General features: G+C 68.0%; 45 protein-coding genes and 1 pseudogene (1 of these 46 running past the window's edge). 27 read left to right on the forward strand and 19 right to left on the reverse strand.

Annotation, left to right across the window (positions count from 1 at the left end):
- The 6 genes from NQV17_RS31525 to NQV17_RS31550 form a co-directional block, all read left to right on the forward strand.
- Positions 1–778: YadA family autotransporter adhesin (locus NQV17_RS31525; protein WP_257775256.1), on the forward strand; the 778-nt coding region annotated here is incomplete at its 5' end.
- A gap of 123 nt (positions 779–901) precedes the next feature.
- Positions 902–1,570 carry an OmpA family protein gene (locus NQV17_RS31530; RefSeq protein ID WP_257775257.1) on the forward strand — a complete coding sequence of 223 codons (669 nt, stop codon included), beginning with the start codon at positions 902–904 and terminating at the stop codon, positions 1,568–1,570.
- Positions 1,571–1,969: 399 nt separating this feature from the next.
- Positions 1,970–3,115, forward strand: coding sequence for a DUF2827 domain-containing protein (locus tag NQV17_RS31535; protein WP_257775258.1), 1,146 nt, complete (start codon positions 1,970–1,972; stop codon positions 3,113–3,115).
- A gap of 14 nt (positions 3,116–3,129) precedes the next feature.
- On the forward strand, positions 3,130–4,284 hold the full coding sequence (locus tag NQV17_RS31540) for a DUF2827 domain-containing protein (protein ID WP_257775259.1): 1,155 nt from the start codon (positions 3,130–3,132) through the stop codon (positions 4,282–4,284).
- Between the two features lie 26 nt (positions 4,285–4,310).
- Positions 4,311–5,447, forward strand: coding sequence for a DUF2827 domain-containing protein (locus NQV17_RS31545; protein ID WP_257775260.1), 1,137 nt, complete (start codon positions 4,311–4,313; stop codon positions 5,445–5,447).
- Positions 5,448–5,471: 24 nt separating this feature from the next.
- Entirely contained in the window at positions 5,472–7,445 is a 1,974-nt protein-coding gene (locus NQV17_RS31550) for an FkbM family methyltransferase (RefSeq protein WP_257775261.1), read from the forward strand.
- 87 nt (positions 7,446–7,532) lie between these two features.
- On the opposite strand, the gene NQV17_RS31555 is transcribed toward NQV17_RS31550, so the two are convergent.
- The 7 genes from NQV17_RS31555 to NQV17_RS31585 form a co-directional block, all read right to left on the reverse strand.
- Positions 7,533–7,961 carry a hypothetical protein gene (locus NQV17_RS31555; protein ID WP_257775262.1) on the reverse strand — a complete coding sequence of 143 codons (429 nt, stop codon included), beginning with the start codon at positions 7,959–7,961 and terminating at the stop codon, positions 7,533–7,535.
- 61 nt (positions 7,962–8,022) lie between these two features.
- Complete coding sequence (locus NQV17_RS31560) at positions 8,023–8,826, reverse strand: EAL domain-containing protein (RefSeq protein ID WP_124488641.1); 804 nt, start codon at positions 8,824–8,826, stop codon at positions 8,023–8,025.
- 809 nt (positions 8,827–9,635) lie between these two features.
- Complete coding sequence (locus tag NQV17_RS31565; RefSeq protein WP_257775263.1) at positions 9,636–10,778, reverse strand: DUF2827 domain-containing protein; 1,143 nt, start codon at positions 10,776–10,778, stop codon at positions 9,636–9,638.
- Positions 10,779–11,032: 254 nt separating this feature from the next.
- Complete coding sequence (locus NQV17_RS31570) at positions 11,033–13,033, reverse strand: acetyl/propionyl/methylcrotonyl-CoA carboxylase subunit alpha (RefSeq protein ID WP_257775264.1); 2,001 nt, start codon at positions 13,031–13,033, stop codon at positions 11,033–11,035.
- 36 nt (positions 13,034–13,069) lie between these two features.
- Positions 13,070–13,855 (reverse strand): enoyl-CoA hydratase/isomerase family protein, encoded by a 786-nt coding sequence (locus NQV17_RS31575; protein ID WP_257775266.1) that lies wholly within the window; start codon positions 13,853–13,855, stop codon positions 13,070–13,072.
- A gap of 19 nt (positions 13,856–13,874) precedes the next feature.
- Positions 13,875–15,482 (reverse strand): carboxyl transferase domain-containing protein, encoded by a 1,608-nt coding sequence (locus NQV17_RS31580; RefSeq protein WP_044847408.1) that lies wholly within the window; start codon positions 15,480–15,482, stop codon positions 13,875–13,877.
- Between the two features lie 31 nt (positions 15,483–15,513).
- On the reverse strand, positions 15,514–16,695 hold the full coding sequence (locus tag NQV17_RS31585) for an isovaleryl-CoA dehydrogenase (RefSeq protein ID WP_059532493.1): 1,182 nt from the start codon (positions 16,693–16,695) through the stop codon (positions 15,514–15,516).
- 171 nt (positions 16,696–16,866) lie between these two features.
- Between NQV17_RS31585 and NQV17_RS31590 the strand changes: the two genes are divergently transcribed.
- Positions 16,867–17,613, forward strand: coding sequence for a TetR/AcrR family transcriptional regulator (locus tag NQV17_RS31590; RefSeq protein WP_257775267.1), 747 nt, complete (start codon positions 16,867–16,869; stop codon positions 17,611–17,613).
- Between the two features lie 69 nt (positions 17,614–17,682).
- On the opposite strand, the gene NQV17_RS31595 is transcribed toward NQV17_RS31590, so the two are convergent.
- Positions 17,683–18,171, reverse strand: coding sequence for a MarR family winged helix-turn-helix transcriptional regulator (locus NQV17_RS31595; RefSeq protein WP_257775268.1), 489 nt, complete (start codon positions 18,169–18,171; stop codon positions 17,683–17,685).
- A 198-nt stretch (positions 18,172–18,369) separates the two neighbouring features.
- Between NQV17_RS31595 and NQV17_RS31600 the strand changes: the two genes are divergently transcribed.
- The 5 genes from NQV17_RS31600 (at position 18,370) to NQV17_RS31620 (ending at position 24,215) form a co-directional block, all read left to right on the forward strand.
- Positions 18,370–19,449 carry an aromatic ring-hydroxylating dioxygenase subunit alpha gene (locus NQV17_RS31600; RefSeq protein WP_257775269.1) on the forward strand — a complete coding sequence of 360 codons (1,080 nt, stop codon included), beginning with the start codon at positions 18,370–18,372 and terminating at the stop codon, positions 19,447–19,449.
- Entirely contained in the window at positions 19,446–20,411 is a 966-nt protein-coding gene (locus tag NQV17_RS31605) for a PDR/VanB family oxidoreductase (RefSeq protein WP_257775270.1), read from the forward strand. Before NQV17_RS31600 ends, NQV17_RS31605 begins: the two co-directional genes overlap by 4 nt.
- A 48-nt stretch (positions 20,412–20,459) precedes the next feature.
- Positions 20,460–21,521, forward strand: a complete 1,062-nt coding sequence (locus tag NQV17_RS31610; protein ID WP_257775271.1) for an aromatic ring-hydroxylating dioxygenase subunit alpha — start codon at positions 20,460–20,462, stop codon at positions 21,519–21,521.
- Positions 21,522–21,677: 156 nt separating this feature from the next.
- On the forward strand, positions 21,678–23,021 hold the full coding sequence (locus NQV17_RS31615; RefSeq protein WP_257775272.1) for an MFS transporter: 1,344 nt from the start codon (positions 21,678–21,680) through the stop codon (positions 23,019–23,021).
- A 102-nt stretch (positions 23,022–23,123) separates the two neighbouring features.
- Positions 23,124–24,215, forward strand: coding sequence for a porin (locus NQV17_RS31620; RefSeq protein ID WP_059834828.1), 1,092 nt, complete (start codon positions 23,124–23,126; stop codon positions 24,213–24,215).
- A 21-nt stretch (positions 24,216–24,236) separates the two neighbouring features.
- Here the strand turns inward: NQV17_RS31620 and NQV17_RS31625 are convergent, their stop codons facing one another.
- Positions 24,237–24,683: a hypothetical protein gene (locus NQV17_RS31625; protein ID WP_257775273.1), complete on the reverse strand. Its 447-nt coding sequence runs from the start codon at positions 24,681–24,683 to the stop codon at positions 24,237–24,239.
- 424 nt (positions 24,684–25,107) lie between these two features.
- Between NQV17_RS31625 and NQV17_RS31630 the strand changes: the two genes are divergently transcribed.
- Complete coding sequence (locus tag NQV17_RS31630; RefSeq protein ID WP_257775274.1) at positions 25,108–27,294, forward strand: TonB-dependent siderophore receptor; 2,187 nt, start codon at positions 25,108–25,110, stop codon at positions 27,292–27,294.
- Between the two features lie 69 nt (positions 27,295–27,363).
- On the opposite strand, the gene NQV17_RS31635 is transcribed toward NQV17_RS31630, so the two are convergent.
- The 3 genes from NQV17_RS31635 to NQV17_RS31645 are packed head-to-tail and all read right to left on the reverse strand — an operon-like array spanning position 27,364 to position 30,386.
- Positions 27,364–28,395 carry a Zn-dependent oxidoreductase gene (locus NQV17_RS31635; protein WP_257775275.1) on the reverse strand — a complete coding sequence of 344 codons (1,032 nt, stop codon included), beginning with the start codon at positions 28,393–28,395 and terminating at the stop codon, positions 27,364–27,366.
- A gap of 29 nt (positions 28,396–28,424) precedes the next feature.
- Complete coding sequence (gene manD, locus NQV17_RS31640) at positions 28,425–29,633, reverse strand: D-mannonate dehydratase ManD (RefSeq protein WP_257775277.1); 1,209 nt, start codon at positions 29,631–29,633, stop codon at positions 28,425–28,427.
- A gap of 21 nt (positions 29,634–29,654) precedes the next feature.
- Complete coding sequence (locus tag NQV17_RS31645; protein ID WP_257775278.1) at positions 29,655–30,386, reverse strand: GntR family transcriptional regulator; 732 nt, start codon at positions 30,384–30,386, stop codon at positions 29,655–29,657.
- Positions 30,387–30,543: 157 nt separating this feature from the next.
- Here NQV17_RS31645 and NQV17_RS31650 point away from each other — a divergent pair, with 157 nt between their 5' ends.
- The 6 genes and pseudogenes from NQV17_RS31650 (at position 30,544) to NQV17_RS31675 (ending at position 37,161) form a co-directional block, all read left to right on the forward strand.
- Positions 30,544–32,007 (forward strand): mannitol dehydrogenase family protein, encoded by a 1,464-nt coding sequence (locus NQV17_RS31650; RefSeq protein WP_257775279.1) that lies wholly within the window; start codon positions 30,544–30,546, stop codon positions 32,005–32,007.
- Between the two features lie 134 nt (positions 32,008–32,141).
- On the forward strand, positions 32,142–33,437 hold the full coding sequence (locus NQV17_RS31655) for an MFS transporter (RefSeq protein ID WP_257775280.1): 1,296 nt from the start codon (positions 32,142–32,144) through the stop codon (positions 33,435–33,437).
- Between the two features lie 201 nt (positions 33,438–33,638).
- Positions 33,639–34,429 (forward strand): annotated as a pseudogene (locus NQV17_RS31660) (transcriptional initiation protein Tat).
- An 8-nt stretch (positions 34,430–34,437) separates the two neighbouring features.
- Positions 34,438–35,490, forward strand: coding sequence for a substrate-binding domain-containing protein (locus NQV17_RS31665; protein WP_257775282.1), 1,053 nt, complete (start codon positions 34,438–34,440; stop codon positions 35,488–35,490).
- Positions 35,491–35,536: 46 nt separating this feature from the next.
- Entirely contained in the window at positions 35,537–36,223 is a 687-nt protein-coding gene (locus NQV17_RS31670) for a c-type cytochrome (RefSeq protein WP_257775283.1), read from the forward strand.
- Positions 36,220–37,161, forward strand: a complete 942-nt coding sequence (locus NQV17_RS31675) for a c-type cytochrome (RefSeq protein WP_257775284.1) — start codon at positions 36,220–36,222, stop codon at positions 37,159–37,161. Before NQV17_RS31670 ends, NQV17_RS31675 begins: the two co-directional genes overlap by 4 nt.
- Positions 37,162–37,195: 34 nt before the next feature.
- On the opposite strand, the gene NQV17_RS31680 is transcribed toward NQV17_RS31675, so the two are convergent.
- Entirely contained in the window at positions 37,196–39,118 is a 1,923-nt protein-coding gene (locus tag NQV17_RS31680; RefSeq protein WP_257775285.1) for an SMP-30/gluconolactonase/LRE family protein, read from the reverse strand.
- 659 nt (positions 39,119–39,777) lie between these two features.
- The gene (locus tag NQV17_RS31685) at positions 39,778–40,971 is read right to left on the reverse strand and encodes a porin (protein ID WP_257775286.1); all 1,194 of its coding nucleotides are present in this window, start codon (positions 40,969–40,971) and stop codon (positions 39,778–39,780) included.
- A 317-nt stretch (positions 40,972–41,288) separates the two neighbouring features.
- Between NQV17_RS31685 and NQV17_RS31690 the strand changes: the two genes are divergently transcribed.
- From NQV17_RS31690 to NQV17_RS31705, 4 genes are all read left to right on the forward strand, one after another.
- Positions 41,289–41,921, forward strand: coding sequence for a LysE family translocator (locus tag NQV17_RS31690; RefSeq protein WP_257775287.1), 633 nt, complete (start codon positions 41,289–41,291; stop codon positions 41,919–41,921).
- 114 nt (positions 41,922–42,035) lie between these two features.
- Positions 42,036–42,572: a GNAT family N-acetyltransferase gene (locus NQV17_RS31695; protein WP_257775288.1), complete on the forward strand. Its 537-nt coding sequence runs from the start codon at positions 42,036–42,038 to the stop codon at positions 42,570–42,572.
- Between the two features lie 106 nt (positions 42,573–42,678).
- A complete protein-coding gene (locus NQV17_RS31700; protein WP_257775289.1) occupies positions 42,679–43,413 on the forward strand; it encodes a metallophosphoesterase in 735 nt (244 codons plus the stop codon).
- Positions 43,414–43,465: 52 nt separating this feature from the next.
- A complete protein-coding gene (locus NQV17_RS31705) occupies positions 43,466–44,077 on the forward strand; it encodes an alpha/beta fold hydrolase (RefSeq protein WP_257775290.1) in 612 nt (203 codons plus the stop codon).
- A 61-nt stretch (positions 44,078–44,138) separates the two neighbouring features.
- Here NQV17_RS31705 and NQV17_RS31710 read toward each other — a convergent pair whose 3' ends face one another.
- Both NQV17_RS31710 and NQV17_RS31715 read right to left on the reverse strand, forming a co-directional pair.
- The gene (locus tag NQV17_RS31710) at positions 44,139–45,461 is read right to left on the reverse strand and encodes an ATP-binding protein (RefSeq protein WP_044847428.1); all 1,323 of its coding nucleotides are present in this window, start codon (positions 45,459–45,461) and stop codon (positions 44,139–44,141) included.
- Positions 45,458–46,198 carry a response regulator gene (locus NQV17_RS31715; protein WP_044847429.1) on the reverse strand — a complete coding sequence of 247 codons (741 nt, stop codon included), beginning with the start codon at positions 46,196–46,198 and terminating at the stop codon, positions 45,458–45,460. The genes NQV17_RS31710 and NQV17_RS31715 overlap by 4 nt, the downstream gene beginning before the upstream one ends.
- A gap of 228 nt (positions 46,199–46,426) precedes the next feature.
- Here NQV17_RS31715 and NQV17_RS31720 point away from each other — a divergent pair, with 228 nt between their 5' ends.
- Positions 46,427–47,008 carry a thioredoxin family protein gene (locus tag NQV17_RS31720; RefSeq protein ID WP_257775291.1) on the forward strand — a complete coding sequence of 194 codons (582 nt, stop codon included), beginning with the start codon at positions 46,427–46,429 and terminating at the stop codon, positions 47,006–47,008.
- 49 nt (positions 47,009–47,057) lie between these two features.
- Here NQV17_RS31720 and NQV17_RS31725 read toward each other — a convergent pair whose 3' ends face one another.
- On the reverse strand, positions 47,058–47,696 hold the full coding sequence (locus NQV17_RS31725; RefSeq protein ID WP_257775292.1) for an FMN-binding negative transcriptional regulator: 639 nt from the start codon (positions 47,694–47,696) through the stop codon (positions 47,058–47,060).
- 126 nt (positions 47,697–47,822) lie between these two features.
- Between NQV17_RS31725 and NQV17_RS31730 the strand changes: the two genes are divergently transcribed.
- Complete coding sequence (locus NQV17_RS31730) at positions 47,823–49,376, forward strand: PLP-dependent aminotransferase family protein (RefSeq protein ID WP_257775293.1); 1,554 nt, start codon at positions 47,823–47,825, stop codon at positions 49,374–49,376.
- A gap of 97 nt (positions 49,377–49,473) precedes the next feature.
- Positions 49,474–51,672 (forward strand): penicillin-binding protein 1A, encoded by a 2,199-nt coding sequence (locus NQV17_RS31735; RefSeq protein ID WP_257775294.1) that lies wholly within the window; start codon positions 49,474–49,476, stop codon positions 51,670–51,672.
- Between the two features lie 170 nt (positions 51,673–51,842).
- Here NQV17_RS31735 and NQV17_RS31740 read toward each other — a convergent pair whose 3' ends face one another.
- On the reverse strand, positions 51,843–53,141 hold the full coding sequence (locus tag NQV17_RS31740; RefSeq protein WP_257775295.1) for a hypothetical protein: 1,299 nt from the start codon (positions 53,139–53,141) through the stop codon (positions 51,843–51,845).
- Positions 53,142–53,475: 334 nt separating this feature from the next.
- Positions 53,476–54,894 carry an MFS transporter gene (locus NQV17_RS31745; protein ID WP_257775297.1) on the reverse strand — a complete coding sequence of 473 codons (1,419 nt, stop codon included), beginning with the start codon at positions 54,892–54,894 and terminating at the stop codon, positions 53,476–53,478.
- A 422-nt stretch (positions 54,895–55,316) separates the two neighbouring features.
- Between NQV17_RS31745 and NQV17_RS31750 the strand changes: the two genes are divergently transcribed.
- Positions 55,317–57,671, forward strand: the 5' portion of a protein-coding gene (locus tag NQV17_RS31750) for a DUF3772 domain-containing protein (protein WP_257775298.1). Its footprint extends 105 nt past the window's final position; the window shows 2,355 of its 2,460 coding nt (coding positions 1–2,355); its start codon is at positions 55,317–55,319; its stop codon lies off the right edge, out of view.

Consider the following 57,671-nt stretch of genomic DNA (forward strand, 5'->3'; position numbering starts at 1 on the left):
CAACAGCAACCTCACGTCGCTGTCCACGTCGACCTCGACGGCGATCAACTCGCTGTCGACGGGCCTCAGCTCGACGAACAGCAACCTGACGTCGCTGTCGACGTCGACTTCGACCGGCATCGGCTCGCTGTCGACCGGTTTGAGCACGACGAACAGCACGGTGGCTTCGCTGTCGACCGGCGTGACGAACCTCGGCGATCAGGTGAACCAACTGTCGACCACGATCAACAACAACACGACGCGTGCGACGAACAACACCGCCATCGCGGCCGACATGAACGGCACCGGCACCGACCGGCCGACCGTCACCGCCGGCTCGAACTCGGTGGCGATCGGCGCGAATTCGAACGACGGCGGTCGCTCGAACGTGGTGTCGGTCGGCAGCGACACGCAGCAGCGCCAGATCACGAACGTCGCGCCGGGTACGCAAGGCACCGACGCGGTGAACGTGAACCAGCTGACGCAGGTGCAGACGACGCTGTCGACCGCGCTGTCGGGCCAGCAAGGGCAGATCAACGCGCTGGGTTCGCAACTGCAGCAGACCGACCAGATGGCGAAGCAGGGTATCGCGGCCGTCGGCGCGATGGCGTCGATCCCGCAGCTCGATCGCGACGCCAACTTCGGGATGGGTATCGGCACGTCGACCTTCCTCGGCCAGAAGGCGATGGCGGTCAACATGCAGGCGCGCATCACGGAGAACCTGAAGGCGTCGATCAACGGCGGCTTCAGCGGCGGTCAGAAGGTGATCGGCGCCGGCATGCTGTACCAGTGGAAGTAACCCCGTCGCGCCGCCACGCCGCCGGCTCGCGAGCCGGCGGCGCCGGGCGGCCCCGACGGCAGGACGAGCCCGCCACGCAATGCGCGGCGGGCTTCAGTCAACCCAAGTATTGAGGACGTAACCGTGAACAAACTCGCTCTTGCGCTCGCGCTTTCCGCGCTGGCCCTCGCCGCGTGCTCGACCGCATCCGGCCCGACCTTCAGCGCCTCCGAACTGCAGCCGCGCGACGGCGTGCGCACCTTCCAGGTGGACTGCCACGGCCTGCTGTCGGGCCCGCAGACCTGCATGAAGGCCGCCCGCAAGATCTGCGGTGACCAGCCGGTGCGCACCGTCGACTCGGCCCGCGCGCTGCGCGACAATTCCGATCCCGCGACGCTGGTGTTCCAGTGCGGCGCCGCGCCGGCCCAAGCTGCGTCGGCGGCCGAGCCGGCCCCCGCGCCGGCCGCGGTCGAACACGTCAACCTCGGGGGCGACGCGCTGTTCGCGACGGGCCTGGCCACGCTCACGCCGGCCGCGCGCGCGTCGCTCGACAAGTTGCTGAACGAACGCGAAGACCGCACGTACACGCAGGTGACGGTCACCGGCCATACGGATTCGGTCGGCAACGACGCCGCCAATCTCGCGCTGTCGAAGCGCCGCGCGGAAACCGTCGCAAGCTACCTGAAGGCACACGGACTGAAAGCGCAGGCCGTGTCGGTCACGGGCCGCGGCAGTGCCGATCCGGTCGCGTCCAACGCGACGGCCGAAGGCCGCGCGAGCAACCGCCGCGTCGAGATCTCGCTGCAGCGCTGAGCAGCCGGCCGTCGCGGCCCCGGCGCACCCCGCGCCCGCACGCGACGGCCTTGACCGGCAACGCGCAGCCGCCCCGCCGGCCACCCCGCCCGACCGCACCGACCCCGCTTCGCCGGGGCCCCGGCTCCCGCGCGGGCGGCTATGTCAAAGTTCGTCAGGCCCCCTCCACAAAACGGCGCCTTCCGTGCCACAATCGCCGCAGACAGCTGCCGAGGCGTTCCGCCCGCGTCGCGCGCCGTGACCCGCCCGACGACACACCGGAATCCGGCGGCCGCCCCGCGATCCGCGCCGCTCGACGCATATTCCGGCGCGCGCCGGCGCGAACACAACCACGACAATCCACGGCGCGCCGTTTCGCGGCCACGGTCGAACGCACGACGCCGCAGAGGAAACCAACCGGTGACGGACATCAATCAAGCCGCCTCGGGCGGCACCCGCAAGCAACGGCCGGCCGTCGGCATCTCGCTGTTTGCGCGGGACGGCCAGGCGATCTGGGAAAACGGCATTCACCAGAACATCGCGTTCCTCGCGATGATGCTCAAGCGCTCCGATCGCGTCGGCCCCGTCTATTTCCTGAACGGCGGCGACGCCAACGCGTTTCCGGCCGGGCTCGATCTCGACGGCCTCGACGTGCCGCTCGTGAAGCCTTCCGACGTCACGCACGACCTCGACGTCGTGATCGAGATGGGCGCGCAATTGCCGCTCGAATGGCGCAGGCACATGAAGGCGCTCGGCAAGAAACTCGTCGCCTTCTTCTGCGGACACGTCTACGCCGGCCTGGGTGAAACACCGATCTTCGGCAAGCCGTCGGGACACATCTTCAACGACACGCCGTTCGACGAAGTATGGCTGCTGCCGCAGTACGAGAAGACCGGCGCACCGATGCTGCAAACCCTGTTGCGCGCGCCGGTGCACCTGATGCCGCATATCTGGTCGCCGTACTTCCTCGATCGCCGCATCGCCACGCTGGCGAGCGAAGGCCTGACGTTCGGCTATCGGCCCGGCCGTCGCCCGTGGAATCTCGCCACGCTCGAGCCGAACATCTCGGTCGTGAAGTCCTGCCACTACCCGATGCTTGCGTGCGACGAGCTCTACCGTGCACATCCGGACGCCGTGCAGCATCTGTTCGTCGTCAACTCGATGCACATGAAGGCCCATCCGACCTTCGTGCACTTCGCGAACAGCCTCGACCTCGTGCGCCAGCACAAGGCGACGTTCGAGCCGCGCATCGACCTGCCGGGCTTCATGGCGCGCCACGCGGACGCCGTCGTGTCCCACCACTGGGAAAACGCGCAGAACTATCTGTACTACGACGTGCTGTACGGCGGCTATCCGCTGATCCACAACTCGACGCTGATCGGCGACGCAGGCTACTACTACCCGGACTTCGATTCCGCCGCGGGCGGCCGCGTGCTGCTCGATGCCTGGCTGCATCACGACGAGCAGCTCGACGACTACCGCGCGAAGGCCGACCGGCTGCTGCGGTCGGTCTCGATCGACAACCCTGCGAACCTCGACGCGTTCGTCTCGCGTCTGGTCGCCTGAACCGGAGAATACGCATGTCGGACTCCAATGCCCGTCAAGCGCCCGGCGAGGGCAAGCGTCTCGTCGTCGGCGTGTCGCTGTTCGTGCGCGGCGCCGGCCAGTCGCTGTGGGAAAACGGCATCTTCCAGAACTGCCTGCTGCTGATCCTGCTGCTGCGCCAGTCGCCGCTCGTCGCTGAAGCCGTGATGGTGAACGGCGGCGAACAGCTCGCCGATCCGCAGATGATGCTCGGCGAATGGGACGTGCCGCTGCTGTCGATGGACGAAGCGCTCGAGCGCTGCGACGTGCTGATCGAAATGAGCGCGCAGTTCGGCGCCGACTACCTGCGCGCGTTCCGCGAGCGCGGCGGCAAGGTCGTCACGATGCGGGTCGGCAACGACTACGTGATCGACATCGAACGCGCGATGTTCGACAAGCCGTCGGGCTTCCTGTTCTCGGGCGCGCCGTACGACGCGGTCTGGACGATTCCGGAATTCGAGCGCTCGTGCCTGCATTATTACCAGACGGGCCTGCGCGCGCCGGTGACGATCGTCCCGCACATCTGGCATCCGATGCTGTTCGACAAGGCACGCGCGACGCTCGGCGCCGGTTTGTCGTTCGGCTATCAGCCCGGCAAGCCACGCTGGCGCGTGACGATGTTCGAGCCGAACATCTGCATGGTGAAGACGAGCATCATCCCGATGCTGGTGACCGAGGAGGCGTATCGCGCGAAGCCCGATTTCGTCGAATTCGTGCGCGTGTGCAATACGCTGCACCTGAAGGAACATACGACGTTCGTTCATTTCGCGAAGAGTCTCGACATCGTGAACCACGGGATCACGACGTTCGAAAGCCGCTACGCGGTGTACGAGTTCATGGCCGCCTACGGCGACGCGGTGGTGTCGCACACGTGGGAAAACGCGCAGAACTACCTGTACTACGAACTGCTGTACGGCGACTATCCGCTGATCCACAACTCGCCGTTCCTCGGCAAGGCCGGGTATTTCTATCCGGATTTCGACTGCCAGGCCGGCGGCCGCGCGCTGCTGCGGGCATTTGCCGAACACGACACGAATCTGGATGCATACCGCGAGCAATCGAAGCACGTGCTCGACTCGGTCAGCATCTACAACCCCGACAACGTCGCCGCGTATTCCGACGCGATCGCGTCGCTCTATCGCGACGCTTGACGCGCACCGTCCGCCCGGAGCCGCCGATGAAAATCAATGTCGCGATTACGATGAACGTGCAGCGCGACGCGACGCAGTCGATCTGGTACAACGGCGCGAACCAGCATTGCGTCTATCTGTACATGCTGCTGAAGCGCTCGCCGCTGATCGGCGAAGTGTGGCTCGCGCACGACGACGGCATCACCGACTACCCGCAGGCGCTGATGATGGACGCGTTCGGCGACGCGCTGCGCCCGCTGTCGGCGATCGTCCACCAGACCGACCTGCTGATCGAGATGAACGCGTTCGTCGACCCGTCGCACACGGACGCGGTGCGCCAGCGCGGCGGCAAGTGCGTGTCGTACCGCTTCGGCAACGACTACGTGATCGCGGTCGAGACGATCAACTTCGAGAAGAACAACTGGCGGCCGAACCCGAACCGCGTGCAGTTCGACGAGATCTGGACCAACCCGCAGCACATGCACACGTGCGCGGCCTACTTCCAGGCCGTGTATCGCGCGCCGGTGATCGAGCTGCCGCACATCTGGTCGCCGTACTTCATCGAGCGCAGCCTCGACGCCGACCCCGAGCTGAAGGCGCGCTTCGGCTACCGCAACCACGGTCCGGCCAAGCGCATAGCGTTCTTCGAGCCGAACCTGAACGTCGTGAAGAGTTCGATCGTGCCGATGCTGGCCGCGAACGCGTGCTACGTCGAGCATCCTGAGCTCGTCGAACACGTGTATATGACCAACACGTTCGACAAGAAGGAAAACGTCGCCTTCAAGCATCTCGCGCTCGGGCTCGAGATGGTGCGCGACGGCAAGGCGACGGCCGACGTGCGCGCGCCGTTCGTCGCGTGGGCCGCGCATCACACCGACATCGTCGTGTCGCACCACTGGGAAAACGGCCTGAACTACCTGCTGTACGACGCGCTGTACGGCAACTACCCGCTCGTGCACAACTCGCCGTTCCTGCGCGACGTTGGTTATTACTATCCGGACTTCGAGATCTTCGACGCGGCGCGCGCGATCGCGACCGCCGCGCAGACGCACGACGCGCGGCTCGACGACTACGCGGCAGCGGCCCGCCGCTGCCTGCAGCAGGTCGACACGCTCGCCGACCACAACGTCCGCGCGTATTCCGGGCAGATCCAGCGCCTGTTCGCCGGACGCACGCTCGGCTGACCTCCTTCGCACGCGCTCCCGCCCATGAATCAGACCGTCCGCAATTTCGTCGTGATCGATTCGATCCACGGCCCGTTCGTTATCAACCGGCACTGCGCGCTGCAGGCCGAGGCGCTGATCAAGACAGGCCGGCCGCATATCCAGGCCGAGCTCGACACGATCCTGCAGGTGATCGACCAGTTGCCCGACGGCGCGATCGCGGTGGACGGCGGCGCGAATGCAGGGCTCGTGTGCGTGCCGATCGCGCACCGGCTGCGCGCGCGCGGCGGCCGCGTGTATGCGTTCGAGCCGCAGCGCACGCTGTTCCATGCGCTCGGCGGCACCGTCGCGCTCAACGAGCTCGACAACCTCCATCTGCTGAACATGGGACTCGCCAGCGCCAACGGCACGATGAAGGTGCCCGACATCGACTATGGGCAGGATGCCGATTTCGGCACGGTGTCGCTCGTCGACGAGCAAGCGGCGGGCGGCACGCCGACGCCGGTCGTCAGGCTCGATTCGCTCGGCCTGCCGCGGCTGGATTTCCTGAAGCTCGACATCGAAGGGATGGAGATCGACGCGCTGCGCGGCGCACGCCGGCTGATCGAAACGCATCTGCCGTGGTGCTGGATCGAATACTGGAAAGTCGGCGAGGCGCCGATCATCGATACGTTCGCCAGCCTCGACTACACGTTCTACCGGATCGACGGGCTGAACATGCTCTGCGTGCCGAACCCGCGCTGGGACCGGCAACGCCTGTTCATCTCGGGCGAGCCCGTCGGCCGCGTATCCGCGCGCGCAAACGATGACGCGAATGCCGCCGTGTCAGCCGAGACCGACGACGCGCCCGAAACGCACTGGAACCGCGCGCTCGACCACGAATCCCGCTGCGAATGGGGCCACGCGATCGCCCGCTGGCTGCGCGCGCGCGGCCGGGGCCTCGACGACGACGCGATCGCGTTCCAGCTCGCGTCGTGCTACGGCTTCGCCGGCGCGCCCGATGCCGGGCTCGCGGCACTCGAACGCATCGGCGAACCGGCCGCGCTGCCCGACGCGCTGCGCGGGCGTGTCGAGCTCGCGCGCTCGGCGCTGCTGCTGCGTGCCGGCCGGCGCGACGAAGCCGCGCGCGCGACCATCGCCAGCGAAAACGTGCTGACGGCCGCACGGTTCGGGCTGCCGACGGAACGGCTCTACGACGGCCAGCCGCTGCACGGCAAGCGGCTGCTCGTGATCAGCTATGGCGGGGTCGGCGACCAGCTCCAGTACGCGCGCTACCTGCATGCGCTCGACGCGCTCGACGGCGTGGCGGTGACGGTCATCGTCCCCGCCGCGCTGGCCGACCTGATGCGCCATACGTTCCCGCGCATCGACGTCGTCGCCGCACACGGCGCGTGGGTCGACACGTCGCAGATCGCTCACGACTACTGGTGTTCGTTCCTGGTGCTGGCCGCGCAGTTCGGCTACGCGCCGGCACCGGCCGGTGCGCCGGCCGCCTACCTGTCGTGCCCGCCCGAACGGGCGGCGGCATGGCGCGAACGCGTCGCGCGCGACGGCAACGCGCCGGGCACGCGCCGCATCGGCCTCAACTGGCGCGGCCGCGACGAAAGCGATGCGCGCTTCCTGCGCGCGGCCAGCCTGCGCGACCTCGCGCCGCTCGCGCGGCTGCGCGGCCATGCCGCGTACTGCATCAACCGCGATATCGCCGCGCAGTCCGAGCCGTCGGATCTGCCGGTCACGTTCCCGCATCACGCGATCGGCGATTTCAGCGATCTGGCCGCACTGATGCTCGCGATGGACGCCGTGGTCACCACCTGCACCGCGCACATCCACCTGGCCGGCGCGCTGGGCGTGCCGGCCGTCCTGCTGCTGAGCCCGAAAGCCGATGCGCGCTGGGAAACCGGCTCGCGTACCGCGCTGTACCCGGGCATCCGGATCGTGCGCGCCGCGCATCCGGGCCGCTGGGACGACGCGGTCGACCGCGCGCTGGCGCTCGTGCTGGGTGGCTTCGGGAAGGATTGACGAGTGACCTTGCCGCGCGACGCCAGCCGGTAGTACTCCTGAGGAGCCTGACGAGAACCTGACGAGGACGTGATGCGCGAACCGGCGTCAAGCCGGCACGCGCTGCCCGCGTCGCTCGGCGAACGCACGGCCATGCCGCCGGCCGATGCGCGCAAGCCTCGCGAAACAGCGTGCCGCCGCGGGGCCGACAGCGCCGGCCGGTTGCGCCAGGCTGCCCGATACACCGCACGCGATTGCCGAATCGTCGCCGCAAGCGCCCGCGAACACACCGGCGAAATAGTGTCGCGCCGCGCGCTCGCGACCGTCGGCATCGAGCGGTTTCATCCGGTGAATGTGTTGCGAGACGTTCCTCAGGCCGTCGAGAAACGGCATGACGTCGACCGGTGCATCGGCCGCTTCAAGCGCGTCGGCGCCGAGTTGCTCCAGCATCCCGGCCAGTTCGGCGATCGCGACGAGCTCGCGCGCATCGGCCGCCTGCGTGCCCGTTCCGTGCCCGGCCTTCTTCGTCGCCGCCATGCCCACGCCCCTATTCAATTCTTCGTTGTCGATCCCGGCGCGCCGCGCCCGCGCCGCGGCGTCATGCGGCGGCCGGTGACCGCCATGTAAAGCGGATGCCCTGCGCCCATGAGACGCCGGAATCCAGGATGATCTGCCGGTCGATCTCGTTCTCCACGCCTTCGACGACGACGTGCCGCGCGCTTTCGTGCGCGAACGCGATCAGCCGACGAAACTGGTAGCGCCCGATCGCGTTGCGCTTGATCAGCGACAGGACCGACCTGTCGAGCTTCACGATGTCGGGATTGCCGACCACCAGGTTGTTCAGCGCGCTGAAGCCGACGCCGAAATCGTCGATCGCGACGCGGCACCCGGCCTGGCGAAACCGGTTCACGAACGACCGGCCCGCGACGGGGTTCAGCGGCCCCGTCTCGGTGATTTCGACGACCAGCCGCGCCGCGACCGACGGCTCGCGCTCGAGCCGCCTGAACAGGGCGAGCCACGCGTCGTCCACGACCGCGCTCGTCGCCGCGACGTTGCAGCCGTACACGGCCTTCGGATCGGCGCGCAGCGCGTCGATCGTCCGGCCCACCACGAGCCGGTCGAACCAGCGCATCAGCCCGAGCGATTCGAGGCGCGGCAGGAACGCGAGCGGCGGCAAGACATCGCGCGCGCCCCAGCGCAGCCGCGCGAGGCATTCGTGATACAGCACGCCGCCCGACAAATCGGCGCGGCAAACCGGCTCGCGCGCGAATCCGAGCCGGCTTTCGACGAAACTGCGTACCGACGCAAGGTCGGGGTGATCGTCAGGCGCGCCGAATACGAGATCGATCTCGTCACGATTCGCTACGCTGTTCGCCTCCAGGCGAGGTTCGACCGCATTCATCCGGCGCTCCGGCAAATGTCGGACCGCCGATGACGGCCCGCGCTCTCGATTCATATGGCGCGAGCCGACCACGACGCGCACCACCGCCTACCCGGCCCATCCTCTTTTTCGATCTTTTCGGGAGCGTACTTTTTATTCCGGCGCGCCGTCAAATCAGATATTGTCAATGATATTCAAATACGGAAAATACACCACACGTGCACGTCGACGACAGTGCGACAGGTTACACAAAAACGTCGACGATACTCCGATCGATACTGGGTATTTACCCCGCTCGAACATCTTCGGGTGAGCCGATTTATCGCGAGACTCGTTTCAAAAATCGGATGTTTGAAATATCATATGACAAATGCGCGCCAGCGAAACGCTACCCGGTCCCGACGGCCGGATTCCTCGCAGCCGCTGGCAAACCGCGCTGCCATTGCGTTGCGACGACGCATTCGGTCTCCACAGAATTCAATTTTGCCGTTTCAAACGATATTAAAAATATTTGAATGATAATTCGGCTGATTTGAACGACAATAATTAAGTCGAATTATACGGCAACCATCCATCGAAAGATATTTAACAATCTTTCCGACTAGTTAACCTATAAAATTATTTTTGACGGACTTCCCTCGGAGCCGTCAAATTCGTGCCTTCGAAAACCGTCGAATCTCCCCGGTTCGGCGGTTTCTTTTTTAACGGCTCATTTCTTCAGACATTAACCCGAGTCAATCCGGTTGACGGCAGGCGGCGAAATCGAGCCGACCGCCTCGATCGCGATCGAATGCGCCCGCAGGCAGCGGCGCGTGCCGCGTCGTGCAACCTTATGCCGCCGTCGCGCCGATCAGGTTCGCGAGCAGCGCGTCGTAGTCGGCGACGAGCGCGGGGTTCGCCGACGTATAGCGGCGCAGGATCTCGCGCTGCCGCTGCGCATACCCTTGCCAGTCGTCGTCGTGCGTATGCAGCGCGTGCAGCAGCGCCTCGGTGCCCTTCTGCACGTCGTTGCCAGGATAGTAGTAGCCGAGGTCCGGCACGAGGCTCGCGTTGTGCACGAGCGGATAACCCTGCCAGCACACGTCGAAATAGAAGTAGTTGAGCGGGTTCGCCCATTGATGCGACACGACGATGTCGGTCATGTCGGCCAGGAACAACGGCGTGTCGAAACGCCCGACGAAGCTCGCCTTGCCCGCGCGCACGATGTCCAGGTAGTTCATCAGCGTCACGAACTCGGGGCTGTTGTGCGCGAGGCGATCGGCGTTCGTCACGTGCGTGAAGCAGATCGCGTCGGGGTCGCGGCGATACGCCTCGTCGATGATCAGCATCGGATACATGCAGAACTTCACGACGTTGTGGTTCGGCTCCATCACCGTCAGCCGCTTGCCCGGTTCGCTGCGCGGCCGGTATTCGCCACGCTCCGGCAGCGATTGCGCACGCGCCTCCAGACACATCGGGTCCCACACGAACGGCACGACGCGCCCCGGGCAACGGCGCAGCGACTGCAGGAACGGCAGCGACGATTCCGCGATCTGCGGAATGGCCCACAATTCGTCGTAGCCGCGGTTGATGAACAGCGAATCCCACATGCGGCGGCCGAACAGTATCGATTCCATCGAGGTGATGTACTCGAAGCCGCAGCAGTAGCTGACGATCTTCGCGCCGCGCGCCTTCAGGTAGGCCGTCTGCTCGCCGTCGATCTGACCGCCCAGCTCGATCACCACGTCGAGCGCATCCTTCATGTCGGCGAACGCGCGCGTGTCGTATACGCGGCGATCCCAAGGCAGCGCGTCGGTAAGCGCCACGTCGGTCGTGTTGACCAGCGTCACGCGATAGCCATGCGGCGACGCCATCAACAACTTTGCGAGAAACAACGCGTTCTGCTTGATGCCGTTGATCCACAGGCTTTCGTCGGGGGCGCGCAGGCCGATCGTGATACCGATGCGCAGGCCGTTCAGGGCAGGAGACTTCATCTCGTCGGCGGGGGCGTGATTGAATGGATGCAGTGTAGCTCACGGCAATGGGCCACGTGAGCAATCCGCCAGTCTAGCGGAGCGCCGGCCGCCAGACTGTCAGGCATGGTCATACGCGATGCGGCCGAGAGCCGTCGTCCGCACCGTGCGGGCCTGGCCATGCACGCCATCGCCGACGGCCGGATGCGAAATGCGACGAGGCCGGCGCCGCGCCGCGAGGCGCCACGCCGGCCCGTGCGCGGCACACGCCGCGGTCAGCCTTCCGCCATCATCAGCAACTGCGCGCCATCGGCGACCTGGTCGCCGACGCCGTACAGCACTTCCGCGACGACGCCCGCGCCCGGCGCGCCGATCGTATGCTCCATCTTCATCGCCTCCATCACGATCAGCGGCGTGCCGGCCTCGACCTTCTGGCCCGGCTCGACCAGCACCGCGATCACCTTGCCGGGCATCGGCGCGGTGAGGCGGCCGCCGCCATGCTCGGCATCGCCCGCGTGCGCGAGCACGTTGCGCCATTCGAAGGTCTCGGCGACACCCTGCGTGAACACGTGGAAACTGTCGCCGTCCGCATACACGCGGCCGCTGCTGCGCACGCCGTCGAGCGTCACGTCGAAGTCGAGCGGCGTCGCGCCGCGCGTCCACGCGAACGGTTGCGCGGCCGCGTCGCCGGTGGCGAGGCGCGTGCCGCCGCCGTCGTCCTCGTAGGTGACCGTCACGTCCGCTCCGCGATCGGGCGCATGCCATTCGAGCGTGCGGCGATAGCCGCCGTTCAGCCGCCAGTCCGGCAGCGCACCCCACGGTGACGCGCCTTCCCGTGCAGCCGCGCCGCGTTCGCGCGCGAGCAGTGCCGCGCAGGCCAGCGCGAGCGTCGCGCGCGGCGGCTGTTGCGGCGCGAACAGCGCATCGTGGTTGCGCTCGATCAGGCCCGTGTCGAGATCGGCGCGCGCGAACGGCCGGCAGGTGACGATCCGCTGCAGGAACGCGGCATTCGTGTGCAGGCCCACCACCTCGCAGGCCCGCAGCGCGCGCAGCATCCGGCCGAGCACTTCCGCGCGATCCGCGCCGTGCACGATCAGCTTCGCGATCATCGGATCGTAGAACGGCGTGATCGCGTCGCCCTCGCGCACGCCGCTGTCGACGCGCACCGGCGCGCCGATCGCGAACTCGACACCTTCCGGCAGCCGCAGGTGCTTCAGCGTGCCGGTGGACGGCAGGAAGCCGCGCGCCGGGTTCTCCGCATACAGACGCGCCTCGATCGCATGACCCTGCACGCGCAGTTCGTCCTGCTTCAGCGGCAGCGGCTCGCCCGCTGCGACGCGCAGCTGCCATTCGACGAGATCGAGCCCCGTGACCATCTCGGTAACCGGATGCTCGACCTGCAGGCGCGTGTTCATTTCCATGAAATAAAACGCTTCGCCCGTCATGATGAATTCGACGGTGCCCGCACCGACGTAATTCACCGCGCGCGCGGCCGCGACGGCCGCCTCGCCCATCGCCTGGCGCACGTCTTCATGCAGCCCCGGCGCCGGCGCTTCCTCGAGCACCTTCTGGTGACGACGCTGCACCGAACAGTCGCGATCGAACAGGTAGACGGTGTTGCCGTGCGTGTCGCCGAACACCTGCACTTCGACGTGACGCGGGCGCGTCAGGTATTTCTCGATCAGCACGCGGTCGTTGCCGAAGCTGCTCGCGGCCTCGCGCTGGCACGACGCGAGCGCCGCCGGGAAGTCCTCGGAGCGCTCGACCACGCGCATGCCCTTGCCGCCGCCGCCCGCGCTCGCCTTCAGCAGCACCGGGTAGCCGATCTCGTCGGCTTCGAGATGCAGGTTCGCCGCGTCCTGGTCGTCGCCGTGATAGCCGGGCACGAGCGGTACCGCGGCCGCGTGCATCAGCGCCTTGGCGGCAGCCTTCGAGCCCATCGCCGCGATCGCGTCGACCGGCGGCCCGATGAACGCGATGCCGGCCGCCTCGCACGCATGCGCGAAATCCTCGTTCTCCGACAGGAAGCCGTAGCCCGGGTGGATGGCCTGCGCACCAGTCGCGCGCGCGGCCTCGATGATGCGCTCGATGCGCAGGTAGCTGTCCGCGGCCGCCGCACCGCCGATGTGCACGGCTTCGTCGCATGCGGCGACGTGCTTCGCGTTCGCGTCCGCGTCGGAATAGACGGCGACGCTCGCGATCCCGAGACGTTTGCACGTCGCGGCGACGCGGCAGGCGATTTCACCGCGGTTGGCGATCAGAATCTTGTCGAACATGGCTTCGATGTCGTCCGGAAAGTTAGGGGCACGCCGTCATTCACGCCACGAAGGCGTGCGTTTCTCGAGGAAGGACGCGATCCCTTCGCGCGCTTCCGCGCCGGCGCGGGTGCGCGCGATCCAGTCGGCCGTCTGCTCGATCAGCGTCGCGTCGAGCGGCCGGCCGGCCACGTCGGCGACGAGCCGCTTGCACGCCTTCACCGCATCGGGGCCGTTCGCGACGAGCGTCGCGGCCAGCTTCGCGACCATTTCGTCGAGCGCATCGGCCGGCACCGCGTCGTGAATGAAGCCGAGCGACGCAGCGCGCGCGCTGTCGAACACCTCGGCCGTCGTGAAGTAGCGGCGCGCCGCGCGCTCGCCCATCGCCCGCACGACGTACGGGGCGATCGTCGCGGGTATCAGCCCGAGCCGCGCTTCGGACAGGCAGAACTTCACGCCGTCGGCGGCGATCGCGATGTCGGCCGCCGCGACGAGACCCACGCCGCCCGCATACGCATCGCCGTGCACGCGCGCGATCACCGGCTTGCCGCAGCGGTGGATCGCCTCGAGCATGCGCGCGAGCTTGCGCGCGTCGGCGCGGTTCTCGTCGTCCGAGTAACCGGCCATCTTCTTCATCCAGTTCAGGTCCGCGCCCGCGCAGAACGCCGCGCCTTCCGCGGCGAGCACGATCGCACGCACGCCGGCGTGCGCGTCGAGCCACTCGAACGCGGTGGTCAGCTCGGCGATCGTCGTCTCGTTGAACGCGTTGCGCACGTCGGGCCGCGCGAGCGTGACGGTCGCCACGCGGCCGGCTTCGCTTACCTTGATCGTTTCGTATCGCATCGGTCAGCCCTCCCGGCCGTTACATGCGGAACACGCCGAAGCGCGTATCGTCGATCGGGGCGTTCATCGACGCGGCGAGGCCGAGGCCCAGCACGTCGCGCGTCTGCGCGGGGTCGATCACGCCGTCGTCCCACAAGCGCGCACTCGCGTAGTACGGATGCCCCTGGCGCTCGTACTGGTCGCGGATCGGCTGCTTGAATGCCTCTTCGTCCTCTGCCGACCACGCGCCGCCCTTTGCCTCGATGCCGTCGCGGCGCACGGTCGCGAGCACCGACGCCGCCTGCTCGCCGCCCATCACCGAGATCCGCGCGTTCGGCCACATCCACAGGAAACGCGGCCCGAATGCGCGGCCGCACATCCCGTAGTTGCCGGCGCCGAACGAGCCGCCGATGATCACCGTGAACTTCGGCACCTTCGCATTCGACACGGCCGTCACCATCTTCGCGCCATGGCGCGCGATGCCTTCGTTCTCGTACTTGCGGCCGACCATGAAGCCCGTGATGTTCTGCAGGAACACGAGCGGAATCTTGCGCTGGCAGCACAGCTCGATGAAATGCGCGCCCTTCACGGCCGATTCGGAGAACAGGATGCCGTTGTTCGCGACGATCCCGACCGGATGGCCCCAGATGTGCGCGAAGCCCGTGACGAGCGTCGTGCCGAAGCGCGCCTTGAATTCGTCGAACTCCGAATCATCGACGATGCGCGCGATCACCTCGCGCACGTCGAACGGCTTGCGCGTGTCGACCGGAATCACGCCGTATAGGCTCTTCGCGTCGTAGCGCGGCGGCTTCGGTTCGCGCAGCGCCACCGGCGACGCGATCTTCGGCGCGAGGTGATCGACGATATTGCGCGCGATCGACAGCGCATGCGCGTCGTTCTGCGCGAGATGGTCGGCCACGCCCGACAGGCGCGTGTGCACGTCGCCGCCGCCGAGGTCCTCGGCGCTCACTTCCTCGCCGGTCGCGGCCTTCACGAGCGGCGGGCCGCCGAGGAAAATCGTGCCCTGGTTCTTCACGATGATCGACTCGTCGCTCATCGCCGGCACATACGCGCCGCCCGCCGTGCACGAGCCCATCACGACCGCGATCTGCGCGATCCCCGCGGCGGACATCGTCGCCTGGTTGAAGAAGATGCGGCCGAAGTGGTCGCGATCGGGAAACACGTCGTCCTGGTTCGGCAGGTTCGCGCCACCCGAATCGACGAGATACACGCACGGCAGCCGGTTTTCCGCGGCGATTTCCTGCGCGCGCACGTGCTTCTTCACGGTCATCGGGTAGTAGGTGCCGCCCTTGACCGTCGCGTCGTTGCACACGATCACGCACTCGCGGCCCGCGATCCGGCCGATGCCGGTGATCACGCCCGCGCCCGGCGCGTCGTCGTTGTACATGCCGTTCGCGGCGAGCTGCGACAGCTCGAGGAACGGCGCACCCGGATCGAGCAGTTGCGCGATGCGGTCGCGCGGCAGCAGCTTGCCGCGCGACAGGTGCTTGTCGCGCGCGGCCGGGCCGCCGCCTTGCGCGAGCTGTTCGATCTTCGCGCGCAGGTCGGCGACCACCGCCTCCAGCGCCGCGGCGTTCGCGCGGAATTCTTCCGAACGCGGGTTCAGTTTCGATTCGATGATCGGCATCGACGGGGCTCCGTTCGCGTGACGTGGGGCGTTACATCGTTTCCGCGAACAGCTCGCGGCCGATCAGCATCCGGCGGATCTCGCTCGTGCCGGCGCCGATCTCGTAGAGCTTCGCATCGCGCCACAGACGGCCGACCGGGTATTCGTTGATGTAGCCGTTGCCGCCGAGGATCTGGATCGCCTCGCCGGCCATCCACGTTGCCTTCTCGGCCGTGTAGAGGATCACGCCCGCGCAGTCCTTGCGCACCTGGCGGATGTGGTCGCTGCCCGCCGAGTCGAGATGGCGGCCGACCGCGTACAGGTACGCGCGGCACGCCTGGAACGTGGTGTACATGTCGGCGACCTTGCCCTGGATCAGCTGGAATTCGCCGATCGACTGGCCGAACTGCTTGCGGTCGTGGATATACGGCACCACCGCGTCGAGACACGCGGCCATGATGCCCGTCGGGCCGCCCGACAGCACCGCGCGTTCGTAGTCGAGGCCGCTCATCAGCACCTTCACGCCGCCGTTGAGCTGGCCGAGGATGTTCTCCTCCGGCACCTCGACGTCCTGGAACACGAGTTCGCCCGTGTGCGACCCGCGCATGCCGAGCTTGTCGAGCTTCTGTGCGACCGAGAAGCCCTTCATCCCCTTCTCGACGATGAATGCGGTGATGCCGCGCGGGCCGGCGTCGATATCCGTCTTCGCGTAGACGACGAGCGTGTCGCAGTCGGGGCCGTTGGTGATCCACATCTTCGTGCCGTTGAGCACGTAACGGTCGCCGCGCTTGTCCGCGCGCAGCTTCATGCTGACGACGTCGGAGCCCGCGTTCGGCTCGCTCATCGCGAGCGCGCCGATGTGTTCGCCCGACACGAGCTTCGGCAGGTACTTCTGCTTTTGCGCGTCGGTGCCGTTGCGGTGGATCTGGTTCACGCACAGGTTCGAGTGCGCGCCGTACGACAGGCCGATCGATGCCGATGCGCGCGAGATCTCCTCCATCGCGACCATGTGCGCGGTGTAGCCCATGTTCGCGCCGCCGTACTCCTCGGCCACCGTCATGCCGAGCACGCCGAGATCGCCGAACTTCTTCCACAGATCCATCGGAAACTGGTCGGTGCGGTCGACCTCCGCCGCGCGCGGCGTGATTTCCTTCGCCGCGAACGTCGCGACGGCGTCGCGCAGCATCTCGATGTCTTCACCGAGCATGAATTGCACACCGGGCAGGTTGATCATGTCTCCTCCGTCTCCAGAAAGTGGGTCGCACGCGCCGATTTCTGAGTTTCGCTCAAATCGGATCAATGCGTCGATTCATTAAGCCAATACAGCGGAAATTTTGCACAGTTTCGCGCCTCGTCCGGCTTGCCGTCAATAGTTTTTTGAGTGACACTCAGATATCATTGCGAGATGACAGCCGCTACCGCCGACACCATGACCGCCACCGCCAAAGCCGATCGCGCCGAGCCGTCGCGCGCCCCCGCCGGGCGCAAGTCCCAGCAGCGCGTGCAGGACATCCTGCGCGCCGGCCGTGAAGTGTTCGCCGAAAAGGGCTACGAGCATGCGACGGCCGCCGAGATCGCGCAGCGCGTCGGCGTGTCGGAGGCGACGGTGTTCAGCTACTTCCGCGGCAAGCGCGAGCTGTGCGCGCGTGTGATCGCCGACTGGTATGACGAAATCATTGCCGCGTTCGAGCACGGGATGCCGCTGGAGGCGTCGGTGCAGCAGCAGTTCGCGTTCATCGTGCGCACGCACCTGCGGCTGATGCTGGTGAACGGCACGGGGCTGTGCGCGCTGGTGCTGTCGGAGGGGCGTGCGAAGCAGCATGCGCTGAGCGACGAGCTCACCGCGCTGCAGCGCCGCTACACGGCGCCGCTGATGGACGTGCTCGCGCGCGGCCAGGCGGCCGGGCAGGTGCGCCGCGACATGCCGCTGAGCCTGCTGCGCTCGATGGTGTTCGGGCCGATCGAGCACGTGCTGTGGGATGCGATCCTCGGGCACCGCAAGCTCGATACGGAAACGACGGCCACGCAGCTGATCGACATGCTGTGGGCGGCCGTGCAGCCGCCCGCGCCGGAGCAGGCGGCGCTGGTGCGCTTCAGGAACGAAGTCGCGGAAGCGGTGCGGCGGCTGGAAGGCGAAGCGTCACGCCCGTGACGCCGGCAGGCGGTGCGGCGCGCCTGGCGCCTTGCCGCATCACCCGCTCCATCGAGCCGAGTCCAAGCGCTACGACTCTTCGCCGACCCGCAGCGGCGCGCGACTCTGCTCGTTATTCAGATGGACGAACTTGCGCAACAGGCGCATCAGTTCCTGCGAATCGTCCTCGCCCATGCCGTCGAACAGGCCGGCGCGCAGCTCCTTCACCGACGGAATCAGGTGCGTGAGCAGCTCGACGCCGGCCGGCGTCAGCAGCAGGCGCCGCTGACGCCGCGGCAGCACTTCGCGGACGATCAATCCTTTCGCCTCGAGCCGGACCGCGAGATCGGCAGTGGTCGACGTGTCGAGCGCCACCCGCTGCGCGAGCGTCACCTGATCGAGCCCCGGGCACTCGTAAAGCATCCGCAGGACCGCGTACTGCACCGGCGTCACGTCCCGGCCCAGCTTCTCGTAGAACATCGCGACCGCGATCTGGTGCGCGCGCCGGATCAGGTGCCCGGGCTCGTCGTACAGGTCGAGCGGGAAAACCGGCGCGTCGGCGGGATTCGTTTTTTCCATGAATGAGTCGATGACATAGGCGGCGCACGCCGTTGCGTGCGCCGACGGCATGGCGCTGCCTCGCGCCATTTCCCGGGAAAACCAGTATACCGCTCGCCTTGCTCCAGCCAATCTCAATGAGTACACTGAATCACATTCAGTACACTGAATGACGAGTTGCCGCGTACCGGCGGCACCGCCCTGAAGGAGACGAACAACGTGTTTCTCAAGAACGCTTGGTATGTGGCCTGCACGCCCGACGAGATCGACGGCAAGCCGCTGGGACGCAAGATTTGCAACGAATCGATGGTGTTCTACCGCGCGGCGGACGGCCGGGTCGCCGCGCTCGAGGATTTCTGCCCGCACCGCGGTGCGCCGCTGTCGCTGGGCTTCGTGCGTGACGGCGTGCTCGTGTGCGGCTATCACGGGCTCGAAATGGGCTGCAACGGCAAGACGGCCGGCATGCCGGGCCAGCGCGTCGGCGGCTTCCCGCCGATCCGCAGCTTCCCGGTGGTCGAACGGTACGGATTCGTGTGGGTCTGGCCGGGCGACGCGTCCGAAGCCGATCCCGCCAGGCTGCCCGCGCTGCAATGGGCCGAAGATCCGGCCTGGGCGCACGGCGGCGGCCTGTATCACATCCGTTGCGACTACCGGCTGATGATCGACAACCTGATGGACCTCACGCACGAGACCTACGTGCATGCGACGAGCATCGGCCAGAAGGAAATCGACGAAGCCGCGCCGAAGACCACCAGCAATGGCGACGAAGTCGTCACCAGCCGCTTCATGGAGAACGTGATGCCGCCGCCGTTCTGGCGGATGGCGCTGCGCGGCAACGGCCTCGCCGACGACATGCCGGTCGACCGCTGGCAGATCTGCCGCTTCACGCCGCCGAGCCACGTGATGATCGAAGTGGGCGTCGCGCATGCGGGCCACGGCGGCTACGACGCGCCGGCGGAGCTGAAGGCATCGTCGATCGTGGTCGACTTCATCACACCGGAGACGGACAGCTCGATCTGGTACTTCTGGGGGATGGCGCGCAACTTCCGGCCCGACGATCACGCGCTGACCGCCGAGATTCGCGAAGGCCAGGGCAAGATCTTCGCCGAGGATCTCGAGATGCTCGAGCGCCAGCAGCTCAACCTCGAGCAGTGGCCGGAGCGCAAGCTGCTCAAGCTCAACATCGACGCCGGCGGCGTGCTGTCGCGCAAGGTGATCGAGCGGCTGCTCGCCGAAGAAAGTGCGGCGAGCCCGCAGCGGCCCGTGATTCCGGTCGCGCAGATCAAGGAGGCGTCATGAGCGCCGCGACGCTGACGGTCCGCGTGGCCCGCAAGTGGCAGGAAGCGCGCGACATCTGCGGCTTCGAATTCGTCAGCGATGACGGTTCGCCCCTGCCACGCTTCGACGCCGGCGCCCATATCGACGTGCATCTGCCGGGCGGGCTCGTGCGCCAGTACTCGCTGTGCAACCACCCGGAGCACGGCGATCGCTACCAGATCGCGGTGCTGCGCGATGCCGAGGGCCGCGGCGGGTCGCGCGCGATTCACGACGAAGTCCGGCAAGGCGACACCGTGCGGATCGGCATGCCGCGCAATCAATTCCCGCTCGCGCCCGACGCCCCGCACCACCTGTTGCTCGCCGGCGGAATCGGCGTGACGCCGATCCTCAGCATGGCGGAACGGCTGTTCTCGTCCGGCCTGCCGTTCGACATGCACTACTGCGCGCGTTCGACCGATCGCATGGCCTTCGTCGAGCGGATCAACGCCGCCGGGTTCCATGACCGCGTCCGCTTCCACGTCGACGACGGCGCCCCCGCGCAACGCTTCGACCTCGCCGCGGTGCTCGCCGCCGCGCCGGACGGCACGCACCTGTACGTATGCGGCCCGCGCGGCTTCATGGATGCGGTGCTGAACGCCGCGCGCGAGCGCAACTGGGCCGAAGCGCGGCTGCACTACGAGTTCTTCGGCGGCGCGGTTGCGTCGTCCGGCGCGGATCGCGCGTTCCAGGTCCGGATCGCGAGCAGCGGCAAGGTGATCGACGTGCCAGCCGAATGCACGGTCATCGCGGCGCTGGCGGCCAACGGCATCGACGTGCTGACGTCGTGCGAACAAGGCGTATGCGGCACCTGCATGACGCGCGTGCTCGAAGGCGAGCCCGATCATCGCGATTCGTATCTGACGGAAGCGGAACAAGCGGCCGGCGACCAGTTCATGCCGTGCTGCTCCCGATCGCGAAGCGACCTGCTGGTCCTCGATCTGTAGACGGACCGCCCGATACGCGGCGGCCAACCACAAAACTGGAGACGATCAATGGAACGACCTGCCCAGGCCCCCATCAGTACTGCTCAATTCCCGGTCGATCGATGGTGGGTCGCCGCGCTGTCATCCGAACTGACGGACCGCCCCGTCGCCCGCACGCTGCTTGGCCGCCCGGTCGTCCTGTTCCGGTTGCCGTCCGGGGAAGTCGGCGCGCTGGAGGATCGCTGCTGCCACAAGTCGCTGCCGCTGTCGTGCGGCTCGCTCGAAGCGCGCGGCCTGCGCTGCGGCTATCACGGGCTGCTGTTCGACCGCGGCGGCACCTGCGTGGAGATTCCCGGGCAGGAACGCATTCCGGCGAAGGCGTGCGTGGCGTCGTATCCGGTGCAGGAGCAGGACGCGATCGTATGGATCTGGATCGGCGCCGACGCGCACGCCCAACCGACTTGCGCGCCGCCGCGCTATGCGTTCCACACGGATCCGCAATACCGGTTCGGCGGCGGCCACTACCATTACGACGCGCCGTATCAGCTGATTCACGACAACCTGATGGACCTGAGCCACCTCGGCTACGTTCATCTGAAAACGATCGGCGGTAACGCGCCGCTGCATATGGGCGCGGAAACCCGCGTCAGCAGCGACGGCGACACGGTGACGCTGGTCCGCCGGATGCCGGCGTCCGACCCGCCGCCGACCTACACGGCCGCGTGGCCGTTCACGGGCCGCGTCGACCGCTGGCAGGAAATCGAATTCCACGTGTCGCATATCCGGATCTGGACCGGCGCGATGGACGCCGGCACCGGCGACCTTCACGACCCGGCGCGCGGCGGTTTTCACATGCGCGGCTTCCACGGCATCACGCCCGAGTCGGAAACGACGACGCACTACTTCTGGACCGTCGCGACCAATCCGCAACACGACGTCGAACGCATCGCGCGAACGGTCATCGAGCAATCCGCGGCGACGTTCGATGAAGACAAGACCGTGATCGAAGCGCAATACCGCAATCAGTTGCGGTTTCCGGACGGCCGCCAGATCGACATTCACGTCGACGCCGGCCCCAATCGCGCGCGGCGCGTGATCGAGCGGCTGCTGCTACAGCCCGACCCCGCGTAACCCTCGCGCCGACGCGCGAACGACGCGAGCCGGCCGCGACGGGCGTTCCCCGGGTTGCCCGCCAACCCACGCATTCGCTTTCGTCCCATTCGCCGCTGCCGGCTTCGATTTCATCCCATTCGATTAGTCATACTATTTTTATCAAGGATCTTTGACGTGAGCGAAAATATCCGCAATACGATCGACGCGTCCCCGATGAGCGCGTTCCAGACGATGGCGGTCACGGCCTGCGTCGTGCTGAACATGCTGGACGGCTTCGACGTGCTGGCCATCGCGTTTGCCGCGCCGCACCTGGCGGCCGAATGGAAACTGAGCGGCAAGGAAATCGGCCTGCTGCTGAGCGCCGGGCTGGCCGGCATGGGGATCGGCTCGGTGCTGATCGCCCCGCTGGCCGACCGCGTCGGCCGCCGCCGCATCATCCTGCTCTGCCTCGCCGTGATCTCGACCGGCATGCTGGCCTGTGCGGCCACGCACAGCACGTTGCAACTCGCCGTCGCGCGTGCCTATACGGGCCTCGGCATCGGCGGGATGCTCGCAAGCCTGACCGTCATCAGCGGCGAGTACGCATCGAACAAATGGCGCAGCGCCGCGATCGGCATGCAGTCGACCGGCTACGCGATCGGTGCCACCGCGGGCGGCGTCATCGCCGGTTACCTGCTGTCGGTATGGGGATGGCGCAGCGTGTTCGCGTTCGGCGGCATCCTGACCTTGATGGCGATCCCGATGGTGCTCGCACTGCTGCCGGAATCGCTCGACTTCCTGCTGGCGCGGCGTCCGGACGACGCGCTGCAGAAAATCAACCGCATCCTCGCGAGAATGAAGCGCGCGCCGATCAATGCGCTGCCGACCGCGAGCGCATCCATCGACACGGCGAGCCCCGCGTCAAGTTGGACAGCCGTGCTGCGCGCGCCGCTCACGCGTCGCACGATCGCGCTGTGGATCGCATTCTTCCTCGTGATGGGCAGCTTCTATTTCGTCGTGAGCTGGACGCCGAAGTTGCTGGTCCAGGCCGGCCTGTCGGCCTCGCAGGGTGTGACCGGCGGCGTGCTGCTCAACCTCGGCGGCATCGCGGGCGCGTCGCTGTTCAGCCTGCTGTCGACCCGGTTCGGCCTGCGCAGCCTGCTGGGCGCGACGCTGTTGCTGGGTGGCGCACTGATGGTCGCGTTCGGCGCGAACACCGGCTCGCTCGGCATCGGGATGACCGTCGCGGTATTCCTCGGCGCCGTGATCAACGCGTGCGTGGCCGGCATGTACGCGCTGTCGCCGACGCCCTATCCCGCCGAGATCCGCACGACCGGCATCGGTCTCGCGGTCGGCATCGGACGCCTCGGCGCGATCCTGTCGCCAATGACGGTCGGTGCGCTGCTGGACGACGGCTGGTCCGTGCCCCATCTCTATTTCGCGTTCCTCGTGCCGATGGCCGGCGCGGCGATCGCCGTCGCCGTGGCGGGCGCGCGTGTCGCGGCGCCGCACCGGCAACGCGATCCGGCGATCTCGTAACACGCGACACCCGCAGTCCTGCCGATACCCGTCGGCATCCCGGGCAGGTCCGGGTCAATAAGAAAATCGATAAGTATATCTACATACTGTTTGGAGACAGCCATGAAAACGAAACTGGGCGTCGCACTCGCGACGGCGATGGCGCTGGCCGGACCGGCCTGTGCGCAAAGCAGCGTCACGCTGTACGGGATCATCGATACCGGCGTGTCCTACTACAACAACGCCGCGCGCGGCGGATCGTTCACCGGGATGCCGACGCTGACCGGCGAAGTGCCGTCACGCTGGGGCCTGAGAGGCACGGAGGATCTCGGCGGCGGCTACCAGGCCTTCTTCGTGCTCGAAAACGGCTTCCAGCCCGGCACCGGCGCGCTGAACTACGGCGGGCGCCTGTTCGGGCGGCAGGCCAACGTGGGCGTAAACAGCCCGTTCGGCGCGCTGACCCTCGGCCGTCAGATGAACATGTCGATGATCGTGCTGACCAATGCCGACGTGATCGGCCCGTCGATTCATTCGATGGCGGATTTCGACTCGTATCTGCCGAACGCGCGCAGCGACAATGCGATCGGCTACAAGGGCACGTTCCACGGCGTGACGCTCGGCGCGACCTACAGCTTCGGCCGCGACGCGGCCGGGCCGGCGGGGCCGTCGGCGACGGGCTGCGCCGGACAGGTGCCCGGCGACATCGTCGCGTGCCGCCAATACACGGCGATGCTCGCGTATGACGCGAGCAATTTCGGGCTGGCCGCGTCGCACGACGTGATGCGCGGCGGCGGCGGCGCGCTCGCGCCGCTGAACAATCCGGCCTACACCGACACGCGCGACATCGTCGCGGGCTACGTGAAGATCGGCCCCGCGAAACTCGGCGCCGGGTGGATCCGCCGCAACCTCGCGGCGGCCGAGCACCTGCAGGCCGACATCGTGTTCGCGGGCGGCACGTACTACGCGACGCCCTACCTCGCGCTCGACCTGCAGGGCGTGCGCTACCTGCAACGCCGCGAAAACAAGGAAGGCACGAACGCGACGCTGGTGGTCGGGCGCGCGAACTATTTCCTGTCGAAGCGGACGACCGTCTATACGTCGGTGGGCTACATGTTCAACAGCGCGCTGGCCGCGAACGCGGTCGCGGCCGGCGGGACGGTCGGCACCGGGATGAATCAGCTCGGCGTGATGGCCGGCATCCAGCAGAAGTTCTGAACGCCGGACACCGCACCTCGATCAATCGGCGAGCCGGCAATGCGACAGCTTCAGCCCCGGCAGCACCGGCGCGTCGATATAACCTTCGTTCACGCAGCTGAAGCGGAAATTCGCGGACGCCGTGAACGGCTTGATCTCGCCGCCCGGGAATTTCAGTTTCAACGCGGCCTGGTCGGCCGCGTCGAAATGCGTGTCGAACTGCTCGCCGTCGGCCGTCAATGCACCGAAGTACGTGCCGCCCGGGTCGCTGCCCATCCGCATCACCGCGCCGACGAACGCGAGGCGCCTGCCGTCGTATTTCGTCTTCGCGGCGGCCATGTCCTGCGTGTAGGCCTCGATCACGGTGGCGTAATGCGCGTCGATCGCGGGCTCGGCGGCCGGCGCGGCGTAGCCGCTCTGGTGAACGCCCGCCAGCATCGCGCAGGCAGCCAGCGCGGCCGTCATGAACGGCGCGGAACTCTTTTTCATTGGGTGGTCTCCCGTCAAGCGTGGTGGTTGAAGTAATCGATCGCGGCGCTTCGCCGGCTGCCCGGCGAAACACCCGAGCATGATCGTGCGGCCGTTGCGTCAATCGTTCGAATCGTGGAACACGGCTGCGATCACTTCAGCACCCGCATGGTCGACTGCGGTGCGCGACGTCGCGCGGCACGCGACGTGACAGGAAGATGACATGGTGCGGCCCCCGGCTCTCATTGAATTTCACTGCGTCTGTTTTTGGGCGCTACGGTAGCAGACGGCCGGCGGCCCGGCAATCGCGATGCCCGGTCCGAATCGGCCTCTTCACAATTGCAAACGATTCTCATTACGTATATCATGCGCATCCTCCGCGCGACGCAGCAAAGGCGCTGCGGTCCGCGTCATCGTCCTTAGCACTCCGCCCATTCATCGATTCATGCCATCCCGCCGAACGCCCCACCGCGCCCGGACGCTTCGTCCGTGGCGCGCGAGCCTGCCTGCCCTGATCACGCTTTGCGTCGCAAGCGGCGCGCATGCGGATGCCGAACCTGCCGCCACGGCTTCGGCGGCCACGTCCTCGCCCTCGTCGACGCCCGCGCGCCCCGAACGCGAACTGCCGACGATCAGCGTCAGCGCATCGTCAGCCGTCGATCCGACCGTCGGCTACCAGCCGCGCACGAGCAGCGTCGCCGGCGGCGACGATCGTCCGCTCAAGGAGATTCCGCAATCGGTCGCCGTGGTCAGCAGCAGCGTGATGCAGGACCAGCAGGCGCGCTCGCTCGACGACGTGCTCGGCAACATCAGCGGCGTCACGCAGACCAACACGCTCGGCGGCACGCGCGACGCGTTCATCAAGCGCGGCTTCGGCTCGAACAACGACGGCTCCGTGCTCGTCGACGGCGTGCGCACGCCGGTGCTGCACAGCTACCTCGCGACGATCGACCGCGTCGAAGTGCTGAAGGGCCCGGCTTCGCTGCTGTACGGGATGCAGGACCCGGGCGGCGTGATCAACCTCGTCACGCGCAAGCCGGAGGACACGTTCGGCGGCTCGATTTCGGCCTCGCGCACGAGCCACGGCGGCAGCAGCGCGCAGTTCGACCTGACCGGCCCGCTCGGCAAGCCGGGCCAGGTCGCGGGCGGCACGCTCGCGTTCCGGCTCACCGGCGAATACGACACGAGCCGCTACTGGCGCAGCTTCGGCCGCGAGCGCAATGCGCTGATCGCGCCCGCGCTGTCGTGGCACGACGCGAACACGTCGATCGACGTCAACTACCAGTACGTCGACTACACGATGCCGTTCGATCGCGGCACGGTGCTCGTGAACGGCCGCCCCGACGATGCGCTGCGCTATCGCCGCTACGAGGAAGCGTGGGCGCAAAGCGGTGGCATCCAGGAAACGCTGCGCGCGCGCGTCGAGCACCGCTTCTCCGACGCATGGCGCGTGCGCGCAACCTACGGCTGGGGCCGCGACCGCTACGATCAATACATCGCCCGCGCGACCGCGTTCAACAGCACGACCGGCGCGCTGTCGCGCTCGTCCGACGCGAACCTCGGACGCAACGACTCCGACCAGATCGCGACGCTCGGCCTGCTCGGCAACCTGACGCTCGCGGGGATGAGCCACGCGCTCTATGTCGGCGGCGAATACGAGCGGCAGCGCAGCTTCCGCGGCGACACGATCCGCGGCACCGCGACAAAGGGCTTCGATCTCTACGATCCCGTCTACGGCCTGCTCGCGCCCGGCGGCACGGTGAGCACGAAGCAGAGCGATTCGCTCTCGAAGGTCCACACGTACTCGATGATCGTGCAGGACTCGGTGAAGATCACCGACCGGCTCACCGCGGTCGGCGGGCTGCGCTGGGAGGACTGGCAGCAGGAATCGGGAATGGGGCGGCCGTTCGTGTTCGCCGACCGCTCGCGCGGCAACGTGTGGCTGCCGCAGTTCGGGCTCGCGTATGCGCTCACGCCGTCGCTGACCGCGTATGCAAACGTGAGCCGTTCGTTCAAGCCGAACGTCGCGTCTAACGTGGCCGCGCCGCTCGCGCCGGAATTCGGCCGCGTGCTGGAAGCCGGCCTGAAGTTCAGCCTGAAGCCGGGCATCACCGGCACGCTCGCGGCCTATCAGATCGACAAGCGCAACGTCGCGGTCACGGTCAACGACATCACGTCGACGATCGGCACCGCGCGCTCGCGCGGCATCGAACTCGACGTCGCCGGGCAGCTCACGCGGCACCTGAGCCTGATCGGCAGCTATGCGTACACGAACGCGTACGACCGCGACAGCAACACGCCGCTCGTCAACGTCGCGCGCCACACCGGCAGCCTGTTCGCGGTGTACGACACGGCGATCGCGAACCTCCCGGGGCGCTGGCGCTTCGGCGGCGGCGCGCGGCTCGTCGGCGCACGGCCCGGCGACACCGCGAACAGCTTCACGCTGCCCGGCTACGTGACCGTCGATGCGTTCGCGGCCTACGAAACGACGATCGGCAAGTTCCCGACGCGCATCCAGCTCAACGTGAAGAACCTGCTCGACAAGACCTACTATCCGTCGAGCAACAGCAACCTGATCGTCGCGGTCGGCGAGCCGCGGCTCGTCACGCTGACGACGACGGTGTCGTTCTGACGCATCTTCGCGCCGGGTGGCCGGGGCCGGGGCCGTGCCGCGCGCCCCGGCCGGCGACACGAGCCGATCTCAGCCGCCCGCGAAATCGAGCAGGATCTTGCAGCTTTTCTCGGGATTGCGCTCGGCCATCTCGAACGCCTGCGCGACGTCGCGAAAGCCCACCTTGTGCGTAACGATGTGCTCCGGCTGGATCAGCCCGCGGGCAATCCAGTCGATCACCTGCGGGAACATCGCGCAGTTCAGCCGCGATGCCGCGAGCGTCAACTCCTTCTTCGTCAGCTCCGCCTGCACGATCGCCGACGGCTCCGACGAAAACCCGAGCACGCCGATCCGGCCGGCCGGCGCGGCGATCCGCACGGCCTCCTCGAGAATCGACGGATGGCAGACCGCATCGAAGATCAGCGTCGGGCCGCCGTCGACACCGCGCTTTTCCAGCGCGTCGGGCAACGACTCGACGCTCGTGTCGATGATTTCGTCCTCGGCCGCGCCGCACTTGCGCGCGAGCTGAAGCCGTGCGTCGAGCCGGTCGGTAATGAATGCGCGAATGCCATACACGCGCTTGAGCACCTGCAGGATCGTCAGCCCGACCGTGCCGGCGCCATAGATCAACGCGACGTCGCCCGGCAGCACGCCGGTGCGCGACGTCGCGTTCGCGGCCACCGCGAACGGCTCGACGATCGCCGCGCAGGGTTCGGCGATCGCGTCCGGAATCCGGTACGCATTGCCGGCCGGCACACACGTGTACTGGCTGAAGCCGCCGTCGCGATGCACGCCGAGCACGGTCAGGTGCCGGCAGACGTTGCGCCGGCCGATCGTGCACGCGTGGCAATGCCCGCAGCTGATCACCGGATCGACCGCGACGGTCTCGCCGAGCCGCGCGGCGTCGACGCCCGCGCCGACCGACTCGATTGTGCCGACGAACTCGTGGCCGATGATGCGCGGATACGACACGAACGGATTCTTGCCGTGAAAGATGTGCAGGTCCGACCCGCAGATGCCCGCATAGCGCACCTTCACGCGCACTTCTCCTGCGGCTGCCGCGGGCAGCGGCACCTCTCGCACGCCCATGCTGTTCGGACGATCGACAACGACGCTCAACATTTCGGTTCTCTCCTTCCGGTCTTCGGCGCTCACCAATTCCACATCGATCCGTCGCGCAACCGGGCGACCGGCAGGTACGCGCGCTCGTATGGATATTTCGCGGCCAGCGTCTCGTCGATGTCGACGCCGAGGCCCGGCACGTCGTCCATCACGAGATAGCCGTCCTCGAAGCGGTAGCTGTGCGGAAACACTTCGTCGGTCAGCGCGCTGTGCGGCATCAGTTCCTGGATGCCGAAGTTCGGCGCCCACAGCCCGAAGTTCACGGCCGCCGCCATGCAGACGGGCGACAGGTCGGTCGCGCCGTGGAAACCGGTGCGCACCTGGTACATCGCCGCGTAGTCGGCGATGCGCCGTACGTGCGTGATGCCGCCCGCGTGCACGATGGTCGCGCGGATGTAGTCGATCAGCTGGTCGCGGATCAGGTCCTTGCAATCCCAGATCGAGTTGAATACCTCGCCGACCGCGAGCGGCGTCGTCGTGTGCTGGCGGATCAGGCGAAACGCGTCCTGGTTCTCCGCGGGTGTCGCGTCCTCGAGCCAGAACAGGCGATGCGGCTCGAGATCGCGACCGAGCCGCGCGGCCTCGATCGGCGTGAGCCGGTGATGTGCGTCGTGGAGCAGGTGCGGCGCATCGCCGACCGCGTCGCGCACCTTGCGGAACAGTTCCGGCGTGTGGCGCAGGTAGAGCGCGGTGTCCCACGGCTCCTCGGGCGGCAGCCCCTTCTCGGCGGGCTCGTACGCGCCTGCCGTCTTGCCGACACCGTACACCTTGTCGAGCCCCGGCACGCCCGACTGCACGCGGATCGCGCGGTAGCCGGCCTCGACGTGCGCGCGCACCGCGTCGACTGCTTCCTCGTGATCGCGCCCGTTCGCGTGGCCGTATACCATCAGGCCGTCGCGGCTCTTGCCGCCGAGCAGCTGATAGACGGGCATGCCCGCGAGCTTGCCCAGGATGTCCCACAGCGCCATGTCGATCGCGGCAATCGCCGTCATCGTCACGGGCCCGCGCCGCCAGTACGCGCCGCGATACAGGTATTGCCAGATGTCCTCGATGTTGCGCGGGTCGCGTCCGACGAGGCACGGAAACACGTGGTCTTCCAGGTACGCGCGCACCGCGAGCTCACGCCCGTTGAGCGTCGCGTCGCCGAGGCCGTAGACGCCTTCGTCGGTCACGATCTTCACCGTCACGAAATTCCGGCCCGGACACGTGACGATGGTCTGCAAGCGTTCGATTTTCACTGCGCTCCTCCAGCGGGCGTTTCAGTCGACAAAGTAATGAGGCGCGCGGCTGCGCACTTCCGGCAGATGCGAGCCGATCCGGTCGACGTGCGCCGCGACCGATGCGCCGAGCAGCGCCATGTTGCGCGACGCGATGTGCGCAAGGATCTGTTCGTGTTCCTGCAGCGCGCGGCGCGCGTGATCCTCGACACGGTCGAGCAGCAGCCAGCGCACACGGTCGAACTGACGCTTCATCGGCTGCAGCATTTCCCACACGTGCGGCCGGCCCGCGAACGCGAACATCCGGCCGTGCATTGCCTCGTCGAGATCGAAGAACGCTTCGACGTCGCCCGCGGCGACCGCCTCGCGCTGCGCGTCGATGATCCGCGACAGCTCCGCGAGCTGCGCCGGCGTGATCTTCTGCGCGAGCTCGACATGGTTCGCGCATTCGAGCGTGCTGCGCGCGAAGCGCCCTTCCTCGAGGATCGACACCGGAATCGGCGCGACCAGCGTGCCGACCTTCCGGATGATCTGCACGAGCCGCTCGTCGGCGAGCTGCGCGAACGCTTCGCGCACCGGCGTGCGGCTGACCTTGATCGTCGTGGAGATCACCGCCTCCGACAGCGCGGTGCGCGGCGGCAGCGCACCGCGCACGATCGCGTGGCGCAGCAGCGCATGCACCTGCTCCGTATACGACCGGCTCTCGTCCAGCGAGAACCCCTGCAACGCCGTGACCACGACGTCCGCTTCTTCCAGTGCTGCCGTTTCGCTCATGGTTGCGATGGATCCGACTTGATATCGATAGCTACCATGGTACATAAGCAGCCCATTTCAGGCGATCTAGCGTTTACACCGATAACTTCGCCGTAAAACTCGAAATAACCTGCATGCATTGCCGTATCTACCATGGTACAAACCGTTACCGACCGTCATGTTATCTGCCCCCGATTTTCTGCGCACCGCGCCGCCCGGCACAGGCCGTCCCGGTTATGACCGGCAGGCGGTTCGCACGGGTATCGTCCATCTCGGCCTCGGCGCGTTCCATCGCGCGCACCAGGCGCTGCATACGGAAACGGTGCTCGAACAGGGCGACCTGCGCTGGGGCATCGTCGGCGTCGAACTGCGGCGGCGCCATACCGTCGACCTGCTCGCCGCGCAGGATCACCTGTACACGGTGATCGAACGCGATGGCCAAGGCGCGCGCGCGCGCATCGTTGGTGCGGTGCACGACGCGCTGTTCGCGCCCGAATCGCTGCCCGCGCTACTGGCGCTGATCGCCGATCCGGCCGTGTCGATCGTCAGCCTGACCGTCACCGAGAAAGGCTATTGCCGCCGCCCCGGCGGCGGTCTCGATACCGACGATCCCGCGATCCGGCAGGATCTCGCGACGCCCGGCACGCCGCGCACCGCGCTCGGCGTGATCGCGGCCGGCCTGCGCCTGCGGCCGGCCCATGCGCCGCTGACCGTCGTCTGCTGCGACAACATGACGTCGAACGGCGACACGCTGCGCGCGCTGCTGATCGACTACGCGGAACGCATCGACGGCGCGCTCGCGCGGCGCATCCGCGACGACGTCGCATTCCCGAACAGCATGGTCGACCGGATCGTGCCGGCCGCGACGCCCGAATCGCTCGACTGGGCGCACGCCCATCTCGGCGCGCGCGATGCGGCTGCGATCGTCTGCGAGCCGTTCTCGCAATGGGTGATCGAGGATCGCTTCGCCGGCCCGCGCCCGCGCTGGGAAGACGCCGGCGCGCACCTCGTCGGCGACGTGCGGCCCTACGAAACGATGAAGCTGCGGCTGCTGAACGGCTCGCATTCGGCGATCGCGTATGCGGGACAGTTGCGCGGCCGCGCGACGGTGTCCGACGCGATGGCCGATCCGGCGATCGCGGCGCTCGTCGACGGCGTGATGACGCGCGACCTGCTCGCGACCGTCGACGTGCCGTCCGGATACGACGCGCACGGCTATTGCGCGACGCTCGTGCAGCGCTTCCGCAATCCGACGCTCGCGCATCGCACCGAACAGATCGCGATGGACGGCACGCAGAAGGTGCCGCTGCGCTGGCTTCCCGCGCTCGCCGAAAGCGCGCGGGCCGGCGTCGAGCGGCCCTATCTGGAACGCGCGCTCGCGCTCTGGCTGCACTACCTCGCCAACGCGCGCGACGAATCGGGCCGCGCGCTCGCGGTCGGCGATCCGGGCGCGGCCGCACTCGGCGCGGCGCTGTCGGCAGCCGGCGATGCCACCTGCGCGGTTCGGGCTGCCCTCGGCAGCCTCGCGCTCGCCGGTTCGGCGGCATGGCCTGATGCAGTGATCACGCGCATCGGTGCCCATCTCGCGACGCTTCGCGCGAGCGGCACCGATGGGCTGCTCGCACCGTTGTACGCGCGCTGAACGACCGCTTACCCCGGTTCGCGGGACTCCTGAGCGAACCGCGCAGTGCCCTGCCCGCCGACGCACATGCCGACGCGGCAAACGATCGACAAGACAACCATGACAGCCGGCCCACCGGCACGAAGGAGACGGACATGAAGCAGAAGTCGCAGGCGTGGTTCACGGTATTCCTGCTGTTCCTGGTGTATGGCATCAACTATCTCGACCGCGTCGCGCTGTCGATCGTCGCGCCGATCGTGCAGACCGATCTCGGCATCGACGCCGCGCAGATGGGCCTCGTCTTCAGCACGTTCTTCATCGGCTACGCGCTGTTCAATTTCATCGGCGGGCTCGCGTCCGACCGGCTCGGGCCGAAGCTCGTATACGTGCTGTCGGTCGGGCTGTGGTCGGTGTTCTGCGGAATGACCGCGCTCACCGTCGGCTTCGTGAGCCTGCTGATCGTGCGGCTGCTGTTCGGCATGGCCGAAGGGCCGCTGTGCTCGGCCGCGAACAAGATGGTCAACAACTGGCTGCCGCGCGACGCCGCCGCGACCGCGATGGGCCTGCTCAGCGCCGGCTCGCCGCTCGGCGGCGCAATCGCCGGGCCGATCGTCGGCCTGCTGGCCGCGCAGTTCGGCTGGCGACCGGCGTTCTGGATCGTATGTGCAATCGGGCTCGTGTGGGTCGTCGTGTGGATGATGTCGACCTCGGACCGTCCGGCCACGCAGGTCGGCGACGCAGCGGGTGCGCCCGCAGCGACACCCGCCGCCGCGCCCGCCCACGCAGGTGCCGCCGCCGGCCCCGCAACGCCCGCACACACGCTGTCGCATTACGTGCGCCAGCCGCGCATCCTCGCGACGGCCGCCGCGTTCTTCAGCTACAACTACGTGCTGTTCTTCTTCCTGAGCTGGTTCCCGAGCTACCTCGTGCGTGCGCACCATCTGAACATCAAGGAGATGAGCGTCGCCACCGTCGTGCCCTGGCTCGTCGGCACGGTCGGCCTCGCGTGCGGCGGCGCGATCTCGGATGCGCTGTACCGGCTCACCGGCAACCTGCTGCTGTCGCGCCGGATCGTGCTCGTCACCTGCCTGCTCGGCGCCGGCGCGTGCGTGGCCGTCGCGGGCGCCGTGCAGTCGACGCAAGGCGCGGTTGCGCTGATGTCCGTGTCGCTGTTCTTCCTGTACGTGACGGGTGCGATCTATTGGGCGATCGTGCAGGACGTCGTGCATCCGGCGCGCGTCGGCGGTGTCAGCGGCTTCCTGCATTGCATGGGCAGCCTGTCGGGCGTGATCGGGCCGGCGGTGACCGGCTTCATCGTCGAGCGCAGCGGCTCGTTCGCGTCCGCGTTCGTGCTGGCCGGCGCGATCGCACTCGCGGGCGCGGTGCTGGCCGGCGTGTTCGTACGCAACGCCCGGCCGTCGGAAGTGCTGCGCGAACGCACCGCACACTGAGCTTTCAAGGCTGACGAAGGCCGCGCGGCGCCGCATGAGTCGGCACCGCGCGGCCTTGTCGTTTCATCCAATCATCGCGCCCTCGAATATCTCCCATCCGATATCGCGATTTCCGCTGTCGATCGCGCGCCTCTAGACTGGCTACGCGACGGCGACGCTGCGCAGCGGCACGCCCCCACGAAAACGATATGGGAGAGTTCGATGTCCGACCGGGATGCGCGCCGCGGCGCGCTCAAGACACTCGGCCTCGCGGCCGGCACGACGCTGCTCGGCGCCGCGCGCACCGCGCACGCGGCGACACCCGAATCCGGCACGCTGCTGGCCGGCGATGCGACGCGCCTCGCCGACCTCACCCGCCGTCTCGCGGCCGTACCGAGACGGCGCGACTTCAAGACGGTGCCGATGATCGTCGAGCGCCCCGATCAATGGGATCACGCGGCACTCATGGAAGTGATCGGCTATCGCGGCGGCCCGAAGCAGGTGTGGGACAACACCGAGCTCGGCGGCCCGTGGCTGAACCTGATGCGCAATGCGCTGAACGCGCAGGTCTGGGGGTTTGGTCACCCGGACTTCCTCGTCGTGTCGGCCACGCACGGCGCCGCGCATCTCGCGCTGTTCGACCCGGCCGCGTGGGACAAATACGGCCTCGCGACATTCGCCGGCGCCGCGTTCGCGACCAACACGCTGCTCGCCGCGAAACCCGCGCAATCGAAAGACGCGAAGGATCGCGAACTACCTGATGGCGCGTTCTCTCGCACGACAACAGCATCGCCGCGCTGCAGCAGCGCGGCGTCGTGTTCCTGGCATGCCACAACGCGATCTGGGAGCTCGCGGAACGGCTCGACCGCGCGAATGCAAATCCGGACAAGCTCCCGCTCGACGCCCTCGCCGCCGATCTCACCAACCACGTGATTCCGTCCGCGATCGTCACGCCGGGAGTGGTCGGCACGCTGCCCGAGCTGCAGCACGCCGGTTTCACCTACGCGAAATGAGGCGCCCGATGACACCGATCCGCACGCGCTCTCCGTTGCGACGCCGCTGGTGCATGGGGCTGCACGCCACGCTGGCCGCGCTCTGCTGCACGTCGGCGCTGTCGCTCGCCGCCCCGGCCAATGCTTCAAACAGCATCTTTCCGCCATGGCAGGACGGCCGCAACAACGACGCGACGAACCGCGGCCTCGAATTCACGGTGCCGCAGGTGGACGTGCTCGCAGATTTTCACGGCGACCTCACCGCGCCGAAACTCGTGCTGTACGTCGGCGGCAACTACTTCTTCGCGATGGCGCCGCTCGTCGCGCAGTTCGAGACCGACCATCCGGAATACCGCGGCCGCATCTACTGGGAAACGATCCCGCCCGGCCTGCTCGTGAAGCAGATTCACGCGGGCGGCACGATCACCGTCGGCAACATGACGTGGACGGTCGAGCCCGACGCGTATTTCGCCGGGCTCGGCAAGATCGACGAACTGATCGCGGACGGCACGCTCGACGGTCCGGCCGTGCCCTACGTGACCAACCAGTTGACGATCATGGTGCGCGCCGGCAATCCGAAGCACATCGCGTCGCTGAACGATCTCGCGCGGCCCGACGTGAAGCTCGCGATGCCGAACCCGGCGTTCGAAGGCGTCGCGCGGCAGATCCGCGCATCGCTCGTGAAAGCCGGCGGCGATACGCTCGCGCGCACCGTCTACGACGACAAGGTGCGCGCCGGCACGGCCGAGCTCACGCACATCCATCATCGGGAAACCGCGCTGTTCCTGATGCAGGGGCGCGCCGACGCCGGCGTGCTGTGGCAATCGGAGGCGGCATTCCAGGAACAGGTCGGGCATCCGCTGATGCACATCGACATTCCGGCCGCGCACAATACGACGGCGATCTATGCAGGCGCGATGGTGAAGCACGCGCCGCATCCGGAAGCCGCACGCGCGTGGCTCGCGTACATCCGGTCGCCCGAGGCGTTCCGGATTTTCGCGCGCTACGGCTTCGGGCGATACGACGCGACGGCACCGACACCGCAGCTTGCGCCACGGCAAGACCGGCCCGACGCGGGCTGACCGCGCAATTGCGCACGCCACAAGACAGACAACAAGGAGGGGACCCGTGAACGATTCGGTCGACACACCGCGACGCCGGTTCGCGCCGCTGCTGCTCGCCGCGGCAGCGCTCCTGGCCGGCAATGCGCGCGCGGACGACGTCGCGCTCGGCAAGGCCATCGCCACCCGGGGCACGACGACGGGCGTGCCTGCATGCATCGGCTGCCACGGCGCCCAGGGCGAAGGCAACGCGGCCGCCGGCTTTCCGCGGCTCGCCGGCACACATGCCGCCTATCTTTCGGCTCAACTCGCCGCGTTCGCCGACGGCAGCCGCCAGAATCCGGTCATGCAGCCGCTCGCGAAACTGCTGTCGCCGCGCGATCGCGACGCGGTCTCCGCGTACTTCGCGAGCCCGCCCGCGCCGCCCGCCATTGCCGCTTCCGACGCCGCGTCGATCGACCCGGCGAACACCGGCGCGTGGCTCGCGACGCGCGGACGCTGGTCGCAGGGCCTGCCCGCCTGTGCGCAATGCCACGGCGCGGGCGGCCTCGGCGTAGGCACCGCGTTTCCGCCGCTCGCCGGCCAGCCGGCCGCGTACATCGCGGGCCAGCTGAACGGCTGGAAGCGCGGCACGCGCGCGCCCGGCCCGATGGCGCTGATGCCGATGATTGCCGGCAAGCTGTCCGACGCCGATATCGACGCGGTGGCCGCCTACTATGCGCGCGGCGGCACCGCGAACGGAGAACAACGATGATCGACCGCTCGATGCTGGTCCGCGGCGCGCGTGCCGCGCTGCTCGGCGCGGCCTGGCTGCCCGCGCTCGCGTGCGCGGCCGCGCCGCAGGACGCCCCGGCCGCCGCTTCCGCCTCCGCCGCGGCCACCGTTCCCGCGACGACGACGGCGAAGTCGTTCTCGCCGCCGCCCGAATCCGCGATACCCGCCGACGACTTCGGCAAGACCGTGAAGCTCGGCGAGCAGATCTTCCTGCACACGCCCGAGCTCGCGGGCAAGTACGTCGGCAACAAGCTGACCTGCGCGAGCTGCCACCTCGACGCGGGTCGCCGGCCCGATTCGGGCCCGATGTGGGCCGCCTACCTGCTGTACCCGGCCTACCGCATCAAGAACGGCCACGTGAACACGTTCGCCGAACGCCTGCAGGGGTGCTTCAGATACAGCATGAACGGCAAGGCGCCGCCGGCCGGCGATCCGATTCTCGTTGCGCTCGAAACCTATTCGTACTGGCTCGCGCAGGGCGCGCCGGTCGGCGCGAAACTGCCCGGCCAGGGTTTCCCGAAACTGCCGCCGCCCGCGCAAAAGGCCGACTACGCGCGCGGCGCCGCCGTCTACACGCAGCACTGCGCGCTGTGTCACGGCGCGGACGGCCAGGGACAATCGAGCGGCGGCAAGCCTGTCTTTCCGGCGCTCTGGGGCGCACGCTCGTTCAACTGGGGCGCGGGGATGGGCGACATCCGCAACGCGGCCGGCTTCGTGAAGGCCAACATGCCGCTCGGGCTCGGCGGCACGCTGACCGATCAGGAAGCGTGGGACGTCGCGACCTTCATGGACAGCCACGAACGCCCGCAGGACCCGCGCTTCACCGGCTCGGTGCAGGACACCCGCGCAAAATTCCACGACACGCCCGACTCGATGTACGGACGCGAGGTGAACGGCCGCGTGCTCGGCGCGCCATGAGACCGGGCCGGCCCGGGCGGCGCCGCTTGCACCATCACGGACGCCAGCGATACACGACGAGGCTCGACCCGTTGTAGTTGTCCTTCGTGATCACGTATTCGCCGGTCGAGCGCAGGTACGCGCGGATGCCGTACATCGAGTCGACGTCGTTGCCGACGTCCATCGCCGACGTGTTCGAGTTCGTCAGCGTGGTGACGAGGCTGCCGGTGTTCAGGTCGAACACATCGACGTTCGGCACCGTGTGCACGTAGCCGACGAACAGGTAGTGGCCGGCCGCCGCCATCGATTTCGGATTCGCGCTCGTCAGGTTGATCGCCACGTTCGGCGTACTTGTGTTGCCGGCCTTCCAGCCGCGATAGACCTCGATGTGCCCGTTCATCGCGGTCCAGTCCCAGCTGCCCGAGATGCCCTGCGCGAGGATCATCGTGTCGCTGTCGGCCTGGTAGATGATCCGCGTGAGCGGCAGCACGGTGCGCGGAATCGGAATCTGCACCGGCTTGCCCCATGTCGGCTTCCCGGCCGCGTCGAAACCCGTCATCGGATAGTGCGAGATGTTGTTGGTGCGATCGAGCCCGGCCCACACGTCGCCGTTGTCGTCGAGCGAGAAACCGGCCGTCACCTGCAGCGTCGTGTTGAACGGCTTGCCGGGAATCGAGCCGTCCGGAATCGCAATGTAGCCGCTCGCGCTGTTGAAGTGATAGAGGTTGTAGTTGCCCGGATTCTGCCCGGTCGCGACGAGCATCCGGGTGCCCTTTACCAGCGCGAGCTGGCCGAAATGCTGGCCGCGCTGGTAGTCGTTCATGTCGAGGCGCGGGTCCTTCGGATAGCTGAACGGATCGATCGTGTTCGCGACGAACGTGCCGCCCGCGGTGCCGGTGTACACGTTGTTGCCGCTGTAGAAGAACGCGCCGTCGGTCGCCGGATCGGGCGCGGCGGCGCCTTCGAAGTTCAGCGCCTGCAGCTTCCATTGCAGCGCGCCCGTCGGGTTGTACGAATGCAGGTCGGTGCTGCCGTTGCGCCCGAGATCCCAGCCACCGCCCCACGCGTTGTTCAGCACGTACAGGTTGCCGGCCGCGTCCTTGCCGATGCCTGCGACGCGCGTGAAGCGCTTGTCGCCGACCTGACCCTTGATGCCCGACGTCGTGTCGAGATAGCCGCCCTGCACGCCGAACGTGCCGAGCTGCACGGGCTGGCCCACGAGCGCGTAGATCTTGATGTTCATGTCGGGGCCTTCGTCGCCCACCAGCAACTGCCCGCGCGGCGCATCGAAATACAGCGATGCCGGCCGCGCACGGGCCGCCATCTGGATCGTGCTCATCGCCGTGCCCGTCGGGCTGAACTGCGCGACGACGCCCGCGCTCTTGCGCGCGACCCACAGGTTGCCGGCCGCGTCGAGCGCCAGCGCGCCGGGGCCCGATACGCCGATGTCGCGCTGCCACACGCCGTCCGTCGTGTAGACGCGCACGCGGTTGCCGTAGAAGTCGCTCACGTACAGCAGGTTGCCCGCCGTCGCGAGGCCCGTGATCACGTCCGCGTACTGGATGCCCGTCCACGTGCTGACCGGAATGCGCAGGTCGCGCTGGTTCGTGCTGCGGTTGTAGCGGCCGACCGAGCCGCTGCCGAACGTGCGGTTGTAGCCGAGCGCGACGAACAGCGCGTTCGCGTTGCCGGTGATCGCGCCACCCTGGAATTCGTCATGGATGCCGATCGTGCCGAGCGTCTGCCCGTTCTGGTAGATCGCGACGCCGCCCGCGTTCTCGTCCCAGCGCGACGCCGTATAGATCACGCCCTCGGGGGCGACCCACAGCGAGCGCGCGCCGTTGCCGACGTGCGCGGCGAGCGTGCCGAACGTGTTCGCGAGCCAGTCCGTCGTGTATTGCGCTTGTGCGTGACTGACCGGCGCCAGCATTGTCATGCACAACCCAAGCAATGCCGCGCGAATTTGTTTCGATAACATGAATGATGCTCCCGGACGATTGTTGTTCGACACTCTAATTCGCCGCGTATGAAATATCGGTGATTTTTTAAAAAACCGGTTCAATTGCATGTCGAATTGTTCATTGAGTTCCTTTACCGCGCGACGCCGGCTGACTGAAGATCGACCGATCCGGAAGTCGCACCGCGGATCCCCGCCAGGCAGCGCTCTCACGATCCGTGGTCTTCGGCACTTTATTCCGAATCGCCCAATACAAATACGTCATTTTTTCTGATTCGCTCGCATTGAATTCCCATTGCCGGCCAGTCGATTCAATGATTACAAATCGAAATTAAAATGAAAGAAAAAAATATTGTCCGGCGCATGCGACATCACGTCACCGGACGCGCAGGCCGCATACCGTATTGCCGGGAAATCGTGAAGAAGTGAAATAAGACGATGCGCGACGGAATGCCGTTGCCGATGCAGGCAGCCCGGAGGAGGTGCCGAGAATTCGGCGGAAGGAGACACGGCCGCAGGTCAACCGGGACGGCCGCACGCCGGCCGAACGTGAAGGCGATGTGCTCCGGTGCGGGCCGTCGGGCATTGTGCCGCCCGAGCCGCCCGGATACGACAGGATTGGGTACACGTCGCGCAGCCAGTGGCCCGCATCGAATGCGGGCCACTGGCTGCGCATGACATCAGAACTTCTGACGCAGCCCGAGGCTGACGATCGCCTGCGACCGCGAGTCGGACGAGTGGCCGTTCGCCTTGTCCGACACCGATGCGGTCGCCGCCACCGGCCGGCCGAGCGCGTCGAGCGTCGTGCCCGACGCATGCTGGTACGCGCCGAGCAGGTACACGCTGGTGCGCTTCGACAGGTCGTAGACCGCGCCGAGCGTGACGTTGTGATACTGCGCGCGGTTGTCGATGCCGTCGACGTCGCTGCCGCGCGTGTAGCTGTAGCCCGCGAACAGTTGCGTCTGCGGCTGCACGTTCCAGCGCGTGAACACGCCCGCGACGTTGAACGTCGCATGACCGCTGAACAGCGACTGGGCACCGCTGCGGTACTGCACGTTGCTGTAGTTCACGCCGACCACGGCCGGGCCGAAGTCGTACGTCGCGCCGGTCGCGATGATCTGCTGCGACTGCGCGCTCGCATAGCCTTCGTTGATCGACGAGTTGAACAGGCCGTCGTCGGTGCTCCGCCACTTGCCGGCGGTCGGGTCGGTCGCGCCCGTCTTGCTGTTGTCCGAACGCTCGTAGCCGACGCCCACGCGCAGCGGCCCCGCCGCGTACGCCGCGCCGACGCTCCATGTGTTGCGCTGCTTCATGCTGCCCGGCTGGCTGCCGAAGCCGTACAGCGCGCCGAACGTGAAGCCCGCGTAGTTCGCGCTCGTGTACTTGATCGAGCTGTCGACGCGCGCGGTCTGGTCGAGGTCGTCGATGTCGCCCGGATGCGCGCCGAAGCCGCCGATGAACGACGACGGGCCGACCGGGCTCACGAAGTCGTCGAGCGACGTGTACTGGCGACCGAGCGTGACCGTGCCGTAACGGTCGCTGCCGACGCCGACGAACGCCTGCCGGCCGAACTGGCGGCCGCCCTGGCCCGACGTGCCGTTGGTGATGTCGAAGCCGTTCTCGAGCACGAACAGCGCGCGCATCCCGCCGCCAAGATCCTCGGAACCCTTGATGCCCCAGCGGCTGCCGGACAGGTTGCCGGTCGTCAGGGCGACGTCCGAGTGCCCCGTATAGGCGCCCGGCGAGCCGACCCGTTCGTTGCTGCGATAGGTCACGCCCGCATCGACGATGCCGTACAGCGTGACGGAGCTTTGCGCGGAGGCGATGCCCGCGAGCGAGAGCAGCAGCGGTGCTGCGATCAGTTGCTTGTTCATGGTTTTTTAGCGTCTCCGGGCGGTGAGCCCGTTGTTCTATGTGAGTAGCGCGTGCGGTCGGCGAGATCCACCGGCATGGCGAGGCCGGCGGCGTCCGCACACGGGAACGCGCGCATGCGAAACGCGCGCGCGACGTCGCGGCCAGCATGCCCGCCGCGGCCGCCATGGTAGTTGGAACCGGTTCCGGTCGATAGCGCAATAATGAAAACAGCTTCTTGCCAAAATCGAGATAATCAGCCGCGCGGCGGACGTCCCTGTACAGCGCGAGGCCGCGCGCCCGATAATCGGGCACCCGCCTTCCACCGGGAGTCTTCGGCATGCACCAATCGACCCTGCTGATCTTCGCCGCCGTCGCGTTCGTCGGGATCGCGACGCCCGGCCCGACCGTGCTGCTCGCCCTGACCAACGGCTCGCGCTACGGCGTGCGCCGCGCGGCCTTCGGCTTCGCCGGCGCGATGCTGTCCGACTTCGCGCTGATCGTCGCGGTCGCGCTCGGCCTCGGCGCGCTGCTGATGGCGTCGGCGTTCTGGTTCTCGGTGGTGAAATGGCTCGGCGCCGCGTATCTCGCGTATGTCGGCATCCGGCTGCTCACGTCGAAGGGCTCGCTCGACGTCGCCGTCGCGCATGGCGACGCGGCGTACGAACGCAACGCGTCGATCTTCGCGAAGAGCTTCCTGACCGCGGTGACCAATCCGAAGGGCTATCTGTTCTTCTCCGCGTTCCTGCCGCAGTTCCTCGATCCGGCCGCCCCGCTCGCGCCGCAATACGTCGCGCTCGCGGTCACGTTCGCGCTGCTCGACGGCGCGGTGATGTTCGGCTACGCGCTGCTCGGCGCGCGCGCTATGCGGCTGCTGAAACGCTCGGGCGCGCTGTGGCTCGAACGCACGTGCGGCGCGATGCTGCTCGCGCTGGCGGGATCGCTCGCGCTGTATCGGCGGCATGCTGCGTAGGGGCATCGGCATGCGCGGTGCTTCGGGTGCTTCGGGTGCTTCGGGTGCTTCGGGTGCTTCGAGCGCACCGTTCGCGCGGGTCGCATTGCCCGCAACGTTCTCAACAGGCTCGCGATGAGAATCGACGTCCCTCCCCGCTCCGGTTTCCCCGGCCTGTCGCTCCGCCAGTTCGACCGCTCGGATCTCGATACGTGGTTCGCGTACCTGTCGAACCCCGACGTCGTCCGCCACACGAGCTGGAACCTGCATGCGCGCGACGATCTGCTGCCGCTGTTCGACGGCATCGAATCGGCTCATCCGGATTCGATCCGCCGCCTCGCGATCGTCGACGACGCGTCGGGCGCGCTCGCCGGGACCATCGGGCTGCATACGGTATCCACCGCGAACCGCTCGGCCGAGATCGCGTACGACCTCGCGCCGTCGCACTGGGGGCGCGGCATCGCGAGCGCGCTGTGCGCGAGCGTCACCGCGTGGGCGTTCGCCGAAAGCGGCTTCATGCGTATCCAGGGCGTCGTGCTGACCAGCAACGCCGGCTCCGCGCGCGTGCTGCAGAAATGCGGCTACCGGTACGAAGGATTGCTGCGCGCATACCGAATGGTGCGCGGCACGCCGGGCGATTTCGCGCTGTACGCGCGCCTCGCGACCGACTGACGGGCCGACGCGACGCGCGACGCGCCTATCCGCGCGCCGTCGACGCGAATGGACGACCCGCGTCGAATTCGCGACAATCGCCGTTCCCCGCTTCGACTCCTTCGCCATGAAAATCGCCGCGCTGTCCGACATCCACGGCAACCTCGCCGCGCTCGACGCGGTGCTCGACGACGTGCGCCGCCGCGGCGCCGACGTGATCGTCAACCTCGGCGACATCGTGTCGGGCGCGCTCCATCCTGCCGCAACGGCCGACCGCCTGATCGCGCTCGACCTGCCGACCATCAAGGGTAATCACGAACGGCAACTGCTGACCGGCGATCGCGACACGATGCGGCTGTCCGACCGCTGGGCGCACGACACGCTGCGCGACGACCAGCGCGCATGGATCGCCGCGCTGCCCGAGCGCCTGACCCTCGGCGACGATGTGCTGATGGTGCACGGCACGCCTGCCAGCGACCTCGTCTACTTCCTCGAAACGGTCACGCCCGACGGCTGCCGTGCGGCGACGCCCGATGAAATCGCGCAGCGCGCGGGCGACGAGACGGCCTCGCTGATTCTGTGCGGCCATACGCACGTGCCGCGCCTCGCGAAACTCGACGACGGCCGGCTGATCGTCAACCCCGGCAGCGTCGGGCTGCAGGCGTACGCGGACGATCTACCGCACCCGCACCGGATCGAAACGGGTTCGCCGCATGCGCGCTACGCGATGGTGTCGCGCACGCTGGCCGGCTGGCACGCCGAATTCCATGCGGTCGAATACGACTGGCATACGGCCGCCGCCACCGCGGCATCGCGCGGCCGCGACGACTGGACCGTCGCGCTGCGCACCGGCCGGTGCTGACGCATTGCCGCCTTCCATTCACCCGCTTCGTTCGCCAGAACACCAATCCGTCATGCCCGTTCCGTCACAACTGCTGTTCCTGCCCGGCGCATCGGGCAGCACCGCCTTCTGGCAACCGCTCGCGAGCCGCCTCGCGCATCCGGCCGAGCGTCGGATCGTCGGCTATCCGGGCTTCGGCGACACGCCGCGCGATCCGGCCGTCGACGACTTCGACGGTCTCGTGCGCCATGTGCTGAGCGCGATCGACCGGCCGACGGCCGTGATCGCGCAATCGATGGGCGGTGTGATCGCAATGTGCGCGGCACTCGAACGTACGGCGCTCGTCACGCACCTGGTGCTGACGGTCACGTCGGGCGGCCTCGACATGCAGGGGCTCGGCGCGCAGGACTGGCGCGCCGGCTTCGCGCAAGCGAACCCGCAATTGCCCGACTGGTTCCTGACGTTGCGCGCCGACCTGTCGCAGGACATCGGCCGCATCGCGCAGCCGACGTTGCTGCTGTGGGGCGACGACGATCCGATCAGCCCGGTCGCGGCCGGCAAACGCCTGCTCGAACGGCTGCCCGATGCACGGCTGCACGTGGTGCCGGGCGGCCGGCATGATCTCGCGGCCGTGCATGCCGAAACGCTCGCGCCGCTCGTCGACGCGCATCTGCAGCGCGTGTGACGCAGCCCGCTTCGCCTCCGAAGCCCGCGACGCGCTTGGCACCGCATTACACGGCGTCGCGTCAGGTCGCGTTCACCAGCGTCAACCGCGCTTCGAGTCCGCCGCCGTCCGGCCGGTTGCGCAACGTGAGCGTGCCGCCCATCGCGAGCGCAAGCTGCCGCGCGATCGCGAGGCCGAGCCCCGTGCCGCCCGTCTCGCGATTGCGGGACGTCTCCACGCGCCGGAACGGTTCGAACACAGCATCGAGCTGATCGTCCGGAATGCCCGGCCCGCGGTCGAGCACCGCAATGACCGCGCCGCCGCCCGGCGCCGCCTGCACGTCGATCTCGGCCGCGCCCGCGAACTTCAGCGCGTTGTCGACGAGGTTGCCGACGATCCGGCGCAGCGCCTTCGGCCGCGTGACGAGCGCGAGCGGGCCGCCGCCATGCAGCGCGACGTCCTGCCCCGCATCCGTGTAGTCGCACACGATGCTGTCGAGCAGCGCATCGAGATCGATCCGGCGCGCGGCCTCTTCCGTGCCGTGCAGCGTGCGCGCATACGCGACGCCTTCCTTGACCAGATGCTCCATCTCGAGCAGGTCCTGGCGCAGCTTCGCGCCCTGCGCGTCGTCGTCCATCACGTCGACGCGCAGCCGCATCCGCGTGATCGGCGTCTGCAGGTCGTGCGAGATCGACGCGAGGATCTGCATGCGCTCGGCCATGTATTGCGCGATGCGGTCCTGCATCGCGTTGAACGCCCGCGCGGCACGCGCGACTTCGGACGGCCCGTCCTCGTTCAGGCGTTCGCCCTTCAGGTCGGGGCCGAGCGCGTCGGCCGCCTGCGCGAGCTGCTTCAGCGGTCGCGTCGCGAGCCGCACCGCGAGCCAGCAGCACGCGGCCAGCACCGCGAGCTGCAGCGCGAGCACGACCGGCAGCCAGCCCGACAGCGGCACCGTCGACATCGGGTGGATGTCGATCGTCAGCGGCGAGCCGTCGGTCAGGCGCAGATGCACCTGCAGATGCTCGCGATCGCCGGGGATCGCGTTCGCCGTCAGCGGATAGTCGCCGCCGATGCCGTCCGAGATCGAGCGCTCGACGCGCGCCGAGAGCCGCGCCTCCGGCGGCGTGCCCGTCTCGCCGGGCCCGAGGATGAACGCGTAGCTGCGCCGTGCGAGACGCGGCAGCCACGCGGCACGCTGGTCGGGCGGCAGGTGATCGAGCAGCGCGACCGAACTCGCGACCTCGCGTTCGATGTAGCCCATCATCAGGTTGGTGGTCGCCTGGTCGCGCTCGGTGACGGTGAGCCAGAACGACAGCGTCTGCGCGAGCGCAAGGCCCACGCACAGGATCAGCGCGAGCCGCGCGAACAGCGAGCGCGGCCAGTGCCACGGGGTGCGCGCGCTCATGCGTCGCCTTCGACCGCGGTCACCGCCGACGAGAACACGTAGCCCTCGTTGCGCAGCGTCTTGATGTAGCGCGGCTCGCGCGCGCCGTCGCGCAGGCGCTGGCGCAGCCGGCTCACGAGCAGGTCGATCGACCGGTCGAACGGATCGGACTGCCGGCCCTGCGTGAGGTTGAGCAACTGGTCGCGCGTCAGCACGCGCTGCGGATTGTCGAGGAACACGCGCAACAGCCGGTATTCGGCGCCGCTCAACGCGACCAGCGTGCCTTCGGCGTCGAGCAGGTGGCGCCCGGTCGTGTCGAGCCGCCATTCACCGAACGCGAGCATCGCGGCCGACTCCGTCACCTGCATGCCGGGCGGCAGCATGCGCGCGCGGCGCAGCACCGAGCGGATCCGCGCGAGCAGCTCGCGCACCGCGAACGGCTTCGCGAGATAGTCGTCGGCGCCCATCTCCAGACCGATGATGCGGTCGGTTTCCTCGCCTCGTGCGGTCAGCATCAGCACCGGCACCGTCCGGAACTTGCCCGCGCGCAGATCGCGGCACAGCGTGAGGCCGTCCTCGCCGGGCATCATCAGGTCGAGCACGATCAGGTCGGGCGCGCCGTCGTCGAGCGCGTTGCGCATCTCGCGGCCGTTCGCGGCGAGCGACACGCGCATGCCGTTCTTCTCCAGGTAGTCCGCGATCAGTTCGCGGATCGCGCGATCGTCGTCGACGATCAGTACGTGGTCGATCTTGTCCATGGGTCGGTGTCGTTGGCGTGATGTTCCGGCTGGCGATGTCCGCTTTTATACCCCACTGCGGGCACCCGTTTGTATCCCAATGTATCGCGCCGCCGTGACGACACACAACATTGCACACGCGCGGCCTGCCGGACACATCGCAGATACGTCGGCGCGGCCCAATGAGGGCTGTCGAAACCTGTCCGGCCGCCGCCCCCGCGCGGCGGCCGGCCGAACCGGAGAACCGCCATGCCGACCAGACTCAAGACCGCCGCCCTCGTGATCGCCCTCGCCGCCACGGCCGGCCTCGCCGCGTTCGCCGGCACCCGCGACGAGGCGGGCATGACCGCCTCGCTGGCCGGCACGCCGGCGCCCGACTTCACCGGCATCGAGCGCTGGCACAACAGCGCGCCGCTCAAGCTCGACCAGCTGCGCGGCAAGGTCGTGCTGGTCGATTTCTGGACGTACTCGTGCATCAACTGCATTCATACGATTCCGTACGTGAACGACTGGTACCGGAAGTATCGCGACCAGGGGCTCGTCGTGGTCGGCGTGCATACGCCCGAGTATCCGTTCGAACGCGATGCGAAGAACGTCGCCGATGCGGTCAAGCGCTTCGGCATCCAGTATCCGGTCGCGCAGGACAACCGCTACGACACGTGGCGCGCGTACGGCAACCAGTACTGGCCCGCGCTGTACCTGATCGACGCGAACGGCAAGGTCGTCTATACGCGGTATGGCGAGGGCGGGTATGACAAGACGGAAGCGGCGATTCGGGGGGCGCTGGCGCAGGCGGGGGAAGTGGCGAAGGGCGCGACGCGTACGCAGTAGCGTGCGCCGGCGCGGGCGCCACATGCGCCCCCGTGCGATTCACCGTGACTCACCCGCGCTTCGCGTCGGCTTCCGCCAGCATCGCCTCGCCGATCGCGAGATTCCCGTCCGCGATCAGCGCGTCGCCCGCGCCGCGAATATCGTCGACCGCCTTGTTCTGCCCGAGCTTGCGCTTGCCGACGAGCCGCGTGATCTCGATCTGCAGCCCGACGATCGACTGCAGCATCGTGTCGAGATAGTCCTTCGGCGCGTCGGCCATCTTCCACGGCGCCGGCTGCGACGCCTCGTGCGTGCGCGTCAGCCGCGCGACCACGCCGCGCACGAACTTCTCGTCGTCGCGCACGGTGATGCGGCCGTGCGCATGCACGACCACGTAGTTCCACGTCGGCACCTGCCGATGCGCGACGTGCTTGCTCGGATACCAGTTCGGCGAGATGTACGCGTCGCCGGCGCGGAAGATCACGAGCACCTCGTCGCCATCCGCGACGTCCTGCCAGACCGGATTCGCGCGCGCGACGTGCGCATGCAGTTCGCCGAGGCCGCCATCGCCCGGCAGCAGTTCGAACGGAAGGTGGTTCGCGTCGAGCCCGCTGTTCCCGCGCGTGACCAGGGTGCCGAACGGATGCTGGACGATCAGTTCACGCAGCTCGTCGGGACGGGATTCGGCGAAATCGGCGGGGACATACATGGCGGCTCCACGGTCGGATAGGGTTCGAAGGGAACGGGTCGGAACCGGCCCGTCATGCCCCGATTGTGATCGCTAACTGGTTTATGCTGTAGAGCCGGTTTAGAACATTTTCAGCAGACCAGAATCATGGCCAGGACCGCCCGGATCGTCGAAATCCCGTCGCTCGGCGCGCTCGACCGCGCGGCCGGCGACCTGAGCCGCCAGCTCGCGCAGGCGTTGCGGGACGCGGTGCGCCGCGGCGACGTGCGGCCCGGCGACACGCTGCCGTCCACGCGGCTGCTCGCGGCATCGCTGCAGGTCTCGCGCGGCACCGTCGTCGACGCGTATGCGCAACTCGTCGCCGAAGGCTTCCTGGAGTCGCGCGGCGGCGCCGGCACGCGGGTCGCGAACGCGCTGGCCGAGCCGTCGCCGCCGGCTGGCGCACCGCCCGCCGCCCGCCAGCGCGCCGCCCATGCCGGCCTGCCCGAACCGGCCGCGACGTTCGCGCGGATCGCCCGTGAATTCCGTCCGCTGCCGGCCGCGCCCTTCGCGATCTCGGTGCCGGTCGGGCTCACCGCGCCCGACGACATCTGGCGCCGGCTCGGCAACCGCCTGCGCGCCCGCGGCGCCGGCGCGCCGTCCGGTTATGCGGATCCGCAAGGCACGCTGCCGCTGCGCGAAGCGATCGCCGATTACGTGCGCCGCTCGCGCTCGGTGCGCTGCAGCGCCGAGCAGGTCGTCATCACGAGCGGCACGCAACAGGGGCTGCACCTCGCGAGCCAGATCCTGCTCGGCCCGAACGATCGCGCGTGGGTCGAAAATCCCGCCTATCGCGGCATCACCGCGCTGCTCGAGAGCACCGGGCGGCGCGACGCGATGGTCCGCGTGCCGGTCGACGCGGACGGCATCGACGTCGAGGCCGGCATCCGTCTCGCGCCGGACGCGCGCGCGGCGTTCGTCACGCCGTCGCACCAGTATCCGCTCGGGATGCCGATGAGCATGGCGCGCCGCAACGCGCTGCTCGGCTGGGCGCGCGCGCATCGCACATGGGTGGTCGAGGACGACTACGACAGCGAGCTGCGCTACGAAGGCTATCCGTTCCCGTCGCTGCAAGGCCTGGATCCGGAACACGTGATCTATCTCGGCACGTTCAGCAAGATCCTGTTCCCGTCGCTGCGGCTCGGCTACGTGATCGCGCCCGCCGAGCTCGTGCCCGCGTTCTGCGGCGCGCGCGCGCTGATGGATCGCCATGCGCCGACCGCCGATCAGCACGTGCTCGCCGCCTTCATCGCGGAAGGCCATCTCGACCGCCACATCCGCCGCGTGCGCGGCGTCTACGCGGAACAGCGCGCGCTGCTGATCGACACGCTCGGCGCGCGGCTGCCGCGCGAGCGCGCCTGGGTGCAGCCGGGCGATCAGGGGATGCACGTCGTGCTGTGGCTCGCGGAAGGAATCGACGATCTCGACGTGGTGGCGCGCGCCGCGCAGGCGGGCGTGGCGGTGCGCGCGGTGTCGCCGATGTTCGCGCCGGGCACCGCGCGTCCGGGCCTCGTGCTCGGCTTCGGCGGGTTCGATCGCGCACGGATGGAAGCGGCCGCGCAGCGGCTCGCGGATGTGGTCGGCGAAGCCGCCGGCGTCGATTCGTCGGAGGAATCGCGGCGGCGCACGCGACCAAAGGTTGTCCGCGGGCAACAAACGTAATCGTCTGTAACGCCTGCAGGAAAACCGGCGTTTTGGCCACAGGTGACGCTGCGCGGTTTGCTAGGATCGCGCCTTTTCCGCTCGCGCTCCTGCCGCCGTGAATCGCTTCGTGCCGTATCTTCGAGATCTGTGGCTTCGCTGCCGTACCGGCGCCCGCGCGTTCGGCGCCGGCGCGTGGCATCGCCTGCGCCATCCGACGCGCCGCGGCGTCGCGCTGACGCTCGCCGCGATCCCCGTGCTCGGCCTGCTGGTCCTGCTCGCGTTCGTGCCGTTCACGCCGAGCATCGGCGACATCCGCAAGGCGCGCATCGACCGTCCGGCGCGCGTGCTGTCGGCCGACGGCCAGCTGATCGCCGAGTTCCGGCCCGTGAACCGCGAATGGGTGCCGCTCAAGCAGATCTCGCCGCACATGGTCGACGCGCTGATCGCGACCGAGGACCACCGCTTCTACGCGCATCACGGCATCGACTGGCGCCGCACGCTCGCGGCCGGCCTGCATACGTTTTCGGGCAGCCGCCAGGGCGGCTCGACGATCACGCAGCAGCTCGCCCGCAACCTGTATCCGGACGAAGTCGGCCGCGCGCCGACGCTCACGCGCAAGGTGAAGGAGCTGATCACCGCGTTCAAGATCGAGGCGGTATACAGCAAGGACGAGATTCTCGAGACTTACCTGAACACCGTGCCGTTCCTGTACAACGCGTACGGCGTCGAAATGGCCGCGCGCACCTATTTCGGCAAATCGGCGGACCAGCTCGACATCGTCGAAAGCGCGACGCTCGTCGGGATGCTGAAGGGCAACAGCTACTACAACCCGGTGCTGAATCCGGAGCGCGCGGTCCAGCGCCGCAACATCGTGCTCGCGCGGATGGCCGCGATGGGCATGCTGTCGCCGCGGCAGCTCGCGCAACTGCAGCGCCGCCCGCTGCGCGTCGACTTCGAGCCGCAGACCGCGCAACCCGGCCCGGCCCCGCACTTCGCGGTGCAGCTGCGCAAGTGGCTGATCGCCTGGGCCGACCGCAACAACTACGACCTCTACGCGGACGGCCTCGTCGTGCGCACGACGCTCGATGCGCAGCTGCAGGACATGGCGACGCGAGCGCTGACGCAGCAAACCGACCGCCTGCAGGCGATCGCCGATGACGCGTGGCACAACCCGTCCGGCTGCGGGCTGCGCAACGACCTGTTCCGCGGCTTCATCCGGCAGACGCCCGACTATCGCGACGCGCGCGCCGCCGGGCTCGCCGACGCGGCCGCGCTGAAGCAGCTCGGCGCGAATCGCGCGTTCGTGCGCGCGTTGTGCGAGCGCAAGACGCAGGTGCAGGCCGGCTTCGTCGCGCTCGATCCGCGCAACGGCGCGATTCGCGCGTGGGTCGGCAGCCCCGACTTCGGCAGCGAGCCGTTCGATCACGTCGTGCAGGCGCGACGCCAGCCGGGCTCGACGTTCAAGCCGTTCGTCTATGGCGCCGCGTTCGCGGACGGCATGCGGCCGGACGATACGTTCGTCGATCGCCCGGTGGCAATTCCGATCGGCGCGCACGCGGTATGGCGTCCGACCGATGCCGAACCGCCGACGGACGCACCGATGACGCTGCGCGACGCACTCGCCCTGTCGCGCAATCGCATCACCGCGCAGGTGATGCAGCGCGAAGGCGCGGCCAGGGTCGCACAGCTCGCCCGTGCGATGGGCGTGCGCGAAAGTCCGCTCGATGCGGTGCCGTCGCTCGCGCTCGGTACGAGCCCCGTCACGCTGAAGGAAATGGTGTCCGCGTACGGGACGATCGCGAACCGCGGCGTGTACGTCGCGCCGCAGATGATCACGCGCATCGAGGATCGCGACGGCAAGATGCTCGCCGCGTTCGGCAGCGCGCCGCCCGAACGCGCGATGCCGGTGGCCGCGGCACAGACGCTGGTCGACGTGATGCGCGGCGTCGTCGATTACGGGACCGGTGCCGACATCCGCTCGCGCTACGGGATTCGCATCGACGTCGCGGGCAAGACCGGCACGACGCAAGACAACACGGACGGCTGGTTCATCCTGATGCATCCGCAACTGGTGGCCGGCGCGTGGGTCGGCTTCGACGACGGCAACGTGACGCTGCGCAGCGACTACTGGGGCGCGGGCGCGCACAGCGCGCTGCCGATCGTCGGCTCGTTCTACGATGCGGCGCTGCGTGCGCGAGCGATCGACCCGCATGTGCAGTTTTCGCCCGACTTCCGGCCGCGCAGCGCGCCGGCGCCGGCGCCGAGGCGGCGTCCGCATCCGGGCCTGTTCGACTGGCTGAAGATTTTCCGCTGAGCGCGGCACGGCAATCACGCTTCGTCATCCTTCGCGAAGCGATCGTCGCACGCACCTCACCTCGTCGACGCGATTCGTCCGCCGATGCAGGAGGCCGCCATCACGACACGTTGGAGCGCGTCGACCGCGTGCGTCGTTCTCGAATGCACGCTGTTCGATTTCGGCGGAGTTCAGTCCGCCGTGTCGCCGCTCTTCGGCAGCTTCGACCATGCGTTGCGTCCCGGCGCCGGCGACCATGCCGGACGCGTCTTGCGCGCGCTGTCGATCACGACCAGGTAGCGCCCGGCGATCGGCGTGACGTCGCGATCGCGGCGCAGCACCCACAACGACTTGCCGTCTTCGACGCGCGCCTCGTAGTCGTCGTCGAGGATGCCGTGCTGGTCCAGGAACGCGTTCAGCGAAGCAGGAATCCGCACGCAGCCTTTCGAGTGCCGGATGCCGAGCAGCGGTTCGAGGCGATCGGGATCGGTCGCGTGCATCTGGAAGCGCATCGGCGACTTGCCGCCCTTGCCCCAGCCGCGCTCGCCGTCCACCCAGCCGAAGTCGTAGATGCGCATGTCGCGCTTGCCGTAGCCGCGAATGCCGTTGTCGTTCGTCGTGCCTTCCGCGCGAAAGTCCATGTTGTCGGGCGAGTGGTGGAACACGCCGAGCGGCGTCAGGAAGTGATCGTATTTGCCGGGCCAGCCGGTGCCGACCGGCGACGCGCCGATCATCAGCCACGCATTGGACGGCGTCGCGCGGAAGTAGATGAACAGCGCCTGCACGTTCGGCGCACGGTCGACGATCGCAACGTATTCGCCGGCCAGGTCGTCGAGGTCCGCATCGGCGAGCGCCTGCTGGAGGCGGACGCCATACGCGCGCTGCTCGTTCGCGGGCACGTTCAGGCGTCGCGTGACTTCCTGCGTGAAGCGCTTGCGCATGTCGATCGCACGCGCGGTTGCGCTCTTCGCTTCGTCGGCCGACAGCGGCGGATGCCGGCGCGGCGGCGTCGGTGCGGGTGCTTCGGCTTCGCTTGCCGGCGTGCCGGATGCTGCCGATGCAGGCGATGCCGCGGATGCTGCCGATGCCGTGGAAGCCGCGGATGCCCCGCTGGCGGGCGACGCATGATTCGCGGCCGATGCCGCGGATGACGGCACGACTCCCCACGACCCATGCGCCGACGAAGCCGAACGCGCAGCCGAAGCCGCGGACGACGGCGCGACTCCCGACGACACATGCGCCGACGAAGCCGAATGCGCGGCCGAAGCCGTTGATGAGGACGACGTAGCAATGGCCGACGGCACGTCGGACGCGGCAAAGGCGGGCCACGCGACAAGCACGGAGATCGGGAGAACGGCCGCGAGCCACACATACGTGGTGACTGCGAGGGTACGGCAACGCGGCTTGGACAACCGCCGCGTCAGGTCGGAGAGCATCATGCGATCGAAGCCATCGGCCGAACCGGCCGCCGCACGTTGCGAACGGCGCATCTCCCGCGCGAGCCATCGACACGCCGGCCGCACGCATGTGCCCGGCGCCGACGCCTCTTCGCGGTGGAGTCGTTCGCAGTACAACGCGTTCGGTCCAATGGCGGCTAATGAGTCGTCAGATCTTTCATTCTACCCGCGCGGGCACGAATCGGCAGGGCCGCCTCCCCGGTTTCGCCGCGGTTTTGCGTTTCGTCACGCTTTGTTTCAACTCATTGCTGCTTGATGCGCCGCTGCATGGCAGGTTGCTTCGCCGGGCGTGTCCGGCAATACAAAACCGAAACGCCCGGAAATTCACTCGCATGCTGCATACGACACGCGAGCGCGCAACCCCCGTCTACTTCGAAATGGTTTCGAGCGCGATGCCTTTGGTGCGCGGCCCCATGAACCCGATCGCGGCCATCACGATCACCATCGCGCCGGCGATGAACGCGAACACGCCGAACGTGCCGAAACCCTTCAGCACGGCCGCGATCACGAACGACGAGAAGATCGCCGAGAAGCGGCTCCACGAGTAGACGAAGCCCACCGCGCGCGCGCGGATCGACGTCGGGAACAGCTCGGCCTGATACGCATGGAAGCTGTACGACATGATGTTGCTCGCGAGCGTGAGGCCGATGCCGAGCACGATCAGGAACGCGCCCACCGTCGTCTGGCTGAACAGCAGCCCGCAGACGACGATCGCCGCCGCCATCGCGACGATCACCGACTTGCGCTCGAAGCGGTCGGCGATCACGAGGCCGATCAGCGGGCCGAGCGGCGCCGCGAGCGCGATCACGCTCGAATACATGAGACTCGACGTGATCGTGATGCCCTGCTTGATCAGCAGCGTCGGCACCCAGTTCGCGAAGCCGTAGAAGCCGACCGTCTGGAACACGTTGAAGATCGTCATCATGATCGTGCGGCTGCGATACGGCGGCACCCACATGTCGCGGAAGCTGCCGCGCGGCGGCACCGGCTCGGAGGGCGCGGGCGGCGGCAGCGGCCGGCCGTATTCGGCTTCGACCTTCGCCTCGAGCGCGCGCATGATGCGGTCGGCTTCGTCGACGCGGCCCTGCTGCGCGAGCCAGCGCGGGCTTTCCGGCAGCGCGCGGCGAATCCACCACACGAACAGCGCGCCGTGCGCGCCGATCAGCACGACCCAGCGCCAGCCGTCGAGGCCGAACGGTGCGTGCGGCACGAGCAGGTACGCGAGGAACGCGACCACCGGCACCGCGACGAACCCGACCGCCTGCTCGCACGCGAACGCGCGGCCGCGGATCTGCTTCGGCACGAGTTCGGAGATGTACGTGCCGATCGTCACCATCTCGACGCCGAGGCCGAGACCGACGACGAAGCGCCAGAAGTTCAGCCCGCCTGCCGTGTCCTGGAACGCCATCACGACGTTGGCGGCCGTGTACCACAGCAGCGACCACGTGAAGATCGCGCGGCGGCCGAAGCGGTCCGCGAGGAAGCCGCATGCGATCGTGCCGATGAAGAGGCCGGAGAACAGCGCGGCGATGAAGCTCGCGACGCCCGTGGTGCCGAACAGGCCGTGCGTCGTCGCGGACAGGATCCCGCTTTTCACGAGGCCCGGCGCGACGTAGCCGCTGTACAGCAGATCGTAGAGTTCGAAGAAGAAGCCGAGGCTCAGCAGCACGACGAGCTTCCAGACGCTGCGGGTCGGCGGCAGGCGGTCGAGGCGGGCTGAAATCGAGCCGGCGTCGATGGAAGAGGACGAGGCGGCTGCCTGGGGAAAGCTGTCCGTTGAGACCATCTGGGTCGTGTCTCCTGATCGTGTCGTGTGTTGTTGTCCGGCGGCCGATCGGCCCGGCCGCCGTCGGGCGATTCATCGCATTGTACCGGCACGCCGCGCGCGCCGCGTCGCGTGGCGAACCGGTTCGGACACCCCACTTTCGCGCCGGACAATGTGTAACTTGCGTAACTGTCTGTCGAATCTGTAAGGTTCGAAGGCATCGCGATCGTCTGCCACTCGCGCGCATCCGAAGCCGGCACGGCCCCGTCTGCAAGGGGCTGCCGGGCCGTCGCGCGCCCGCGCCGGCACCGCGAGACACGACAGGCAACGTGCGCAATCGGCAGCGCTGCCGCCGCCACGCCCCGGTAACATGCTACCGGGCCAACTCCCGGCTTCCGGACGCCTTTCGGCACCCGGCATTGTCGGCAAAACGTAAGCATTCCATGTTCATACAACGACTCTCCACGTACGCACGCCGGATCGCGCTGTTCGCACTGCTGCAGTTCGCGGCGATCGCGACCGCGTCGGCGTTTCCGACAGCTGCGTCCGCACCGGGCGCGAGCGGCGTCGGCGTCCCCGTGCCGACCATTTCGCTGAACGACGCGGTTGCGCGGCTCAAGCAGATGCAGGTGCAACAGGACCGCATCAAGCAGCAGACATCGAACGCGACCAACAGCAAGGAACTCGACGAGCTCGGCGACGCGACCCAGGAACTGAGCGCCGACGTCGACAAGCTGCAGAGCCAGCTCGCGCCGCAGCGCACGCAAGTCCAGGCGCAGCTCGACGTGCTCGGCCCGCCGCCGGCCCCGGGCGCATCGCCCGAAACGCCTGCCGTCGAACAGCAGCGGGAGACGCTGAACGCGCGCAAGGCGCAGATCGACGCGGCGCTGAAACAGGCCGCCGACCAGAAGACCAACCTCGCGAACCTGAACGACCAGTTTGCGAAACTGCACCGCAGCCTGCTGAAGAACCAGCTCGCGTTCCGTTCGGGCAGCATCTTCGGTGCGCAGTTCTGGCTGCCGCTGTTCCACCTGTCGCCGGACGACGTCCAGCGGCTCGAGGACTTCAACGACGAACTGCGCGACATGCTGCGCTCGTCCTGGACACCCGGCCAGCGCGCCATCACCACGCTGCTGCTGATCGCCGCGCTCGCTGCGTGGCTCGGCGGCCGCCGCGTCGTCGAACGCGGGCTCGCGTGGTTCTGCCTGAACCGCCTGCCGCCCACCCGGCTGCGCCGCAGCGCGCTGGCGCTGGCGACGGCGTTCTCGACGCTGCTCGCGACCGCGGTCGCCGTCCAGATCCTCTATCTCGCGCTCGCGCGCCACTCCGAGCTCACGTCTTCGATGACCGATCTGTGGGACCAGTTCGCGAAGCTCTCCGTGACCTGCGCGCTGATCGCCGGCCTTGGCCGCGCGCTGCTCTGCACGAAGCATCCGTCATGGCGGCTGCCGGCGCTCGCCGATCCCGTCGCGCTCGCGATGAAGCCGTTCCCCGGCGTGCTGGCCGCGCTGCTGCTGATGTCCGGCACGCTCGAGTCGATCAACCGGATCGTCGATACCAGCCTGTCCGTCACGCTGTTCGGCCGCGGCATCGTCTCGCTCGTCGTCGCGCTGACCGTCGGCGCGTCGATCCTGCGCGCGAATCGCGTCCGCACCGCGCTGGCGGCATCCGGCGAGGCGCCCGAGCAACGCTCGACGCTCGCCGGGCTGATTCACGCCGGCGTCACGCTGGCGATCGTCGTGTCGCTGGTCGCGCTGCTGATCGGCTACATCACGGTCGCGCGCTTCATCACGTACGAGCTCGTCTGGTTCGAGATCGTGGTGTGCAGCGTCTACATCCTGACGCAGCTGACGCGCGACGCGAGCGAAAGCCTGTTCTCCGCGAACCTGTCGACCGGCAAGCAGATCAAGCACCTGTTCGCGCTCGACGACCGGCATCTCGACCAGGCCCACACCGTCGTGTCCGGCCTCGGCACGAGCCTGCTGATGCTGGTCGCGGCGATCGCGCTGTTGACGGGCGGCTTCGGCACGACGCCGAGCGACCTGCTCGACAGCGCGGTCGCGATGATCGGCGGCCAGCGGCTGCAGAGCCTGAACATCATGCCCGACCGGATCCTCAACGCGGTGATCGGGTTCGCGATCGGCTTCTACCTGCTGCGCTCGGTGCGCCGCTGGCTCGACGGCGAGTTCATGCCGGCACTCGGCATGGACGCGGGGATGCGCGTGTCGCTGATCACGCTGTTCACCAACGTCGGCTACGTGCTGCTCGTGCTGATGACGCTGGGGCTGCTCGGCGTCAGGTGGAGCAACCTCGCGTGGATCGTCAGCGCGTTGTCGGTCGGTATCGGTTTCGGCCTGCAGGAGATCGTGAAGAACTTCGTGTCGGGGCTGATCCTGCTGACCGAGCGACCGGTGAAGGTGGGCGACATGGTCAGCATCGCGGGCGTCGAAGGCGACATCCGCCGCATCAACGTGCGCGCGACCGAGATCCAGCTCAGCGACCGCTCGACCGTCATCGTGCCGAACTCGCAGCTGATCTCGCAGAACGTGCGCAACGTGACGATGGGCAACAGCACGCAGGGCGTCGCGACGCTGATGCTCACGTTCCCGCTGAACACCGACCCCGAGCAGGTGCGCGACCTGCTGCTCGACGCGTATCGCGAGCACCCGGCGATTCTCGACAAGCCGGCGCCGTCGGTCACGTTCAGCCAGCTCGCGCCGGACGGGATCACGCTGAGCGTCACGGGCTACGTGGCGAGCCCGCGGATCGCCAGCTCGACGAAGAGCGACCTGCTGTTC

The organism is Burkholderia sp. SCN-KJ (genome assembly GCF_024656005.1).
In the GTDB taxonomy this organism is placed as follows: Bacteria; Pseudomonadota; Gammaproteobacteria; order Burkholderiales; family Burkholderiaceae; genus Burkholderia.

Coding starts and splice junctions, on each gene's coding strand:
- NQV17_RS31655 (WP_257775280.1), top strand. CDS start 32,142: ATGAAGCAGAAGTCGCAGGCGTGGTTCACGGTATTCCTGCTGTTCCTG.
- NQV17_RS31680 (WP_257775285.1), bottom strand. CDS start 39,118: ATGTTATCGAAACAAATTCGCGCGGCATTGCTTGGGTTGTGCATGACA.
- NQV17_RS31550 (WP_257775261.1), top strand. CDS start 5,472: ATGAATCAGACCGTCCGCAATTTCGTCGTGATCGATTCGATCCACGGC.
- NQV17_RS31605 (WP_257775270.1), top strand. CDS start 19,446: ATGAGCGCCGCGACGCTGACGGTCCGCGTGGCCCGCAAGTGGCAGGAA.
- NQV17_RS31740 (WP_257775295.1), bottom strand. CDS start 53,141: ATGCGCCGTTCGCAACGTGCGGCGGCCGGTTCGGCCGATGGCTTCGAT.
- NQV17_RS31560 (WP_124488641.1), bottom strand. CDS start 8,826: ATGAATGCGGTCGAACCTCGCCTGGAGGCGAACAGCGTAGCGAATCGT.
- NQV17_RS31565 (WP_257775263.1), bottom strand. CDS start 10,778: ATGAAGTCTCCTGCCCTGAACGGCCTGCGCATCGGTATCACGATCGGC.
- NQV17_RS31650 (WP_257775279.1), top strand. CDS start 30,544: ATGTTATCTGCCCCCGATTTTCTGCGCACCGCGCCGCCCGGCACAGGC.
- NQV17_RS31620 (WP_059834828.1), top strand. CDS start 23,124: ATGAAAACGAAACTGGGCGTCGCACTCGCGACGGCGATGGCGCTGGCC.
- NQV17_RS31695 (WP_257775288.1), top strand. CDS start 42,036: ATGAGAATCGACGTCCCTCCCCGCTCCGGTTTCCCCGGCCTGTCGCTC.
- NQV17_RS31630 (WP_257775274.1), top strand. CDS start 25,108: ATGCCATCCCGCCGAACGCCCCACCGCGCCCGGACGCTTCGTCCGTGG.
- NQV17_RS31745 (WP_257775297.1), bottom strand. CDS start 54,894: ATGGTCTCAACGGACAGCTTTCCCCAGGCAGCCGCCTCGTCCTCTTCC.
- NQV17_RS31590 (WP_257775267.1), top strand. CDS start 16,867: ATGACAGCCGCTACCGCCGACACCATGACCGCCACCGCCAAAGCCGAT.
- NQV17_RS31710 (WP_044847428.1), bottom strand. CDS start 45,461: ATGAGCGCGCGCACCCCGTGGCACTGGCCGCGCTCGCTGTTCGCGCGG.
- NQV17_RS31610 (WP_257775271.1), top strand. CDS start 20,460: ATGGAACGACCTGCCCAGGCCCCCATCAGTACTGCTCAATTCCCGGTC.
- NQV17_RS31675 (WP_257775284.1), top strand. CDS start 36,220: ATGATCGACCGCTCGATGCTGGTCCGCGGCGCGCGTGCCGCGCTGCTC.
- NQV17_RS31700 (WP_257775289.1), top strand. CDS start 42,679: ATGAAAATCGCCGCGCTGTCCGACATCCACGGCAACCTCGCCGCGCTC.
- NQV17_RS31690 (WP_257775287.1), top strand. CDS start 41,289: ATGCACCAATCGACCCTGCTGATCTTCGCCGCCGTCGCGTTCGTCGGG.
- NQV17_RS31595 (WP_257775268.1), bottom strand. CDS start 18,171: ATGGAAAAAACGAATCCCGCCGACGCGCCGGTTTTCCCGCTCGACCTG.
- NQV17_RS31665 (WP_257775282.1), top strand. CDS start 34,438: ATGACACCGATCCGCACGCGCTCTCCGTTGCGACGCCGCTGGTGCATG.
- NQV17_RS31570 (WP_257775264.1), bottom strand. CDS start 13,033: ATGTTCGACAAGATTCTGATCGCCAACCGCGGTGAAATCGCCTGCCGC.
- NQV17_RS31645 (WP_257775278.1), bottom strand. CDS start 30,386: ATGAGCGAAACGGCAGCACTGGAAGAAGCGGACGTCGTGGTCACGGCG.
- NQV17_RS31685 (WP_257775286.1), bottom strand. CDS start 40,971: ATGAACAAGCAACTGATCGCAGCACCGCTGCTGCTCTCGCTCGCGGGC.
- NQV17_RS31575 (WP_257775266.1), bottom strand. CDS start 13,855: ATGCGATACGAAACGATCAAGGTAAGCGAAGCCGGCCGCGTGGCGACC.
- NQV17_RS31580 (WP_044847408.1), bottom strand. CDS start 15,482: ATGCCGATCATCGAATCGAAACTGAACCCGCGTTCGGAAGAATTCCGC.
- NQV17_RS31585 (WP_059532493.1), bottom strand. CDS start 16,695: ATGATCAACCTGCCCGGTGTGCAATTCATGCTCGGTGAAGACATCGAG.
- NQV17_RS31555 (WP_257775262.1), bottom strand. CDS start 7,961: ATGGCGGCGACGAAGAAGGCCGGGCACGGAACGGGCACGCAGGCGGCC.
- NQV17_RS31730 (WP_257775293.1), top strand. CDS start 47,823: ATGGCCAGGACCGCCCGGATCGTCGAAATCCCGTCGCTCGGCGCGCTC.
- NQV17_RS31720 (WP_257775291.1), top strand. CDS start 46,427: ATGCCGACCAGACTCAAGACCGCCGCCCTCGTGATCGCCCTCGCCGCC.
- NQV17_RS31715 (WP_044847429.1), bottom strand. CDS start 46,198: ATGGACAAGATCGACCACGTACTGATCGTCGACGACGATCGCGCGATC.
- NQV17_RS31540 (WP_257775259.1), top strand. CDS start 3,130: ATGTCGGACTCCAATGCCCGTCAAGCGCCCGGCGAGGGCAAGCGTCTC.
- NQV17_RS31545 (WP_257775260.1), top strand. CDS start 4,311: ATGAAAATCAATGTCGCGATTACGATGAACGTGCAGCGCGACGCGACG.
- NQV17_RS31705 (WP_257775290.1), top strand. CDS start 43,466: ATGCCCGTTCCGTCACAACTGCTGTTCCTGCCCGGCGCATCGGGCAGC.
- NQV17_RS31635 (WP_257775275.1), bottom strand. CDS start 28,395: ATGTTGAGCGTCGTTGTCGATCGTCCGAACAGCATGGGCGTGCGAGAG.
- NQV17_RS31725 (WP_257775292.1), bottom strand. CDS start 47,696: ATGTATGTCCCCGCCGATTTCGCCGAATCCCGTCCCGACGAGCTGCGT.
- NQV17_RS31625 (WP_257775273.1), bottom strand. CDS start 24,683: ATGAAAAAGAGTTCCGCGCCGTTCATGACGGCCGCGCTGGCTGCCTGC.